The organism is Shewanella subflava, from assembly GCF_025971955.1.
GTDB classification, from domain to species: domain Bacteria; phylum Pseudomonadota; class Gammaproteobacteria; order Enterobacterales; family Shewanellaceae; genus Shewanella; species Shewanella subflava.
In genome coordinates this window covers 115,343-159,463 of record NZ_JAPDMX010000024.1, presented here as the reverse complement: position 1 = coordinate 159,463, position 44,121 = coordinate 115,343, and the positions used below count along the sequence as shown (strand labels likewise).

At 41.8% G+C, this 44,121-nt stretch carries 35 protein-coding genes, 1 other RNA gene and 1 pseudogene (1 of these 37 running past the window's edge); 16 read left to right on the top strand and 21 right to left on the bottom strand.

Annotation, left to right across the window (positions count from 1 at the left end):
- A pseudogene (locus OHT75_RS09870) lies at nt 1-285 on the bottom strand (hypothetical protein); the annotation flags it as partial.
- Nucleotides 286-605: 320 nt separating this feature from the next.
- Between OHT75_RS09870 and OHT75_RS09865 the strand changes: the two are divergent.
- From OHT75_RS09865 to OHT75_RS09850, 4 genes are all read left to right on the top strand, one after another.
- The gene (locus OHT75_RS09865; protein ID WP_264726306.1) at nt 606-992 is read left to right on the top strand and encodes a nitrous oxide-stimulated promoter family protein; all 387 of its coding nucleotides are present in this window, start codon (nt 606-608) and stop codon (nt 990-992) included.
- Nucleotides 993-1,057: 65 nt separating this feature from the next.
- Nucleotides 1,058-1,957, top strand: coding sequence for a hypothetical protein (locus tag OHT75_RS09860; RefSeq protein WP_264726305.1), 900 nt, complete (start codon nt 1,058-1,060; stop codon nt 1,955-1,957).
- 23 nt (nt 1,958-1,980) lie between these two features.
- Nucleotides 1,981-4,053, top strand: coding sequence for a S9 family peptidase (locus OHT75_RS09855; protein ID WP_406682004.1), 2,073 nt, complete (start codon nt 1,981-1,983; stop codon nt 4,051-4,053).
- Between the two features lie 125 nt (nt 4,054-4,178).
- A complete protein-coding gene (locus OHT75_RS09850) occupies nt 4,179-4,757 on the top strand; it encodes a lipid-binding SYLF domain-containing protein (RefSeq protein ID WP_264726304.1) in 579 nt (192 codons plus the stop codon).
- 124 nt (nt 4,758-4,881) lie between these two features.
- On the opposite strand, the gene OHT75_RS09845 is transcribed toward OHT75_RS09850, so the two are convergent.
- Nucleotides 4,882-7,581 (bottom strand): TonB-dependent receptor domain-containing protein, encoded by a 2,700-nt coding sequence (locus OHT75_RS09845; protein ID WP_264726303.1) that lies wholly within the window; start codon nt 7,579-7,581, stop codon nt 4,882-4,884.
- A gap of 890 nt (nt 7,582-8,471) precedes the next feature.
- Here OHT75_RS09845 and OHT75_RS09840 point away from each other — a divergent pair.
- Nucleotides 8,472-9,938 carry a carbon starvation CstA family protein gene (locus OHT75_RS09840; protein ID WP_264726302.1) on the top strand — a complete coding sequence of 489 codons (1,467 nt, stop codon included), beginning with the start codon at nt 8,472-8,474 and terminating at the stop codon, nt 9,936-9,938.
- Between the two features lie 209 nt (nt 9,939-10,147).
- On the opposite strand, the gene OHT75_RS09835 is transcribed toward OHT75_RS09840, so the two are convergent.
- Nucleotides 10,148-11,824: a BamA/TamA family outer membrane protein gene (locus OHT75_RS09835; protein ID WP_264726301.1), complete on the bottom strand. Its 1,677-nt coding sequence runs from the start codon at nt 11,822-11,824 to the stop codon at nt 10,148-10,150.
- Between the two features lie 268 nt (nt 11,825-12,092).
- A complete protein-coding gene (locus OHT75_RS09830; protein ID WP_264726300.1) occupies nt 12,093-13,313 on the bottom strand; it encodes a threonine/serine exporter family protein in 1,221 nt (406 codons plus the stop codon).
- Nucleotides 13,314-13,621: 308 nt separating this feature from the next.
- On the opposite strand from OHT75_RS09830, the gene OHT75_RS09825 reads away from it, so the two are divergent.
- The 3 genes from OHT75_RS09825 (at nt 13,622) to OHT75_RS09815 (ending at nt 17,411) form a co-directional block, all read left to right on the top strand.
- On the top strand, nt 13,622-14,017 hold the full coding sequence (locus OHT75_RS09825; protein ID WP_264726299.1) for an MAPEG family protein: 396 nt from the start codon (nt 13,622-13,624) through the stop codon (nt 14,015-14,017).
- Between the two features lie 302 nt (nt 14,018-14,319).
- Nucleotides 14,320-16,635 (top strand): YgiQ family radical SAM protein, encoded by a 2,316-nt coding sequence (locus tag OHT75_RS09820; RefSeq protein WP_264726298.1) that lies wholly within the window; start codon nt 14,320-14,322, stop codon nt 16,633-16,635.
- Between the two features lie 182 nt (nt 16,636-16,817).
- Nucleotides 16,818-17,411, top strand: coding sequence for a hypothetical protein (locus tag OHT75_RS09815; RefSeq protein WP_264726297.1), 594 nt, complete (start codon nt 16,818-16,820; stop codon nt 17,409-17,411).
- Nucleotides 17,412-17,604: 193 nt separating this feature from the next.
- Here the strand turns inward: OHT75_RS09815 and OHT75_RS09810 are convergent, their stop codons facing one another.
- The 4 genes from OHT75_RS09810 to rsmI form a co-directional block, all read right to left on the bottom strand.
- Nucleotides 17,605-18,540, bottom strand: coding sequence for a diguanylate cyclase domain-containing protein (locus OHT75_RS09810; RefSeq protein WP_264726296.1), 936 nt, complete (start codon nt 18,538-18,540; stop codon nt 17,605-17,607).
- Nucleotides 18,540-23,435: a PAS domain-containing hybrid sensor histidine kinase/response regulator gene (locus OHT75_RS09805; RefSeq protein WP_264726295.1), complete on the bottom strand. Its 4,896-nt coding sequence runs from the start codon at nt 23,433-23,435 to the stop codon at nt 18,540-18,542. The genes OHT75_RS09810 and OHT75_RS09805 overlap by 1 nt, the downstream gene beginning before the upstream one ends.
- A gap of 226 nt (nt 23,436-23,661) precedes the next feature.
- Nucleotides 23,662-24,007, bottom strand: an RNA gene (gene rnpB, locus OHT75_RS09800) — RNase P RNA component class A.
- Between the two features lie 74 nt (nt 24,008-24,081).
- Nucleotides 24,082-24,924, bottom strand: coding sequence for a 16S rRNA (cytidine(1402)-2'-O)-methyltransferase (rsmI, locus tag OHT75_RS09795; protein WP_264726294.1), 843 nt, complete (start codon nt 24,922-24,924; stop codon nt 24,082-24,084).
- A gap of 89 nt (nt 24,925-25,013) precedes the next feature.
- On the opposite strand from rsmI, the gene OHT75_RS09790 reads away from it, so the two are divergent.
- The 4 genes from OHT75_RS09790 to OHT75_RS09775 all read left to right on the top strand — a co-directional run bounded on the left by OHT75_RS09790 (nt 25,014) and on the right by OHT75_RS09775 (nt 28,449).
- Entirely contained in the window at nt 25,014-26,840 is a 1,827-nt protein-coding gene (locus tag OHT75_RS09790; RefSeq protein ID WP_264726293.1) for a penicillin-binding protein activator, read from the top strand.
- Nucleotides 26,837-27,163 carry a YraN family protein gene (locus tag OHT75_RS09785; RefSeq protein WP_264726292.1) on the top strand — a complete coding sequence of 109 codons (327 nt, stop codon included), beginning with the start codon at nt 26,837-26,839 and terminating at the stop codon, nt 27,161-27,163. The genes OHT75_RS09790 and OHT75_RS09785 overlap by 4 nt, the downstream gene beginning before the upstream one ends.
- A gap of 114 nt (nt 27,164-27,277) precedes the next feature.
- Nucleotides 27,278-27,871, top strand: coding sequence for a phosphoheptose isomerase (locus OHT75_RS09780; RefSeq protein ID WP_188842316.1), 594 nt, complete (start codon nt 27,278-27,280; stop codon nt 27,869-27,871).
- Nucleotides 27,868-28,449 carry a BON domain-containing protein gene (locus OHT75_RS09775; protein WP_264726291.1) on the top strand — a complete coding sequence of 194 codons (582 nt, stop codon included), beginning with the start codon at nt 27,868-27,870 and terminating at the stop codon, nt 28,447-28,449. Before OHT75_RS09780 ends, OHT75_RS09775 begins: the two co-directional genes overlap by 4 nt.
- 58 nt (nt 28,450-28,507) lie before the next feature.
- On the opposite strand, the gene OHT75_RS09770 is transcribed toward OHT75_RS09775, so the two are convergent.
- Nucleotides 28,508-29,413, bottom strand: coding sequence for a DMT family transporter (locus OHT75_RS09770; protein ID WP_264726290.1), 906 nt, complete (start codon nt 29,411-29,413; stop codon nt 28,508-28,510).
- Nucleotides 29,414-29,566: 153 nt separating this feature from the next.
- On the opposite strand from OHT75_RS09770, the gene OHT75_RS09765 reads away from it, so the two are divergent.
- Nucleotides 29,567-30,469 carry a LysR substrate-binding domain-containing protein gene (locus tag OHT75_RS09765; protein WP_264726289.1) on the top strand — a complete coding sequence of 301 codons (903 nt, stop codon included), beginning with the start codon at nt 29,567-29,569 and terminating at the stop codon, nt 30,467-30,469.
- Nucleotides 30,470-30,500: 31 nt separating this feature from the next.
- On the opposite strand, the gene trpS is transcribed toward OHT75_RS09765, so the two are convergent.
- Genes trpS through rpe form a run of 3 tightly spaced genes read right to left on the bottom strand, consistent with a single transcriptional unit; the run spans nt 30,501 to nt 32,924 of the window.
- Complete coding sequence (gene trpS, locus OHT75_RS09760) at nt 30,501-31,499, bottom strand: tryptophan--tRNA ligase (RefSeq protein ID WP_264726288.1); 999 nt, start codon at nt 31,497-31,499, stop codon at nt 30,501-30,503.
- Between the two features lie 33 nt (nt 31,500-31,532).
- The gene (locus OHT75_RS09755) at nt 31,533-32,213 is read right to left on the bottom strand and encodes a phosphoglycolate phosphatase (RefSeq protein ID WP_264726287.1); all 681 of its coding nucleotides are present in this window, start codon (nt 32,211-32,213) and stop codon (nt 31,533-31,535) included.
- Nucleotides 32,214-32,255: 42 nt separating this feature from the next.
- Nucleotides 32,256-32,924 carry a ribulose-phosphate 3-epimerase gene (gene rpe / locus OHT75_RS09750; RefSeq protein ID WP_264726406.1) on the bottom strand — a complete coding sequence of 223 codons (669 nt, stop codon included), beginning with the start codon at nt 32,922-32,924 and terminating at the stop codon, nt 32,256-32,258.
- A gap of 304 nt (nt 32,925-33,228) precedes the next feature.
- On the opposite strand from rpe, the gene OHT75_RS09745 reads away from it, so the two are divergent.
- Nucleotides 33,229-33,594 (top strand): hypothetical protein, encoded by a 366-nt coding sequence (locus tag OHT75_RS09745; protein ID WP_406682003.1) that lies wholly within the window; start codon nt 33,229-33,231, stop codon nt 33,592-33,594.
- A 2-nt stretch (nt 33,595-33,596) separates the two neighbouring features.
- Nucleotides 33,597-33,776 carry a DUF2970 domain-containing protein gene (locus tag OHT75_RS09740; RefSeq protein WP_264726286.1) on the top strand — a complete coding sequence of 60 codons (180 nt, stop codon included), beginning with the start codon at nt 33,597-33,599 and terminating at the stop codon, nt 33,774-33,776.
- An 8-nt stretch (nt 33,777-33,784) separates the two neighbouring features.
- Here OHT75_RS09740 and OHT75_RS09735 read toward each other — a convergent pair whose 3' ends face one another.
- The 9 genes from OHT75_RS09735 to OHT75_RS09695 all read right to left on the bottom strand — a co-directional run bounded on the left by OHT75_RS09735 (nt 33,785) and on the right by OHT75_RS09695 (nt 42,814).
- Nucleotides 33,785-34,627 (bottom strand): Dam family site-specific DNA-(adenine-N6)-methyltransferase, encoded by an 843-nt coding sequence (locus OHT75_RS09735; RefSeq protein ID WP_264726285.1) that lies wholly within the window; start codon nt 34,625-34,627, stop codon nt 33,785-33,787.
- A 61-nt stretch (nt 34,628-34,688) separates the two neighbouring features.
- Nucleotides 34,689-36,098, bottom strand: a complete 1,410-nt coding sequence (locus OHT75_RS09730; RefSeq protein WP_264726284.1) for an ATP-binding protein — start codon at nt 36,096-36,098, stop codon at nt 34,689-34,691.
- Nucleotides 36,099-36,116: 18 nt separating this feature from the next.
- Nucleotides 36,117-37,193 (bottom strand): 3-dehydroquinate synthase, encoded by a 1,077-nt coding sequence (aroB, locus tag OHT75_RS09725; protein ID WP_264726283.1) that lies wholly within the window; start codon nt 37,191-37,193, stop codon nt 36,117-36,119.
- 8 nt (nt 37,194-37,201) lie between these two features.
- Nucleotides 37,202-37,717: a shikimate kinase AroK gene (aroK, locus tag OHT75_RS09720; protein ID WP_188842299.1), complete on the bottom strand. Its 516-nt coding sequence runs from the start codon at nt 37,715-37,717 to the stop codon at nt 37,202-37,204.
- Nucleotides 37,718-37,952: 235 nt separating this feature from the next.
- Entirely contained in the window at nt 37,953-39,971 is a 2,019-nt protein-coding gene (locus OHT75_RS09715) for a type IV pilus secretin PilQ (protein WP_406682005.1), read from the bottom strand.
- Nucleotides 39,972-40,023: 52 nt separating this feature from the next.
- On the bottom strand, nt 40,024-40,548 hold the full coding sequence (locus OHT75_RS09710; RefSeq protein ID WP_264726281.1) for a pilus assembly protein PilP: 525 nt from the start codon (nt 40,546-40,548) through the stop codon (nt 40,024-40,026).
- A complete protein-coding gene (gene pilO, locus OHT75_RS09705) occupies nt 40,549-41,166 on the bottom strand; it encodes a type IV pilus inner membrane component PilO (RefSeq protein WP_264726280.1) in 618 nt (205 codons plus the stop codon).
- Complete coding sequence (locus tag OHT75_RS09700; RefSeq protein WP_264726279.1) at nt 41,163-41,747, bottom strand: PilN domain-containing protein; 585 nt, start codon at nt 41,745-41,747, stop codon at nt 41,163-41,165. The genes pilO and OHT75_RS09700 overlap by 4 nt, the downstream gene beginning before the upstream one ends.
- Nucleotides 41,735-42,814, bottom strand: coding sequence for a pilus assembly protein PilM (locus OHT75_RS09695; protein ID WP_264726278.1), 1,080 nt, complete (start codon nt 42,812-42,814; stop codon nt 41,735-41,737). The genes OHT75_RS09700 and OHT75_RS09695 overlap by 13 nt, the downstream gene beginning before the upstream one ends.
- A 187-nt stretch (nt 42,815-43,001) precedes the next feature.
- Here OHT75_RS09695 and OHT75_RS09690 point away from each other — a divergent pair, with 187 nt between their 5' ends.
- A protein-coding gene (locus tag OHT75_RS09690) for a penicillin-binding protein 1A (RefSeq protein WP_264726277.1) crosses the window boundary here: on the top strand, nt 43,002-44,121 show its 5' portion. Its footprint extends 1,436 nt past the window's final position; only the first 1,120 of its 2,556 coding nucleotides appear in the window; it begins with the start codon at nt 43,002-43,004; its stop codon lies off the right edge, out of view.

Genomic DNA, 44,121 nt, shown 5'->3' with positions numbered 1-44,121 from the left:
TTCTGGTTCTGGTTCTGGTTCTGGTTCTGGTTCTGGTTCTGGTTCTGGTTCTGGTTCTGGTTCTGGTTCTGGTTCTGGCAGGGGAGTAACTACTGACGTTGGCACTGGGTCAATGTCTTTCGTAACCGATTTTTCAGCTTCATCTAATGCGTTAATTTCTGCATCGGTGCGATTGAGTGGTGCTGATGACTCATTCTCAGGCGTCTCTTGCTGCGCGGTCTCTTTGGCGCGATAAAATAAATAAACCCCTATCGCAATTAAAATAATGACTATAATCCATTTCATTCAATATACCTTGTCATAACGCGATTAGCCGCGTAGTAGTTATTGTGTTCGATTGCATGGCTCTAGTTATAGCATAAATTTAACGCTGCTTTTTTGAGCATACTAGGTTATTAGTAATCCAATCACCATCAACAAATCAAGTATTTAAATGATTTAACTGTAACAAAGCATTGAGTTTGTGCTCAGGCGCGCATTTTATGTGATTTATAATATAAATTTGATATTTTTTTGCAGCTTATCACGTGCTTCATGACTCAAGTTGTTTAGCATAAAAACGCGGCTTACACTCGTAATAGTTGAGCAAAATACTAAGGTATAATATGGCGGTTTCTGAATTTCTGTCGGGAAAGTTACTGTATGAGTTTCGCACCATCGGCGCTATGGTCGAAATATATTGCCGTGCCCATCACCCGTTAAAACCCAGCAAAGGTGTGTGTAATGATTGCCAAGAATTTCTAGCCTATGCAGAAACTCGGCTTGACCGCTGCCCCTATGGCCAAGGCAAGCCTACTTGCAACAAGTGCCCAGTGCATTGTTACAAACCTCATATGAAACAAAAAGCTCGCGAAATAATGCTTTATTCAGGCCCGAGGATGTTACTTCCACATCCTATCATGGCGATCAAACATTTATTAGCAGAGCGCCAACCTGCACCGGGAAAGCCTCCTGAAGGAGCTAGCAATCGACATCTACGCAAATTAAGCTAGAGCGTGTTTATTGGCTTCTATTATGCGTTTTAGGGTAAGATTCGCTTTCAACATTGAGAGTGAAAATGACAGAATACAAAGATATTTTTATTCAAACATACTGGTGGCTATCTTTGCTCGGCGGAGTCCATTGCTTTGGCGTGGCCTTATATATTCGCTTTTTGCATAAAAGCCTCAATGCCAATCACAAGTCACTAGCAGGCGTGTTTGCGTTAATTGGTTTTTACTTTTTAACGGGGATTTTCACGAAAGAGTCCTCGCCCATTCCCATTCACCTCATGTTAACCCTGTTCTACCCTATCTATTTTTTGTTAATGCCTTTGTTGTATATCTATTGCAAACAAAGCTTACTGGCAGAACGGTATCAGGCAAACCACTTAAAACATTTTATTCCGGCTTTATTAATCGCAATGATGACCAGCTCGGCGATCTTATTTCGCATCGGTATTAAGCCTAATGCCAGTGATTATGCCATCACCTCGCTGGCAGATTTAAGTCACATTAATATCTTCGCCCTAGTGTTACCCTGTTGTATCTTGCTGCAAACCGTTATTTACTTTGTGCTTATCTACAAACTGCTCATCAATACACACAAGCGAAATGTGCTCAGTAATCACTCTGCTGTTCTCGATATCCATTTTCGCTGGATCTGTATTCTTTGCAGCGCAATCTTATTGAATTGGATACTGAGACTTGCGCTTATTTACTTGCCATTTTATTTCGGCGATTCAACATTGTTAATGCCGCAACAAGCGATGACTCGATTAAGTTTACTGGTCACCATTTATGCTTTGGTCTTTTATGGCTTACACCAAGTGACTCGCACTGCCTATTTAAAAGGGTTAGCATCACAGGCAAATATTAACCCCCAGATTTCAAACAAAACGCCTATTTTAGATGCAGATGAAATGAGTTATCTGCAGGATATCATTGCTAACGATGCCCAAGATAAACAAAAAGATTAAAACGATAAACACCAAGGAACCCCATGCGCATTCACTTTTATATCGCCATCATCACCATAATGTTTTCAAGTACGCTGGCTCAACATGCACAAGCAGCAAACCCTAAACCGCCTCGCTCCCATGCGATAACCATTGATGACTTTTTCGATATTGGCCAAATGCAAAATGTGGCTCTTAGCCCTGATGGTAAACATGCGGTATGGCTAGAAAGTCGTTGGGATAAAGCGCTTGATAAAGCACAGTCTGACTTATGGTTAATCAACACTCAAGACAAGCAAACCCAAAGGTTAACCTTTAGCCACGAAAATGAATCAAGCCCAGTATGGAGCCACGATAGCCGCTTTATCTACTTTATGTCGTCCCAGCAAAAGGAAGAGGCTAAAGCCCCGTTTAATGGCAAAAATCAGGTATTTCGCATTGCGTTAAACAACTTTGCCATTCAGCCAATCACAGCTGAAGACCTAGGTGTAAATGCATTCCAATTAAGTACAGACAGCAAATTGCTGTATTTTTTAGGTAACAAGCCATCTGTCGACACTGATATTTGGGCCGACATGCGCGCTAGCCATGCCGAGCCACAATACGCCCATGGTAAACGTGACACTAACCCACTAAAAGTACTGAGTTTAAGCAGTTTTAAGCAACGCACGTTAATTGACGATGATAAAGTGGTGTGGGAATTTAACGTTAATGACAATGGCAGCAAAATTGCGCGGATCACCACCAGCGATAACGAACTCATTTTTTTAGAAGGCTGGTCTGACATTGAAGTTTTTGATGTTAAAACTGCCAGTAATACTGTGCTTGACGATCAACTCTGGCGTCAAAATGCCCCATCACCTTACGGTTGGTTGTTAGGCTTAGATTGGCATCAAGATAATCAACAGCTGGCCTTTCGGATTGATTTTGACGGTTATCCTGGCAAGTTATTTATCGCTAATACGCAATTATCAACGCCAATATTAGAAGTAAAACCTGTCGGTAAAACCACTTTTCAGGGGGGTGATATTCAATGGCGTCCAAAAAGTAATGAAATTTGTTATCTGGGCGCACAAGTCGCGCGTACCAAACTGCTGTGCAGTCAAATAAATCAAGGCGCTGTGGTTAATACCCGCAATGTATTGGCCGGTGATACTGTAGTAGGTAGTTACAGCTTTAATGCTTCAGGTAAACAAGTGGCTTTTAGCCATAATGGTCTCAACCATTTTCATGACTTATTTATTGCCGATGCAGACCATAGGCGCAGTCAATTTAAGCGCTTAAGTAACATTAATCCTCAGGTCGATAGTTGGCTTTTACCGCAAATTTCAATCGTCAGCTGGCAAGCTCCTGACGGCTCTACTGTTGAGGGTATTTTAGAACTGCCTTATGGTTATAAAGTGGGCAATAAAAAATTACCTTTAGTGGTACAAATTCATGGCGGCCCAACATCTGCTACACCTTATTCATTGCAACACCGTTCATATGGGCGCACTACCTTTGCCGCCAACGGTTGGGCATTGTTATCGCCAAACTATCGCGGCTCAACTGGCTATGGCGATAAATTCTTAACCGATCTTATCGGTAACGAGCATCAAATTGAAGTTGCCGATATTATGGCAGGAGTTGATAAGCTGATTGCGGATGGCATAGTGGATGGCGACAAAATGGCCGTTATGGGATGGAGTAATGGCGGCTATTTAACGAATGCCCTGATCAGCACGACCAATCGATTTAAAGCTGCGAGTTCAGGTGCGGGGGTATTCGATCAACGCCTTCAGTGGATGCTAGAAGATACACCTGGCCATGTACTGAACTTTATGCAAGGTTTACCCTGGGAGCAACCGAAGGCCTATGACAAAGCTTCATCACTGACCTATGCTAACAACATTACTACCCCTACCTTGATCCATATTGGTGAGAACGATCATCGTGTGCCAGTCGGTCATGCACAAGGGCTTTACCGTAGTTTAAAACACTATTTAAATATACCTGTGGAGCTGATTATTTATCCTGATGAAGGGCACAGTTTAAGCCATTATCAACATCGCAAGGCGAAAATGGAATGGGATAAAAAATGGTTTGAGTACTATGTACTGCAGCAAGAGCCTATCTAGCAAAAGCGATGAGGCAAAAAGCATGAAGCAATTTGGTTAAATTTATCTTCATCTTTAACGGTACGAAACAATCACAATATGCTAACTTAAACCCATTATTACTAATGCTACACATTGAGGTGTTTATGAACCGTTTTCTTGCATTATACAGCGCAACGATTGTTAGCTTATCTTTGTTGTTCAGCCCGATAAGTTATGCTGATGATTCCAGTTATACCAAAGCGATCACTAATTTTCAAAAAGCCCCAGAAACCCAAGCATTTTTCAATACCGCCTATGGCTATGCACTATTTCCCACTGTTGGTAAAGGTGGCATGCTGATAGGTGGTGCTTACGGAAAAGGTAGGGTCTATAAAGGTGGCATGCATACTGGTGATTCAAGCTTAACTCAGGTTTCAATTGGTTTTCAATTGGGCGGTCAAGCATACAGCGAGATCATTTTCTTCAAAAATGCTGAAGCATATAACGACTTTACCAGCGGCAGTTTTGAGTTCAGCGCTCAAGCATCAGCCGTCGCTATCAATTTGGGTGCCAGTGCTCAAGTCGGCACCACAGGCAATTCAGCTGGTGCGGGACAAGCAGGCAGTAATCATTCGGCCAAAGCTGTGTATATGAATGGTATGGCTATCTTTACCGCAGCCAAAGGCGGATTAATGTATGAAGCCGCTTTAGCCGGACAATCATTTACTTTTGATGCCAAGTAAAGGTTTATGTCGCATTTATCCACTTCGATTTATCCAATAAAAGGCTACCTTTGGTAGCCATTGCAGATTAATGCCAAAGGCCGCATAAGCGGCCTTTGTCGTTTTGCTTACTAACTAAACGCGCTTAGAAGCTTTGAGAGTATGACATCCAATATGAACGACCGATGATGTCGTAAATACTGCCGTTATAACTACCGTAAGCATCAAAGCTTGGATCTTCGTCAGTCAAGTTGTTGATACCTGCTGAAATCGTACTATTCCATGGTGTTGCATAAGAATAGCTGAGAGTATGATAGATCACAGAATCAATCTCATAGCTTCCACCATCATCATAGGTATCTGTTGTTGATTGATGATCTACGTAGTCAGCTTGGTAAAACACACTATGATCACCGACTAAGTAGTTTGCAGTAAAGTTAACACGATCATCAGGGAAGTCTTGCGTACCACTCCAGTTCCGTGAAATCGTTTGCACACCGCCTTCAGGGCTAGAGTCTGTGTATTTCAGATAATGAGACCAAGCAAGATCCAACTTGAATTCACCCACTTCTGTTTCAAACATCGCAGCAAACTTAGTATCAATACCCTCACGCTTGCTCAAACCAATATTTTGAAGAACATTCGTCATCGCGGTTAGCTTGCCAGCACCATTTTGCGATATTGAAGTGCCTGGGTAAATCACACTCACATCAGGACGGGGTTGACCGGCCTTATCTGCACTCTGCCACAATTCCGCTTGAGTACGGGTAATTTCACTATCGACCAATGATCCAATGAGATCGGTTGTCTCCAGTGACCAGTAATCCATGGTCATGTTGAAATTATCAGTGATATCCCACACCATACCAAAGTTATAACTTTCTGACTCTTCAGGTCCTAAGTTCTCGTTGCGTTCGATAGACACTGGCACGTTATCGATAATATCACAACCGTCTATACCCAAGCCGTCTTCATAACACTTAAGGTAGTTGGTCACATTGTTATAGCCAATGCTGGTTGCCTGATTAAGGTCTGCTAATGTCGGCGCTCTAAAGCCTGTTCCATAAGATGCCCTTAGCAACAAAGGCTCGAACACATTATATCGAACTGAGAATTGCGGATTGAAGGTGCCACCAAAATCAGAGTAATCATCATATCGAGCAGCAAGGTTAACCTCTAAATTATCGAGAATAGGGAAAACCATCTCCATAAATACCGCTGTTACATCGCGATCACCACTACCGCCTGCTCCACCACTACCACCGGCAATCAGGCCTGCAGCGTCGAGCGCATCAACTTGAGAATCTAACTTCTCTTCACGATACGAGGCACCAACATATAAACCTGTTGAGCCACCCATAAGATCAAATAGTTCGAAACTTAAACCACCATCAATATCGACAGCACTACTTGTAAGGCGCGCATCGGAGTTAGCCGTGGCACCACCTGGCATTTCTGAATTAGGATCTCGCGGATCCCAACCATCGAAGGTGTTAGTGGCATCATTCCACGCCCCAACAAGATCCGTTGTGGCCCCTTTTAGTTGATAACCCGTTCCCCACTTAAATACGTCATATTTGTTATATGACACAGAAGCATTCCAATCAAAGCTGTCGGTAGTACCGTCTAGTCCCACGAGGAAGTCATAAATATTGTCTGTACTTTCACGAACGCGATTACCCGCAGTATCAAAGCGATAAAGCATTGCACCACCTTCTGGTACAGCACGCAAATCTAACCCCTCTGCTGTGGTATACGCAGGCATAGCTTGTGGGAATACGATATACCCAGGAATAGGTGCTGAAACATCAGTTGTTTTGTTCGATGCCCAGTAAGCTCGAGCGGTTAACTGAATATCTTCGCTTACATCATAATTGTAATTAATCAGTGTTGAGGTGCGCTCTTGATCGACGTCATTGTAAGCTGCTTTAGTATAGTCATAAGCACAAGATGTCTCTCCGGCATACTTGCTGTCATTTAGCGGGCCGATAAAGTTATCACCGTAAACATCTTTACAATCTAAATCGGCATTGGTAAATGGTGTTTGATACTCCCACCCCCCATTAGGTCCCATATCAATCGTTCGTCCAGTTTGACTTAAGCCAATCCAGCTTCTGTAATCACTAGGATCTTCACCATCTTTGACATGCGCTGCAGTATAAGGACGATCGGCAAATAAAATACCTGACTTTTTAAAATGCTCAATGGTGAACATCAAATGGCCCTTGTCAGAGCTTAATCCACCTGTAAATGATGCTGAATGGTTGTCGCCACCACCTTTTGCGTCAGGCTCCTCTGCGCGCAACTTAACTTCAACACCTTCAAAGTCTTTTTTCAAAATAATGTTAATTACACCGGCTATCGCATCGGTACCGTAAATGGCAGATGCTCCATCCGATAAAATCTCAATGCGCTCAACCGCGGCTGTAGGAATGGTATTAATATTAGTTGCGCCACCCCCTAAAACAGGTGACTTCGCCATACGCTTTCCGTTAAGCAAAGTGAGAGTATGACTTGCATCGGCACCTTTTAGCTGAATAGTCGCCTGAGATGACCAGCTATTGTTTGACGTACCGCCATAAGAACCAAATGAGTTCAATGTCGATGCCCGAAGTGCATCACCCACAGTAGAAAAACCAGCGGTAGCCATATCGTCGGCAGTAATGGTTGTAATAGGATTGGCACCTTCCATATCTACGCGCTTAAGACGTGAGCCTGTCACTTCAATGCGTTCCACGTTCTTATTTTCGTCTGTATCAGCTTCAACCGCGTGTGCAGGCATAGATAATGCGGCGATACCACCACAAGCCAAACTCACAAGTTTAGCTATTTTATTAAACTTCATGCTTCCATTCTCCCAAGAATCTTTTTATAGGTTTGTTGCTTCTTTAACGCTGCTGCAGCCACTGCAGCATCACAAAGTGGCAACACATTTAACATATATTATATATTGTATGCAATATACGAAAAATCTATCTGGAGAATACAATCGCAATTAAATTGATTGATAAGTCACAAAATATGTATGCCTGTAGTCATGGATAGAAAATAAGCACTGTTTTTTAAGATAAAAATGACTTAATAAGGTAGTGATAGATGAATAATTAATCACTTAAATTAAATTGCATAAAAATGAAATTTTTATTAAAAAGTGTCACATTTGTGGGAAACGTGGTTAAAGAGGAAGGCGGTCAGGCTACTTAGCTAAAAGAGTATTATTGAGGTTCACAAAATTGAGATCACTGAGAAAAAGCCAAAGCAGGCTACAAGCGAAGTTTAAAGCTGAATAGCCCTGCTATCGAAAATTATGCGCTTTTAAGCTTTTTTCGTCTGGGGCATTGAGGGTTTCCACAGGGCTTATTTTGTAAAAGTGTGGGTGAAGCCCCAAGACGTTAGTGGCCGCGGGCCAAATTCCAAACTCCTTTTGGGGACAGGCATTTGTCAGTCTTGAACCCGTATAATCAATAATAAGTGCCAAACTTTAATACAATTCCTACCCGCGTTGAGATGATTTGTCATCGCAGTTATTGTGGCTGTCATTTTAGGTTCATTGCACGATTAAGAGCCTTGAGTCTAGATAACAATTTATCAGGCCAGTAAATAGTCAATATGATGAGATATGTGAACTTAAAACCCCGATGTTAGACCTTAGTATAAGACCGTCAACCTTGACCTAGCAGGGCAAGTCATTGACACTGCACAGTACTTAAATGCCTATCTAAATGGACAATCTCTATGCTGATCTTTTTCATATGTATTGCATTGCTGGTGCTTGCATATAAATTCTATAGCCCTTTTGTAGAACGCCAAGCAGGAATCGACCCAACAGCCAAAACACCACAAACGCGATTTAGCGATGGTGTCGACTATGTTGAAGTGCACCCAGCTAAAGCCTACTTAATTCAATTTTTAAACGTGGCCGGTGTCGGTCCAATTTTTGGTCCAATTTTGGGGGCCTTATATGGTCCCATCGCGCTAGTGTGGATTGTAATTGGTAACATTTTAGGTGGCGCGGTTCATGATTACTTTTCTGGTGTACTAAGCATTAAAGAAGACGGTAAAAGTTTGCCTGAGATTGCAGGGCATTATTTTAACGTGTTCTTTAAAGGTGTAATGCTGATTTTTACTGCAATGCTGCTGTTTTTTGTGGGTGTTGTATTCATTATGAGCCCAGCCGGATTATTAAGTAATTTAAGTTATTTTGAAGGGACATTCTTAAGCGGCAATACATTTTGGGTATTGGTGATTTTAGGGTATTACTTTCTAGCAACCATGTTACCGATTGATAAAATCATTACTAAATTATACCCATTATTTGGCTTGTTAATGATTGTAATGACCCTTTCATTAGCAGTTGCACTATTAATGAACGCGCCACATTTACCGATGGCTGATGACTTTTTAGCCTATTTTGATCATAGCCACTACAACAATGATTTACTTGAGCCAAACCCAAATGGCTTGCCAGTATGGCCACTACTGTTTGTCACCATTACCTGTGGTGCAATCAGTGGTTTTCACTCGACTCAAGCACCGATTATGGCGCGTTGTTTAACCAACGAAAAATATGTTCGCCCAGTTTACTATGGTGCGATGATGTCTGAGGGTATTGTGGCGTGTGTATGGGCCACAGCTGGTATTGCGGCGTTCCCTGGTGGATATGTTGAGCTTAAGCAAATCCTTGATCAAGGTGGCCCAGGATTAGTGGTAAACCAAGTCGCAACCAGTTACTTAGGTGTGATGGGTGGTATTATGGCGATTATTGCGGTTGCGATTTTCCCTATCACGTCTGGTGATACGGCGTTCCGTTCACTACGTTTAACCATTATTGATGCCTTTAATATTCCGCAAAGTATGCGCAATCGTTTATTACTAGCAGTGCCAATTTTAACCATTGCGTATTTTATGACTAAAATTGACTTCACCTTAATCTGGCGTTACTTCGCATTCTCAAACATGTTGTTATCTACCAGCGTGTTGTGGTTAGCGACTAAGTATCTATTTGACCGTGGCACATTCCATTGGATAGTGAGCATTCCAGCGATTATCGGCACCAGTATCACAGTGTCTTATATCTTAACCGCAGGGATTGGTTTAGGCCTACCGATGGAGTTGAGTCAACCTGTGGGTATTGCTGTAGGTGTTGCGTCATTGATTGCGTTAATTTTTGCCCATCAAAAGCGTAAGCCTGTAAACGCATAGGCTTATTTAGCGACTAAAAGACCTTGCTTGTGCAAGGTCTTTTTTTGTTTCAAATAGAGCATTAACAGGCTTTGTATACGGTCTACACAACATCTCAATTCAGGCAGTTAATATGATGAAACGAATCGTTTAATCCGTGACTGTTGCATACGGATGTTGATTACTATCAAGTGCAAAACTCAGCAACACAGAAGTGTTGCTGAGTCACATTAGAAGTGGTCTTTAATCTGGAACCTAAATTCCCAGTTATTCACGTCTTGGCCTGTAGTGAAAGGCTTTGCGATATCAATATGGGCAATGTTGCCGTAACTGGACTTTGATGAGTAAATTCGAGCGCCTATCCCTATGCTGCCGATGGGATTGTTGTTTTCATTGAATTCATCTGGGCCACCGAATGCTTGACCAACGTCAGAAAAGATTGCCCAGCCTAAATCCGCTAATTGATATAAATTGATATTGGGATAGTTTCTTAATTCTGCGGTAAATACCCATTGATTATCACCATGTTGATAGTCATTCGGGTAACCTCGAATGCCTGTTTCATCACCTAATGCGAAGGTGCGGTCCAGGTAGTTATTATTTGACGTAGCAATGCTGGCTTTTGCAAAAGCAGTCCATTTATCTGTGATGTTATAAAAGTATTCAGATGCCAATGAGACCTTATAAAAATCGGCTTGGCTAGTGGCAATATCGGCTTCGCCAGTAAGGCTTAGCAGAAATAGATGCGCATCAGACTGCCATCCGCGGCTACTGAACATATTGAGGTGATAACCAAGGTTTGATCCATCGGCAATGTCATTCGTTTCTATGCCCAGCTTGATGGTGTGATGCCATCCTAAATTAAAATCTTCGTTATTGCCGATTAAGTGAATGTTATTCAGCACGGTAAAATCATCTTGCAAATACTCAAACCCAGCCCAGGGATAAACAAAGTCACGATCAAAAGGTAAGTCGCTTTGCGGGTAAGTTTCAATATTTTCAAATTCATGTTTATCTTGAGTAAAACCAAAGGTAAACCGAGTGAGCTCATCGGCTTCTTTACTCAGTAACCAACCATAACCCACATCGATATAATTTAAGTTATGTTCAAACTCATTTACATCAGTACCATTTTGCCTAATCGTATCAACACGTTGATCCTTAGACCAAGCCGCACCATACATGTTTTGAGTATCAAGGGCATAAAAGGGTTTATAAAAAGCAAGTGAGGTGGCTTGGCCATCACTGTTGTCATAAAAGTCTGCAGCAACATACGCATGTTTTATAACTTTAAGCGGTGCGCTAAAAGCAAATTTATAGCCGGTTCTATCATCATTAGACTGATATTTGATTCGAGTATTGATACCCAAACCCAGTAAGTTATCTTCTTTTATCCCAAACGAGTATTTCGTATTGCCGCCACTTGAGCTTAAACTTACCGTAGGCAATAGTGACCAGTTGTCCCATGTTTTCACCAAAATGGTTTGATCTGTGTCAGCATCGGCATCAGGGGCTTTTTGTGCGACCGTTATTTTTGCATCTCGAATATAAGACTCTGAACGCAATAATCGCTGGGCTTCTTCCAAATCTCGTTGAGTCACCTCTTCACCAATATGAAAGCTTAAATTATTCATGATAGTGTCGTCGGTCGTATTGATGTGGAGGTAATTTGCCCAGCGATGGATAAAGAATGATTCTGGATCTGACTCATCAAAAATTGGATTGCTTTGAATAACGATTTTACTGACTTTTATCTTTGGAGTGGTTTCGTCAGATTGCGCTGCATTTGTGGCGAGTGTCTCTTTTGCAGTTTGTGCTGAATCGGCAGTATTGGAAACAGTTGCAGATGTGGCTAATGGCGTAAACAATAAGGCGACACTGAATGCTGTACAACAAGCTTTGGTCATAGGTAATCCTTATCATTCTTATTAGCTGGGCAAATGGAATGAACAAAATTATGTAACATTTCTGTTAATCCTTAAGGGTAATAACACACCTGAATCATTTTATAGTCAAGTATTTAAGTGTTTTTATCTGAATTGTTTTTTGATGTATCGCTGGGGAAGGGTTTGAACTGATTTTATCTTGCGCTCAATGATGAAGGCAGCATAGTCTGCTGCCTTCAAAATGAATTTTTTAGGGTAAATTAATCTCTTAACCCCAGTTGAGGTTAAATTATAATGAACGCCGAGGTGGAACCACTACGTTGGCAAAAATTAATCCAGCAATCAGTGACATAAAGATTAAAAATATTTGTGAGCCTAAATGTGCTTGATTCAACATGGTTTCACCCGATATTAGCGCATTAAGCCCGATGTAAGTTTTGCTGCCGGGGACTAAAATGACTATACCCTGCAGCAACGCGATAGATACCGGAGCCTTCATCCAACGGGCATACAAGTTGGAATAAATGCCGACAGCTAATGCACCAACAAAAATACCAATAGATTCACCTAAATAAATCCCACCTAACATAGCGGAGAAAAAGGCCACAATACCAGCAAATACCCCCCATGGAGAATCTTTCAGTCGTGCTTTGAAGATGATCACTAATGACATAGATAACATGGGAACAGCAGACCAAATCGCCCACCTTGGTAAAGACTCTGGCTCGATATATATCGCTTCACCAAAAATGGCTTTACCTATTGTCATGCCTAATACGGCGCCAAAATACAGTTTAAATAACTGCATGACCGCATCCATAATTCTGGCGGTACCTGATATCAAATCTCGTGCCGCCAATTCAGCCAAGCCTAGCGTTAAAGCAAGACCGGGAATAAAGATAATAATCCCCGATAAAATGGCCACAGGCAGGTTAATGCTGGCATCAAATTGAGCAATAGCACATGCTAAAATGGCCACAACGACAGCAGCTAAGGGCTCTAGCATTTCTGCAACACGCTTTGAGCGCTCAGCCCAAAACACTAAACCATAAACAATTAAGCCTAGCATGGCCGACCAAAACACGTCATGCCAACCTGTGCCCATTAACATTGCGAAAGCACCTGCACTACTTCCAAACGCTAATAAGGTTAATTTATGGCCATAAGGGTTAGGTTTGTTAGCAATTTCTTCTAATCTATCAAGCGCTTCTTGCAAAGTACGTTGACCAGAACTGAGTTCTTCAACGAGCTCAAAAGTTCGCGCCAATGAGCCAAGATCTAAATCACCGGGCTTGACCCTAGCTACATGGTTATACTCTTGTTCGGTGTCATGCTGTAAAACAAACGTCATCGAGGTGGGTGATATCAGGAAATACCCCTCGATACCTAAAGTGTGAGACACAGTTTGTAAATGTGATTCAAGGCGATAAGCTGGCGTACCAAACTTATGTAAAGCTTTACCTAATTTTATGATAAATCTACGCTTTTCGATAAAGTCTTGATTATCCACTGGTCGTCAGTCACTCTTAATTTATGGCGGGTTAATAATGCAGCGAATAGTAACTGATCCTTAACGATTAATCGATAACGTATTTACCTTTCGCTAGCCTTGTGGCTCATTTGTGAGCGCTTTCATTCTGTATGGAAAATGACCGTGATTCAGTTACGCTTTGCTGAACGTCAACAACAGGCGGCATCAACGCATTAGAAAAAGCGAAAACGGTTAATGCCATAGCTGATTGGTCGTCAATTTATTCCACTAGAATAGTATATGTATTTATCGTTATCATGACGTGACAATCATATGAAGGATCACACATGACATTATTTATCACAGGTTTATACGCCAGTTTAACGGCATTATTGGTTATTGCGCTTGCCTATAGAGTGGTTAAGTTTCGCCGCTTAAATGCCGTTGGGATCGGCAATGGTGATCATAAAGATTTAGCGCTCGCGGTCAGGGTGCACGGTAATTTAGTTGAAAATGCGCCTATGGTATTAATCCTACTTGCCGTGGCTGAAACCCACAATATGCCAGCATATCTGTTGCACTGTTTTGGTTCCCTTTGGGTGTTTGCAAGGCTCATTCATGCCATTGGGTTAACTCAAGGAAAAGGCGGATATCACTGGGGACGTTTTTGGGGGGTGTTATTAACCTGGATTATTCTATTAATCCTAGCGGTAAGCAATATTGGTTTCTTTTTAGGCTTTTAGTGAGGGGCTATGTGAGTAGCTTCTTGCCTAGTATTCGGGCTTATTCATGTTGAATAAGCGCATAATACAAGCTTCTTTCGCCCAATAGTTGGAATATCATCTCAAAAAAGTAAGATTGCCCCTAACTCCATAAAATAAGTGGTATTTTGCTATTTCCACTTATTTTATAAGGGTTTTGTCGATACTGGAGCGACAAAAATATTTCACATCTGCTGTTTTTTTAGTCACACTTACCTCTTACCAACTGATATACTCCGCGTCCGCTTATATTGGCGTATTTTTCCATTTTTTAGGTCATACACATGCAAGTTGAGTCGACATTATTTAGTTATCCCAAGTTTTGGGCCGAAAGCTTTGGCACGGCGCCATTTCTGCCTATGTCTCGCAAAGAAATGAACAAACTGGGATGGGATAGTTGCGACATTATCATTGTAACGGGTGATGCTTACGTGGATCACCCCAGTTTTGGTATGGCCGTTATTGGGCGCATGTTAGAAGCTCAGGGTTATCGGGTTGGGATTATTTCTCAGCCAGATTGGTCCAGCAAAGAAGATTTTATGCAGCTGGGGAGGCCCAATCTGTTTTTTGGGGTTACCGCTGGCAACATGGATTCGATGATCAACCGTTATACCGCGGATCGTAAATTACGTCATGACGATGCTTATACCGCAGGCGACGTTGGTGGTAAGCGGCCGGACCGAGCCGTCACTGTGTATACGCAACGTTGTAAAGAAGCATTCAAAGATGTGCCAGTGGTCATCGGTGGTATTGAAGCCAGCTTACGCCGTATCGCCCACTATGATTATTGGTCAGATAAAGTGCGTCGCAGTGTTATTTTTGACGCCAAAGCGGATATTTTAGTTTATGGCAATGCTGAACGTCCGTTAATGGAAGTGGCTCGTCGTATTGCTAGTGGGGAAGCGATTAGCAACATTGATGATGTTCGCGGTACTGCAGTAATGCGCAAAGAGGCCATGCCTGGTTGGCGTGGTATGGACTCCCGTAAAATAGATCAGCTGCATAAAATTGATCCTATTCCTAATCCCTATGGCGCTGATGATGTCGGCTGTGAAAAACTATCAGGCCCAAGCGATAAGAAAATTTTTGATAACGATGCGCCAAAAGCGATCAGCATCCAACCTCCTCGACCTAAACCGTGGGAAAAAACCTATGTGTTATTGCCAGCTTACGACAAAGTCGCGGGTGATAAATACCTATATGCCCATGCTTCACGCATTTTGCATCAAGAGCAAAACCCCGGTTGTGCCAGAGCGCTTTTTCAACCCCACGATGCTAACCGGGGTGTCTGGGTTAATCCGCCTGCATGGCCATTAAATACCGACGAAATGGATGCCGTATTTGACTTGCCGTACCAGCGGGTGCCGCATCCTAGCTATGGCAAAGAAAAAATCCCTGCATATGACATGATCAAAACCTCGATTAACATTATGCGAGGGTGTTTCGGTGGATGTTCATTCTGTTCGATTACAGAGCATGAAGGGCGGATTATTCAAAGTCGCTCACAAGAATCAATTATTAAAGAAATTAAAGACATTCAAGACAAAGTCCCTGGATTTACTGGGGTGATCTCAGATCTCGGTGGCCCAACGGCCAACATGTACCGACTAGGCTGTACCAGCGTTAAAGCTGAAACAACCTGTCGTCGGCTATCCTGTGTTTATCCTTCGATTTGTGGCCATTTGGGGACAGATCACAAACACACCATTGATTTATATCGCGCGGCGCGAGATGTACCGGGCATTAAAAAAGTGCTTATTGCTTCGGGCGTGCGCTATGACTTAGCCATTGAAGACCCTGATTACATCAAAGAATTGGCTAAGCATCACGTGGGCGGCTATTTAAAAATTGCTCCCGAGCACACAGAAGAAGGCCCATTAAGTAAAATGATGAAGCCGGGCATGGGTACTTACGACAAGTTTAAAGAATTGTTTGATAAGTTCTCTAAAGAAGCGGGTAAAGAGCAATTTTTAATTCCGTATTTTATCTCGGCGCATCCTGGTACCACAGACGAAGATATGGTCAATTTGGCATTATGGCTAAAAGGTCAAAAATTCAAATTAGATCAAGTACAAAACTTTTATCCCTCACCCATGGCAAATGCGACCACGATTTATCACACTGAACTGAATTCACTCAAAAACGTCAAGCACACCAGTGAGCAAGTCAGCGTGCCTAAAAAAGGCCGCCAACGTAAATTGCATAAATTCTTGTTACGTTATCACGATCCTGCCGGTTGGCCGATGATCCGTGAGGCATTAATTGCGATGGGCAAAGAGTCACTCATTGGTAATAGTCCGCATTGCCTAGTACCACCTGAAACCCGTAATGAGCAAAATCGTCCTAAGTGGGGACAAAAGCCAAAGGCTGCGGCGGGCACGCAAACGGGTCAAAAAGCAATGACACGTTTCTCGTCAAATCAATTCGATGACCGAAAAGGTGACGATAAGGCTGCAGGTAAAACTAAAGCTAAGTCTAAGCCTGCTTCTAAGTTTAATGCGAGTCAGGATCAGAGTCAGCCATCTCGTAAACCTATAAGCACTAAAGGTGGTTCTGGTAAGACAAAGGGCTGGGCGACACCGTCAAAGCACAAGCGTTAAGCTATCTTATTAAGGCTGTTTGAATAATAAAAGCCGTGCTATTTAGGTGCACGGTTTTTTTATGACTTGAATATCGGCCTAATCTCAATGGTTCAAACGTCTTTGTTGGAAGGACTTTTTCAGGTTCAATTCAAAAAACACTGCTATGGTTGCCAGCCTTATTCATTTTAATAGGCATAATAATGACAATAACTCCTATCAAAACCACTATATCTGTATCATTACTCGCCAGCTCATTTTTATCAGTGTCAAGTCTGGCGGCAGATGCGATTCAAAACCAATACTTTGATGCGTTAGCTGCCCATTGTGGGAACGCTTATGAGGGTGTGGTCACCGCAGGCAATAGTGCCGATGATGGCTTTAGCGGCAAAAAGCTTATTATGCATGTACGAGAATGCAGCGATACTGAATTAAAAGTGCCTTTTCACGTGGGCGATGATCACTCGCGTACTTGGATCATCACCAAAACGGATAACGGTTTACGCTTAAAGCATGATCATCGCCATCAAGATGGCACAGAAGATAAAGTCACAATGTACGGTGGCGACACTGCAGATTCTGGTACTGTTACCCAGCAGTCGTTTCCGGTTGATGCCCAGTCGATTGCTAACTTTAAAGCAAATGGTCTAGACCAATCAGTGACTAATGTATGGCATATGTACATTGAGCCAAACACCTTTACTTACCGCTTAACTCGCGAATCGCGTGACTTTAGAGTCGACTTTGACTTGAGCAAACCCGTCGCATTACCGCCAACACCTTGGGGACATAAGTAATTGATTTAGAGCCTCCAGCCTAAAGGCCGTGATGCCTCTCCTTGCTTCAGCTCAAGGAGAGGTTTTTATGTTTGGTTGAGTCATGTTTAGCTTAACTAGAGTTTAGCTTTGCTGAGATTGCTCAAGCTTTATCAGCAAACCTCAATATGATTGTAATGCAGATTGGGACTAAGGCCACACAAACAATCCCCCTTTACAATGAGGAGCCTTTCACCTGATTTCTGCCGCCTTTTTTAGCCAAATAAAGCTGTTTATCGGCTTCATTCAATGCATGTTCCCATGAAGAATCAAGCTTAGGAAAAAGGGTCGACACACCTGCACTGATGGTCACTGAATCTGAGATAGTGGAATCAGCATGTTCAATAGCTAAATTCTGCACCGCAACAATCATTTTTTCGGCTATGGATAAAGCACCATCAAGGTTAGTGTCTGGTAAAATGCACACAAACTCTTCGCCACCATAGCGCGCAACAAGATCATATGGGCGTCCCGCAACGTCACTTATCGCTTGTGCAACTAAGCGCAGACAATCATCGCCTTGTTGATGACCATATTTATCGTTATAGCGTTTAAAAAAATCGACATCCAACATCACCAAAGACATGGGTTGAAGATGACGAATACAATGACGCCACGCATCAGGTAAACAACGTTCAAACTGACGTCGATTGGCCACTCCGGTCAAACTATCCTGAAGCGCAATAGCCCTTAGCAAATCAGAATGTCGCTTTAACAAAAACTGGTTTTGCACCCTTGCGGTGGTAATAATACTGTTGATTGGTTTATGAATAAAATCGACTGCGCCTAATTGAAATCCTTTTACTTCTTGCTCTTCGTCAAAATGGGCTGTGATAAAAATAATCGCAGTATTCGCCGTCTGTGGATCTGACTTGAGTATTTCACATACCTCAAAGCCGCTCATACCTGGCATTTCAATATCCAATAACACAACATCAGGCTTCACTTTTTTACACACATCAAGCGCCTGCTCGCCTGTGGTTGACATATACATGTCAAAATCTTGATTAAACAATTGGTGTAAAATTTTGATGTTGGTAGGTTGATCATCCACCAGCAAAATTTTCCCTTTGACATCATCGGTCAAATCCAATATTTGAGCTTGCAACATTAACTCACCTCCGTTTCAATCATAGTGAGTACCTCTAACGCTTTATCAAATTCTAGCGCTTGAACAAATGAATATAATTCTGGCCAACGTGGATGATAAGACAAAACACTGGCTGCATCTTCAATCATTGTCATCGCGCCAAGATTACTTTGCTGCAACATCTTTTTTAATAATATGATTGTTTCATTGCTTGTGCCACTTACAGCGTGTTGAGGATGTGAAGCGCTATCGCCTTCATCATCATGTGCTGATTCAGCGATATACTCGGCAAGATAAAGCACGCTTTGTTGCGCTAACAGACGCAAACTATCGGCCCACTGCATCAATTGCTGTGTATCGGGCTCACCTTGCTGACATTGGGCCTCTATGTGCGCAGCTAAGTTAGCCAACGCCTTAGCGCCAAAGTTACTTGAAAATCCTTTAAGCCCATGACTTATTGCGGCGATTTTTGCCATGTCTTTCTGGGCAACGGCATTATAAAACGGCTGCAATTGCTTGTTTAATTCAACCTCAAATTCAGAGGCCATCTTTTTGAAAAAGGCTTCATTACCACCAAAACGACTAAGGGTTTGTGCTAGGCTATCAAATAACGACTCATCTTTAGCGGGCGAAGCCACTAAACTGTCAACTTCAACCACGGTATTATCATACTCAGCATGATTAAATGTTCGCCCCACCAACGTCAGTATACTTGGGATAAGTTTCGGCATATCAATTGGCTTACCGATATGATCGTTCATACCAGCAGCAATACAATCAAGCCTATCGGATTGAGATGCATTCGCTGTCATAGCAAGGATTGGTAATCGCTCAAAACGGTTATCAGATCGAATCAGGCGTGTTGCTTCAAGCCCATCCATATCAGGCATCTGCACATCCATAATCACAATATCAAATATCTGTTGGCTCTGGGTGACAAAAGCAACCCCCTCTATGCCCCCTTTTGCCAGTACCACTTTAGCTCCTTCAAGGGTTAATAACTCGTCAACAACCTGCCTATTTAGCTGATTATCTTCCACGACTAATATGGTTAAACCTTGTAAACGCTTTTGTGACTGTATTTGCACGGGTGTCGAGGCGACCTTGCCTGTAAGTACCTGACTAATGGACTCTGCCAATAATTGCGATGTCACAGGTTTTGTTAAAAAATGTACAAAGGGAGAGGGGCCATCGGCAAGAGGGTTATTTAATATTTCTTCACTATAAGCTGTTAACATAATCACTGCAGGGGTTGCTGTGTGTTGTGCTAAAGCAGCCTGTTGTAACTGCTGCGCTGTTTCAACGCCATTGAGTTCTGGCATATTCCAATCCATTAGCACAATATCAAACGGCACTTGCATGCTAATTGATTGTTTATATTGCGCTATTGCCTCTGCACCGCTATAAGCACACACCACTTCACAACCAAAATCTAACAATATTTTTGCCACAATATCAGTGGTTATGCGGTTATCATCTACCACTAAAATGCGTTTACCTTGAATATCAAAGTCCACTGCTGTTGTGGTAGGTAATGCAGGTAATACCAAATCAAACCAGAAACAGCTACCTTGGCCTAACTCACTTCGAACAAGTAACTCGCCCCCCATTAACTCGACTAAACGCTTGCTAATAGCAAGCCCTAACCCTGTGCCGCCAAAACGTCTGGAAGTTGACGATTCAGCTTGCTCAAAGCCGGTAAAAATACGCCCTATTTGTTCTTCACTGATACCTATGCCAGTATCTGTGATAGAAAAGCGCAAGTTTCTGGTGTGTTCGGTAACGTCTGAACAGTCAATGCCAACAATCACCTGCCCACTGTGGGTAAATTTAAGCGCATTACCTGCCAGATTAATGAGTACTTGTTGTAATCGAAGTTTATCGATAAGTAAACAAGATGGAATGTTAGGGTCAAGATTAAAGATCACTTCCACATCTCGGTTACCTAAATTGCCCGACAATACCACGGCAAGATCGCGCATTAGCATTTCTATTTCGCAAGGTTGTGGATCTAACAGTAACTTACCCGCTTCAATTTTAGAAAAATCGAGAATATCGTTTAACAAACCTAATAAGGATTTCGCCGCGGTTTGGGTTTTAGTAATATAATCCTGTTGCTGTGCTGACATGGTGGTGTGAAGCATCAATTGCAACATGCCCAGTACCGCATTCATCGGGGTACGAATTTCATGGCTCATATTGGCTAAAAATGCTGATTTGGCCGCATTCGCTTCATCGGCCTGTTGCTTAGCACCACGAAGAGTCGCCTCAATTTCACGTTGCTCTGTCACATCAAGGTTAATGCCTATCACTCTTAGCGCATTACCGTGTTTGTCTCGCTCAATTTGCGCCGCAGCCTGCACATAGCGAATGCCGCCATCTGCCCTTAAGACTCTAAAGACCAGATCATAGGTGCTATGACCCGCTATGGCATCTTGCAGTTTTTGCTCTGCCATCTCGATATCTTCAGGATGAATTTTCATTTGCCAGTGTCGATATTCCAAGCCTTCATCGCGCAATGTTAATGGCTGATCGTAGATGGCAAACATACGATCATTCCACTCTAAACTATTGTCTTGTATGTTAAAGGTCCAAATCCCAAGTTTGGCAACATCAGAGGCCTTACTCAGATGATTACTGGCTGTTAGTAGTGCTTCTTGCTGCATTAACATTTGGGTGATATCGACCCCAATACCTAAATAACCTAATATGTTACCTTCGTTATCGCGCATGGCCGTGACCGATAAAGAAACTTGGCACTGTGTGCCATCTTTACGTACATAAGTCCAATTGCGTGTTTCAGGGCCTTCGGTTTTTGCTTTATAAACAAACGTATCAAATCCCTCGATGCTTACCCCGTATTCGGCTGAGAGCTCTAATGCTCTGCTCTGCACTTCGTCAAGTAAATGCAAACAGGCTGGGCTAGTGATACCCACTAGCTCACTGGCTTCGTAACCCAATAACAACTCTGCACCGCGATTAAAAATGGTGATAATACCCTTTTCATCCGTAGCAATAATTGACATTTCAGAAGCGGCATCCAGTACACTCGACAACAACGAGCTCAGTTGCGCTTTCTCAATCTGAGTAAACTTACGGTCTGTAATATCAGTACTCAAGGCAATAAATCGTTCAATGTTGCCTTTGTCATCCATAACGGGACCTATGACAGTGTCAAACCAATGAATATTACCTAGCTTATCGCGATTACAAATTTCACCATGCCACGACTCGCCTGATTTAATTTGAGTCCACATCTGTTGCCAAAAAATACCATCATGTTCACCGGACTTTAAAATAGAATGATTTTTACCTATGAGCTCTTCACGTGAGTAACCACTCATTCGGCAAAAGTAGTCATTTACCTCTAGAATTATCCCGTCGGTATCGGTAACCGTTGACACAAGTTGATTGTTAATCGATTTCAGTAAAGCTTTATTTTCTGAAATCGCTTGCAATAATTCAGTGGTTCGTTCTGCAACCTTCAGCTCTAAACTTTCATTTGATTTAATAATGCGTAATTCAGCATCCTTTTGTGCCGTGATATCACGAAGCGTTTGGCTAATACCCACAATATCCCCTTGCCCATCGATAATGGGCAAAGCTGTCATCGAGGTAGAGACTAATTTACCATCCTTACATTGATGCTTAGACACTTGATTTAAAACAGTTTCGCCTATTAGCACTTTACGAAAAGAGGCTTTTTCATAGGATACTTTGTCTTTAGGAACAATCAGTGTTGCACTTTCTGAACCAATCGCTTCAGCTTCACTATAACCAAACAGTAATTCAGCCCCTTTGTTCCAACTGGTGATCTTGCCATCCAAATCATAACTAATGATGCCATCAAGCGAATGCTCTAGCATGTTAGCGCGTCGCGCTTGTTCAGCTAGCATCTGTTGTTTACGTTGTATACCTAAAGACCATAACGAGGTTAATGCGGCCAATAAAAGACTGAATACTGCGGTGTAGGAAAAAATTAAACTTGGACGATTAAGGTGTAGTTCTTTAATAAATTCAGGATAAGCGGTGATTTTAAATTGCCATTTGCGGCCGAACACCTCTTCATTAATGATGTATTGATACGAGGAATGAATATGAGTATCTTCGGCATCGGTTTCGTAAAATGGGATTGGATTATTCAGCTGGGTAATATCAGTAAGCTGCAACTTAGTTGTTTTTTGATTTAAATCTAATCCAATTAAAATCTCATTAGTGACCAGAGGAGCATAACTCCAGCCAAATGCCTCTGCTTGACGAGATTCAGTGGTAGAGGGTGTTGAACCACTGCGGTAAATGGGCATTAAAATCAAAAAGGATTGCAAAGGTTTGCCGGTTGCTTGCACTAACGTAATAGGCCCAGACAACCTTACCTCACCCGATAACATCGCGGCATCGGCGGCATCACGGCGCTGCTGTTCTGACCCAATATCTAAACCCACTGCAGAATAGTTACGTTCTACAGGTTCAATATATTGAATAACATATCGCTCGTCATCATGGGGAGCTAGCTGGCGAATGGCAAAAACAGGCCAGCCATCTTGCTGGGATTTGCTAATAAAATCGGCTTCTTGATCTGGTAAAACCCTGCGAATAAAACCAAATCCACGCGCACCAGGAAACTCTTTATCGACCTCACGGGTTAAGCTGTAACGCACAAACCCTTCACGGGAAACATGATGCTCACCTGCAGTAACAACCATCCCCCGAACACCGCGTAGCCCATATTGATAAAGCGTAATCCGTTCCAACACGTTATGACTAATTTGCTCTGACGTCTCCTGCAATGCTTTATTAATCGATAGTTGATTGCTTTCGTTCACCCACCAAGTTAACGCAGCACTAATGACTAAGCCAATAAGCAACACACTGGAGCCTAATTTAGCTGCTTTCTTGAACCCCAAAGACAAATCCATAATCGCCTAATTTCTTAAAATCATAGAGTTATGATTCTGGACTAGTCAGCAAGATTTCGCCAGCCGAATAAGTAACAATAAAAAAACATTGTGATTTCAAAAATAGAATACAACATAGTAAGAGGCTGGCTAAACTGATACAGCTTACGCTTCAGTATATTCAAAGCGTGAGTGCAAAATAGAAACCAAAAGGCCTCACATCGCTGTGAGGCCTTTTGCTATAAAGAGGGTGAGTTGGCCGATAAGCCGGGTCCTGTCGTGGACAGTTATTCATCTAGGCCTGCAATCGCTCACAGGCTCAAGCGACCTACCCGGTCCCAACGCGAGCAGCGCCATAAGGGACCCTATTTGGTCTTGCTTCGGGTAGAGTTTACCTTGCTACGGACTATTACTAGCCGCACGGTGCGCTCTTACCGCACCCTTTCACCCTTACCAATCCGAAGATTGGCGGTCTTCTCTCTGTTGCACTTGTCGTCGGTTCACACCGCCCAGGCGTTACCTGGTACCCTGCTCTTTGAAGCCCGGACTTTCCTCCCCGTACTTGCGTACGCGGCAACTGTCTGGCCAACTCGGCGCGGATTATAGCGTAAGCGAATGCAACACACCATCTAAAATGTGACTTTACCGTAAACCGATGGTGTTTAGCCTACAGGCCGATTTCCAAACCATATTTGTAAAGTGCATTCTTTTTAATGCCGTGAATTTCACCCGCCAAGGCTGACGCTTTTTTCAGAGGAAGCTCTTGGCATAACAGCTTTAATGTATTGACCACTACCGCTGGAATGTCTGACTCGCTATCGGTTCTGTGACCATGGCACATCAACACGATTTCACCTTTTTGCTGATTCAAGTCATCTTTAACCTGTTGCAAAACATCTGCTGCAGGGCCAGATAAAAACGTTTCAAAGGTTTTGGTGACTTCACGGGCCATGACAATTTCACGGTCAGCCCCTAAAGTGGCAACAATCGATTCTAAGCTATGTACGATGCGATGCGGTGATTCATAAAAAATTAACGTTCTGGGATCTTCTTTTAAGGCTAACAATTTATCAATACGGCCTTTTTCTTTTGAAGGTAAAAAACCTTCAAATGAGAATCTATCTGAAGGTAAACCAGAGGCACTAAGCGCGGTAATGGCAGCACATGGCCCTGGTAAAGGCACCACACTAAACCCCGCTTCACGTACCTGTTTAACCAAATGATAGCCCGGATCTGAAATGAGTGGCGTGCCAGCATCAGATATCAGCGCAACGGATTCACCGTTAGTCAGTTTTTGAATTATCCATTGCGCTCTGTCACGTTCGTTATGGTCATGAAGTGCTGTTTTGCGGGTTTCTATACCAAAATGGCTTAACAACTTGCCGCTGTGGCGAGTGTCTTCACAGGCAATCAAGCTGACTTGATTTAGCACTTCAATTGCACGGCTACTGATATCCGCTAAATTGCCAATGGGTGTGGGCACAATATACAGTGCTGCGGCTTGATCCATAACTACCTCAATAAACTCTTTGTGCAAGACTTTCGCCCAGCGTAAGAGCAGGTTAAACTAAAGCCAATATCTTACCAGAGTGAAGCCCTGTGTTAAAAAGACTGATTTCAATTAAATTTCTATCGGCACTGACACTATCAACATTATTGATTGGTTGTGCGACGACTAAAACCACTGATCCCGACACCATTGTGAACACGTCTTTAGTGTCGGTTGAGCAACCGGCTAGCACTTATTTATCTGAGGCCAGCAAAAGCAGCCTGCCAGAAAAACGTGACCGCTACCTTTTACTCGCGGCACACGCATACATCAATGACGGTAATTATAGCGCTGCTAGCAACATACTTGCGTCAATGCAAAAAAGCATGGTGAAGGTACCGACCATTCAAGCTGAGCATATTTATTTGAATGCCCGCATTGCTGAAAAAGTACAAAATAAGCAAGCCGCGCTGAACCAATTGCAATATCCACCGCATTGGCAACTACCTCGCTGGCAGATGGCCACTTACCATCAATACAAGGCGCGTCTGTATAAGTCGCTGCAACAACCTATTGACCAAATTAGACAGCTCAGCTTATTAAGTAACTACTTGCCTAAAACCGAATCAACTCAGGTAAATGATGTTATTTGGCAGGTATTACAACCGCTTCAAGAAGAAACCATTCAAACCTTTATGCGTGAACCTGCTAACCCCGTTTTTTCAGGTTGGTTACAGTTAGCCTATATTGCTAAGCACTATGCCGTTGAACCGACTCAGTTAGTTCGCTATTTAGGGGAGTGGCAGCGTAATAACCCGCATCATCCAGGTGCGATGAAATTGCCTTCTGATTTAGAAAAAGCCCTAAACGCTAAACCGTTTAGACCGCAAAATATTGCGGTATTACTACCTTTAACTGGCCCCAGGGCTGCAGTTGCAGAACCGATTAAAATGGGCATTTTAGCCAGTTATATGGCTGAATTTGATAATGACGTGACAATTCACTTCATTGACAGCCAAATAGGCGTACAACCTGCTTACCAGCAAGCAACCGATATCGGCGCGGATTTTATCATTGGCCCATTGCTGCCAAATGAAGTGGAAGAGTTACAACGTGCTAATCAGGCAAAAGAACAACTGATCCCTCAACTGTATTTGAATCAGTTAGAGCAATTTGAACCGAAGAAAAACCAATTTTATTTTTCGTTATCGCCAGCTCAAGAAGCCAGTGATGCTGCCAGAAAAATGTTTTCAGATGGCATAAAGTTACCCCTACTGCTAACCAGTAATGATGCCATCGGTAAACGAATGGCAGAAAGCTTTAACCAAACATGGCTGTCTTTGACCGAGAATAACGCTGAGATCCATTATTTCGACCGTGGCGATCAGATGAAGTTAACCGTGCAAGAAGCCTTAGGCGTTAAAGATAGCCAAGTTAGAATTGCGCGTATGAAAGAAATATTAGGCAGTAAACTGGAGGCGGACTTTCGTTCTCGCCAAGACATTGATGCCATTTATATGATCTCAGCATCGCAGGACTTATCATTACTCAAAGCGTTTTTAGACGTAAACTTCAGTGTCTTTGCAGAACCCGTGGCACTTTACACCTCTAGCCGCGGCCGCTTAGAAAAAGAGTCCAACCAATCTGCACAAGAGTTAAATAAGGTCATGATTAGCGATATTCCTTGGTTAATGCAGGCCAGCAATGAAACTCGGATGGTTGAATCATTATGGGGTACTTGGAATAACAGCCAAAAACGCTTATATGTGATGGGCTATGATGCACTTGAATTAGTCAATCGCTTAGCACAAATGCAGGCATTTCCTGGATATCAGCTTAATGGCCGCAGCGGTGCATTATCAGTACAGCCGAACGGTTTGATTGATCGCCAGTTAACCTGGGGCAAATATCAGCAAGGTCAATTAACGCCATTATGATAGATGGCAAACTTGCCGAACAACAGGCGCGTGAGTATTTGCAGCAACAAGGTCTTACCTTTGTTGCTGCCAATGTGCGTTATAAGTTCGGCGAGATTGACCTCATCATGCAAGACCAACACACATTAGTGTTCATTGAAGTGAAATATCGTCAGTCACAAGCTTTTGGCGGCGCGATAAACGCACTTGGTGCCAAACAGATCCACCGTATCCGCCGCTGTGCTGAAGCTTATTTGCAACAAGCAGGCATTCATCCTCCCTGCCGATTTGACGTTATTGCCAATAATAACGCACAAATAACTTGGATTAAGGGATGTTTTTAAGCTTCCATAGTTACCACAGCATTGATTTATGGCATTATATCAACACACACATGACGGCCATGACATCCTATCTACATACCGTCAGTAAAAATTCTATATCGTAAGGATTGTTGCATGTTAGAACGTATTAAAGACAGTTTCACTGAGTCGATTCAAACTAAGATTGATGCGGCGGAAGCATTACCTGAGTCAATCGAAAAAGCTGCTGAAATGATGGTGCAATGTCTACTTGGCGGTAACAAAATTCTTTCGTGTGGTAATGGTGGCAGCGCTGGTGATGCACAGCACTTTTCTGCTGAGCTGTTAAATCGCTATGAAATCGAGCGCCCACCACTTCCTGCCATTGCATTAAGCTGTGACACTTCAACCATCACGGCGATTGCTAATGACTATAGCTATGACGAAATCTTTTCAAAACAGATTTTAGCATTAGGCCAACCTGGCGATATTTTATTAGCCATTTCAACCAGTGGTAACTCTGGTAACGTGATTAAAGCAATGGAAGCGGCACTTAGCCGTGACATGACGATTGTGGCGTTAACCGGTAAAGACGGCGGCGCGATGGCGGGCTTAATGAGCGCAGGTGATGTTGAAATTCGCGTACCATCAAACGTTACAGCCCGTATTCAAGAAGTACACTTACTGGTGATTCATTGCTTATGCGACAACATTGATCGCACCTTATTCCCACAGGATGAGCAGGCATGATAAAGCTTGTAGCCATCATTTCAGCACTTGCGTTACTTCAAGGTTGTGCTGGAGCGGTAATGGTTGGCGCCGTTGGTGGCGCTAAAATGGCCAATGATGAGCGTAGTATGTCTACTCAAATAAGCGATACTAACGCTGATTTTGAAATCACCAGTGCGCTGTCAAAACATGAAGACATTAGCAACCAGACTAATATCACTGGTGTGGTAATGAATAGTAATGTGTTAATGATCGGCCAAGCTCCTAACTCTATGCTGCGCGATAAAGCCATCAAAGCAGTTCAAGAGTTAAACATTGGTGGCAAAATTCATAATCAAATACGCATTGGTAATCCAACTTCATTTACCACCCGCAGTAATGACACTTGGGTCACAACCAAAGTAAAAGGGCGGATGCTAAACGAAAAAAATTTAGACATCACCCGTGTCAAAGTGATTACTGAAAATGGTGAAGTATTTTTACTTGGCTTAATTGAACGCAGTCAAGCCGAGCTCGCTGTGGATATTGCCCGTAATACTGCAGGTGTCCGTAAGGTCATTAAAGTATTTGAGTATGTTGAGCCTAAAGAAGAAGATTAATCATCGCGTATACAGCGCGTAGTGTTATTAAAGCCTCTATTTTAGAGGCTTTTGTTTTTTATTGCCCGCTAATGATGGGATGTGCTTTTTTAACTAATGCCAATTTATGACTTTGCAATTTGCGCCATTGATATGCGATATAAGGCAACACTAACGAAGGCAGAATAATCAACCCCGCCCCGACCCAGCTTAATCCATCTAGCCATTCATCAAACCATAACCAGCCAAAGAAAACACAAAAAAGTAGTCCGGTATATTCGGCAATTGCAATATCACTCGCTTGTGTTTTTCGATAAGCAAAAAAGCAAAACCACTGATATATCAGCAAAAAGATATTGCTCATTAAAGCAACTAATATAATGTCGACAGATATTGTCATTTCACCCAAAAACACCACCATCAAACACACTAGCGGCAAACTGAATAAATTATAAAACATGAGCGTTAATAATGGGTTTTCAGCAGATGGCAACTTTTTCAATGTTAGCTGACTCATCGCGAAGGTCAGAGCGCTCACCAGCACTAACACAGCAAACCAATTGATTTGCGTTGGTCTTAAGAGGATGACAATGCCCATAAACCCTAAAAAGACCGCAACCCACTGCAAAGGAGTCACTTTTTCTTTAAGTAATAACGCTCCCAATACCATAATCATTATCGGCCCAGAGAAGAACAAGGCTCCTGCTGTGGCGAGGGGTAAAGACATCAAACCAATAATAAAACACAGGCCACCCACAGCACCTATATTGGCGCGAAAAAGGTGCATTTTATAATGGGTTGTTTGTGGGCGACCGCTATATAGCCATAACGGTAATATCATCAACACCGACATGACTTGCCTGATCAATAAAAAGCTGGCGGCATCTGCATTCGATGGTAACCATTTAACTGACACATCATAAAGGGCACTAAAAACATTGCCCATAATCAATAATCCGATACCTAACAAGACTGATGGCTGCATATTCTGCTCACTACGATTGAATAAGGCGCCATCATAGCGGTCACATAACATGAATAATAATGATGTTTTTTTTCAATGCATGAGATAAATTAATAGTTAACCTCAGCTGCAACGAAGCAAGGCTAACCATCCACTCAAAAGGCCCACTCAGTTATGCGAAAACTGCCTCCATTAAGAAGCTTACATGTATTTGAAGCTGCTGCGAGACACCTCAATTTTTCGCTTGCTGCAACAGAGCTATGTGTCACCCAAAGTGCGGTATCGCATCAGGTAAAACAGCTTGAAAACTACTTTGCTGAAACACTGTTTCATCGTTCGGATAAGCAATTCCAGTTAACTGAAAAAGGCCAAATCCTATTTGATGAACTTGAGCACATTTTTAATCAATTAAATGATGTCAGTTTGCGGATCACCGGAGAGCAAAATCAACATTTACAAATGGCTGTGTTTAGTTCATTTGCGATCAAATGGCTTATTCCCCGCTTAGGTGACTTTAAACGCCAATATCCTCAATACAATATTCGCCTTAATATGATTACCGATGAGCCAATGCTAAGCGATTCTGTTGCTGACATGTTTATCTGCGGTCGGCATGAGCAAACTGGATTTTGGCAAATGACGCTTCATAATGAGCGGTTAATTCCGGTTTGTAGCCCTGAGTTACTTCAGCAACAGGGGGCGTTAAACGCCAATTGGTTTGAAAAACAATCATTGCTGGCGGTCGATGAACCTGGCTTGGGTCTTGATTGGGATTTTTGGGGGCTGCACAATCAATGGCATTTTAATCGAGCTCAGCAAAGGCATGTTTTTAGTCACGTATTACTGGCTATCGAAGCGGCTAATGCCGGACAAGGTATTGCATTAGCATCTGACTTTATGGTCGAGTCGGATATAAGATCCGGTCGTTTAGTGGCACTTGATTTACCTCCAGTATTTACAGATTTTAGGTTTAATTTTTTGTGTAAACACCGAAAAAAGACCCAACCCGGCATTGCCGCGTTTATTGAATGGCTGCTGCAGCAAACTAAAGAAGATAAAAAAACCAGTATCGATTGATACTGGTTTTTAAGCTAAAAATATTAAGTTTTTAAACAATCATACCAATCTTTTTATAAACTAAATCAATAGTTTCTTGTGCGCGAGCTTTGGCTTTGTCCGCACCTTGCTTCATCACTTGTTCAAGATAAGCTTCATCCGCCCGATACTGCTTAAAACGCTCCTGTAACGGCTCAAGCATAGCGACAACCGCTTCGCCTGTCGCCACTTTCAAATGACCATACATTTTGCCTTCAAACTCAACTTCTAAGCTAGCAATAGATTTACCGGTCGCACCAGACATTAAGCTTAATAAATTAGACACGCCTGGCTTGTTATCAAAGTCAAAACGAACCACTGGCGGCTCGTCGCTGTCAGTCATGGCTTTTTTCACTTTCTTAAGAATAGCTTTAGGCTCTTCTAACAAACCAATCACGTTATTGCGGTTGTCATCAGACTTGGACATTTTCTTCAACGGGTCTTGTAATGACATGACTTTAGCGCCGTGTTCTGGAATAAATGCCTGAGGCACGGTAAAGGTATCACCATAAGCATTATTAAAACGTGTGGCAATGTCACGGGTCAGCTCAAGATGCTGCATTTGGTCTTGACCAACGGGAACTGATTGCGCTTGATATAACAAAATATCAGCCGCCATTAAAACAGGGTAACCAAATAATCCCACGTTAATATTATTAGCGTGCTTTTGTGATTTGTCTTTAAACTGAGTCATCCGATTCAGCTCACCCATTTGGGTATAACAGTTTAATGCCCAGCTTAATTGAGTGTGTTGCGGTACATGTGATTGCACAAACACAGTGCTTTTATCTGGGTCAACACCACAGGCTAAATACAGCGCGAGGGTATCAAGACACGCTTCACGCAGTTTTGCTGGGTCTTGACGAACAGTAATAGCATGCAAATCAACCACACAGTATATACAGTCATGCGTGTCTTGCATTGCCACCCACTGGCGTAGCGCGCCCATATAATTACCTATGGTTAACTCGCCTGATGGCTGTGCTCCGCTGAAAACAATGGGTTTAGTCATGGGTTTTGTTGCTCCAATTACTGTATTTTAAAATTATTTAGAAAGTAAAAACTGACCAATTTGGCCAAAGTCATCACACACTTCATTCGGTTGACTTAAACCAATAGGCTCACCATAGTTATAGCCGTAGGTTAAGCCGATAACTGCTACATTGGCAGATTTAGCCGCTAAGATATCATTCTTAGAGTCGCCTATCATCAATAACTGTTGCGGTGCAATTTGCCATTGCTGTAAAAGATGATTTAACGGCAAAGGATCTGGTTTCATTTTGGTCAATGAATCACCGCCAAGAACATGATCAAATAAATCCGATAAGCCAAAGGCTTCTAATAACGGAATGGTAAAACGGTAAGGTTTATTGGTGACCACCGCTAATCGATAACCTGCCTGCTTTAAAGCCGTTAAGGTCGATAAAACATTAGGATATAAACAGCTATGTTTTTCCAGAAACAAACCATAGTGATGCATAAATTTAGGCATAGTTTCTGTTAATAGCGTTTCATCAACCTCACTTCCCCGAGCAAAACTCAGCGCTCGACGCATGAGCATTTTAGCGCCATTGCCAACCCAGCCTCTTACCTGATCTTCACTTGCTTGCGGTAAATCCAACTCAAGTAAGGTTGCATTGGTTGCGGCAGCTAAATCGGGCACACTGTCAACTAAAGTGCCATCTAAATCAAAAGCGATGGCACGTATTTGATCAAAATTTGTCATGGGCTGGCTACTATCTACTACTAATGAGGTTAACGTTATAGATTATACTTTTGCTAACTCACTGCGCATCTCATCGATCACAGTTTTATAATCAGGTTGATTAAAAATGGCCGATCCCGCAACAAACATGTCAGCACCTGCTGCAGCGATTTCTGCAATATTATCAACCTTTACACCACCGTCGACTTCAAGACGAATATTGTAACCACTCGCGTCAATACGCTCACGTACTAAACGCAATTTATCCAAGGTTGAAGGAATAAACGATTGACCACCAAACCCTGGGTTGACTGACATCAATAAAATGACATCTAATTTATCCATGACGTGATCTAAATAATGCAATGGTGTTGCAGGATTAAAGACCAAGCCTGCTTTACAACCAGATTCTTTAATTAATTGTAGTGTACGATCAACATGCTCAGACGCTTCTGGGTGAAAAGTAATAATCGATGCGCCCGCTTTAGCAAAATCGGGAATAATTCTATCTACCGGTTTGACCATTAAATGCACATCAATATCGGCAGTGATCCCATAATTACGTAGCGCCGTACAAACCATTGGGCCGATAGTGAGATTAGGCACGTAATGATTGTCCATTACGTCAAAATGAACGACATCGGCACCGGCATCGAGTACAGCTTTAACATCGTCACCTAAGCGGGCAAAGTCAGCAGATAAAATTGATGGAGCAATTAAATAAGGTTGCATCATGGTCTCGCAGCAAAATGGATGTGGCAGTAGTTTACCCTTTGAAACAGCTCGGCTCTAGTCAAACCATGAAAAAATGCCCAAGGGCATATCAGAAGTTTGATTTTGAAAATAAATGAGCTTTAGGTGTTCATAAACTATACTATTTTGATATAATCGAGAAAGTTTTATATCTTGTTTAGTCAAATCAGCACATTTATTTTGCATAACAATGGCTAACATATTGTTATATCAAATGTTGATGAAGATAAAGCGAAAAGTATTCACTCAGATACTGACGTTATTAATGGAAAGGATCCCCTATATGGAACTGCGTCCAAATCGTTTATTGTCATACTTTAGCACTCAGCCATTGAAAGCGATCATGGCCACTGTGACAACATCATCTTTGATTGTGTTAACCAGCTTTTCATTTTCATCGGCCACTGAGACATCATCAACTAAAGCCTGTGTCTGTGATGCAAACGTCAATTACAATAGCAGCTTACCTAGCAGTCATCCAAATAACCGCTGTGCAGTTCAAGAACACGATGTCAGTTGGAAAAATTGGATAACAGGTAACAGTCGCTCAAGTCAATTTCACTTTATTGATTTAATTGAACTGCTTTATGGGCACAAAGATAAGCCGATTACAGATATGCCGACCTCTAAAAACGCTGAGCAGATTTAAACTTGTCTTTCTGGCGGGTATTGAGTAGCACGATAGCGGCATTTTTGGGTGTGCAAACAGAAAAGAATCGCCAACGAGATTTTAACACCACATCACCCGTTCCTTTCATCCTAATGGGGATAATGCTAACAATTGTCATGGTGCTAACACTTGTGGCCATTGTCAATCACGTGCTGAGTTAGCCCTAATTTCAATAAACTTCATCATCAAAATAATGGTGATCGTATAACGCCATAATTTCATCGACTTTATTTCGCGATGAACCTTTTTGACTGATATTGCGTTGAACCGCTATCGTGGCTAACTTCGCCCCTCGATACAATTCTCGCGTCAGTGGAATATCGTGATTACTGATCAACACAGGAATATTGCGCTTATGGGCGGTATGACGTGAATGGCGCGCTAATAATGCTTGATCATCGAGACTAAAACCCGGTCCGGCATAAGTGGTAAAGCTTGCTGTTGTCGATAAAGGTGCATAAGGTGGATCGCAATAAATCACATCACCTTCTTTGGCTAACCCGAATGCCCCTTCATACCCTATACAATTAAACGTTGCCTTTTGGGCTTTTTCTGAAAAATAACGAATTTCAGCTTCAGGGAAATACGGTTTTTTGTATGAACCAAAAGGAACATTAAACCCCCCTTTACGGTTATAACGGCACAAGCCATTAAAACCAAACCGATTTAAATATAAGAAGTATACTGAGCGTGTAAACGGATCGCGGCTTAAGTTAAAGTCATCTCTAATGCGGTAATAAGCTTCTTTGTTATTCATCTCACTGACAAACAAGGCTTTAGCTGCACTAATATAGTCATCAGGTCGTTGCTGCACAATCTGATAGAGGTTAATTAAATCCTGATTAATATCACACAACAAGTATTCGTCATAATCTGTATTCAAAAAAACTGAGCCAGCACCAACAAAAGGTTCAACGAGTCGCTGCCCCTTAGGTAAATGTTTAGACAACTCTTCAACGAGTTTAAACTTTCCACCCGCCCATTTTAGAAAGGCTCTATGTTTTTTTGTCATAAAGTGAGCTACTTGCTGCCAAAATTAAGGCTGATGATTGTACTCTGTTTACAGACGTTTATCATCGATTTTCCTGTTCAATCCTGTATTCACTCAAATCGCTCCATTTTCTTAGCCATGGCTCGTTCATCCCAAGTTCTGCTTGTAGTCTTTTTGACTGTTCTTGAGCTTCTGTAATCGAGGGGAATTGGCCAAACAAAATAACATAACGATTCTTGTAACGGGCAATATAAACATTGTTTTCATTAACCAATTTACTGGTAACTGAAGCCAATGATTGCTTATCAACCACACTTACCAATTGCAAAGTATACCCTCGGGGCTTATCAGCTTTTGTCTCTTTTATCTGCATACCATCCGCGGCACTCATTGACTCAGTACTTTTGGCTATTACTGCTGATTGAGAATTTATCGTAACTGCGTTGTTGAGTTTAGACTCGTTAGATACTGCAACATGTTTATTTATTGGCTGGGATTGCTTAATCTTACTGTTATTCTCGGCCGTCAGAGCGTGTTGTTCTAAAGCAGGTGTAGTCACTGGATCTGAGGCCCGTTCTAACAGAAAAAAACGCTCCTGCGATTTTGGCAAAGGCTTAACGAATAATTTACCGTATTGAGCTAAAAATACATTAGCTTGATCCCTTTGTTGCTGTTGCGTTGCTGTTAGCTGTTGATTTAGCCTTAACTCACTACGAGGTTTCAATAATGGGCTATTGAGAAAAACATAAACGGCAATGCCAAATATAAGCATGCTGAGAGCGACAATAGCAACTTTGACCGTCTTCGCGCTAATTTTTGCCGCATATTCAGGCTCAGAAATAGCACGATTCAACAGTTCAACAACCTCTTCAGGTGTACCTGTTTGTTTTTCGAGTTGCTGATGAATAATATTGCGCGCAATAAATGGGGTACAGCCACTGCGCAGAAGTAGGCTTTGATATAAACCATCTCTCTCTGCTATCGGTAACGGCTCGATGGAAATTGGCAATAACATTTGCTGCATATCTTGAGACAACTCAGCCATAACCTTAGCTAAGTATTGTGAATCTATCGCCATTGTCACGGCAATATTGCTACCCGCGCAGCGCATTTGTGATAATAAAATACATTCGGCCCACAAAGACTTAGGCAATAAATGTGCATCATCAATAATAATATGTAGCGGCTTAGTCAGGGTTGATTGGATACGCATCACTGTATCCATAAGAGGTATTTCATCATCAAATATGGGCGATGAAATTAATTGAACCAAAATTTTTCGACGTATTTCAGCTGCATCAGCATGCAAAGGACACAAGACTAAAGCGGAATTGTGATCATCTAACGCGCTTGCAAGCGCGATACTCAGAGTCGACTTACCGGAACCCCTTTGGCCACATAACAACAACAGCTGCCCACTGTAACTCGCAGTGTGCTGTAAACGCTGTACAAGTTCTTCTTGAGTTGGAAGTAGTAATAATGCTGAAGTCAAAGATCCACCACACGTCCTTTATGCGCGGCTGATCACCTGTTCAAGTAAATCTTCACTGACATCACTGAACACGTCTGCCTGACCTAAAGCGGTAGGTAAAATCAATCGAATTTTACCCGCCAATACTTTTTTGTCGCGCCGCATATGCTTGATAAAGCTATCAAAATCCATTGAGCTAGGTGCTTCAATAGGTAAATCAAAAGCTACTAATAAATCGCTAATTCGACAAACAATTGACTCATCAATCAAATTTAATTTATGTGCTGTTTTTGCAGCAAGAATTGTGCCTACGGCAACCGCATCACCATGTAACCATGCGCCATAGCCCATTTCCGCTTCAATTGCATGACCAAATGTATGACCTAGGTTGAGAAGTGCACGCACTCCGCGCTCTGTTTCATCTTGATTAACTACATCAGCTTTTATCTGACAACATTTAGCAATTGTGTAGGCTAATGCTTGAGTATCAAGTGCTTTTAATTGCTCGACATTTTGCTCTAACCAAACAAAAAACTCGCTGTCCCAAATAATGCCATATTTGATAACTTCCGCCATGCCAGCAGCAAATTCATTTGCAGGTAATGTTTTTAAACATTCAGTATCAATAATCACACTTTGGGGCTGATAAAATGCCCCAATCATGTTTTTGCCCAATGGGTGATTGACTGCCGTTTTGCCACCTACAGATGAGTCGACTTGAGATAACAATGTCGTTGGCACTTGTACAAAATCTACACCACGCTGGTAACAAGCAGCTGCAAAACCGGTCATATCACCGATCACACCACCACCGAGTGCAACTAACACTGAGTCTCTGGCGAAATTGTGTTCCAATAACGCTGAAAAAATGACATCTAAATATTCAAGAGTCTTATATTTTTCACCATCAGGGAGGATAACTTTTTTAATTGACGCACAAGACACCATTGCCTTTTCCAATGTAGCTAAGTACAAAGGGGCAATAGTGTCATTGCTAACTATGAGTACATTCTTGTTTGCAAGGAAGCGATTAAATATATCGCTTTCATGCATCAAATTCTGGCCTATATAAATGGAGTAACTTCTATCACCTAAATCAACCTGAATTTGTTGCATTGTTTTACCTAAAAACCGAGTTGCTCAATTATTTGATTTGCGACAATTTTCGCACTTTGTTCGTCTGTTTTAACGATGACATCGGCAATCTCTTCGTACAAAGGATTACGCGATTCTGCTAAGTTCTCAAGAACTTCGCGTGGGTCATCAACTTGCAGTAATGGACGACGTTTATCACGTTGCGTACGGGCAACTTGCTTGTCGATAGTCGTCTCTAAATACACCACGATGCCGCGAGCAGAAAGATAGTTGCGAATATCTTTACTCTGAACTGAACCGCCGCCTGTTGCGAGTACAATGCCCTGCCTTTCTGAAAGATCGGCAATAACTTGTGCTTCACGACGACGGAAACCTTCTTCACCTTCAACATCGAACACCCAAGCGATATCAGCGCCTGTTCTTTGCTCGATCTCATGATCAGAATCGTGGAATTCTAAATGCAGCATTTGAGCCAAATGACGGCCAATTGTGCTTTTACCTGCGCCCATAGGGCCTACTAGAAAAATATTACGTTTTTCAGCCATTTCGTATACGTCTGAATCTTATATGAAAGAATGCCTGATCGACTAAAGAGACAGCCGACCGCTTAAAATGTTACCTTGCTCTATTGAGACTTGACGAAGGATTATCTCAGTTTAGGGCCATTGCTGGCAAGTGATGCAGGCAATTTATAACAATTTTATTAAATAAAAGTGTTATAGCTTACGCCAAAAACAAAGGCCAGCTTGATTTAGCTGGCCTTTATTAATTTATCATTGATTATAACTTTTCAGAAATAATCTTTGGGGTCACGAAAATCAGTAGCTCTTGTCGTTCATTTCGATCTGTCGTGTTTCTAAATAAGAAACCAACCAGAGGAATATCACCCAACACAGGTACTTTACTCACTCGACTAATTAAGTTTTGCTGGTAGATACCACCCAAAACAATGGTTTCGCCATTATCAACTAATACCTGAGTACCGATACGTTGCGTGTCGATAGATACGGCTTCACCTGTTGGGGTTTGAACTGTCTTACCTTGTGAATCTTGGGTGATTTCCAGATCGAGAATCACGCGATTATCTGGCGTAATTTGCGGTGTAACACGAAGTGATAAAACCGCTTTTTTAAAGCTCACCGATGTTGCACCACTGGACGCTGATTCCACATAAGGAATTTCAACACCCTGCTCAATATAAGCTGCTTTTTGATTTGACGTAGTGATGCGTGGGCTCGCGATGATTTCGCCTTTATTCTCTTGCTCAAGCGCACTTAACTCAAGATCTAACACTGTACCATCAGCTAACTTTGCCACATGAAAAGCAATACTCGTTGGATTGGAAACCGCTGCGGGCAAATTAACGTTTAAACGGTCATCTAATCCAGGGATAATTCCGCCGGCAATGCTATCTGCACCTTCAAGCGAACCTGAAGTGCCTTTAGTGCCTTGCTGATCGGTTATCCCCCAACGAATACCTAAATCTTCAGATACATCGTCTTTCACTGTTACCATACGTGATTCAATTAGTACCTGCTTGATAGGAATATCCAACACTTCGATGAGTCGATGAATGCTTTCTAATATTTCAGCAGTATCTTTTACCAGTAAAGTATTAGTACGCTCATCCACGGCAACACTACCGCGACTTGATAGCAAACTTGAGTCAGTGCCTTTTAATAATTCTGCTATGTCTAATGCTTTAGCATAATTAATTTGTAAAAACTCAGAATATAAAGGCGCTAACTCTTTTACTTCTTGCCTATTTTTAAGATCATTACTTTCACGAATTGCCAATTCTTCACTAGGGGCAACCATTAAAATATTACCTTCAATACGTTTATCAAGGCCTTTGGTTTGTAGAATTAAATCTAAAGCTTGATCCCAAGGCACGTCATCTAAACGTAGCGTGATATTACCTTCCACCGTATCACTAGTGACTAGGTTAAAGTTATTATAATCAGCAATAATTTGTAATACGGTACGAACTGAAATATTTTGAAAGTTTAGTGATAAAGAACGACCATTATATTTCTTATCTTCTTTGGCAACCGACACGCGTTCAACTTTATCAATGTTGACTTTGAATACATTACCATCTTGTTGGTAGTTGTATTCATAATTGCCATTCACATCGACTAAAATTCGTGAGGTTAAATCTTCTTTGAATGTTTCAAAACTCGTGACTGGCGTAGCAAAATCCTGTACATCCATGACATACAATAAATCATCACCAATATTAGTATTATAAAGTTTGATTTCTAATTTTGCGCCAATTTGTTCAACATTAGCGGCTACTGAACGATTACTTAAATTAAATAATAACTCACCTCCCCCTTTCGCATTGCGACGAAAATCGATGCTATTCACCGCATTGACAAATGGGTTATCAGCACTGGAGGGGCCTGATACCGCATCATTAATGGTTAAACGATAGGTATTACCTTCAATTTTGCCTTGATAAGGTTTGACGTCATTTAAGGCAACAACGATTGTTAAGCCATTCGCCTGCTGTTGAGCAATTAAAGATTTAACTCCAACCGTATCAATGGGCAGTTCGTTCTTACGTAAGCTAGATGTTGCTTCATCAAAACTTAAAATAATTTCAGCTGGATTGGCTGATAAGTCTACAGAAGGAGACGTAACAGCAGATTCAAACACGAGCTCTAATTCTAATTGATGATCGACAACAGAGTGATATTTCACATCTAATAGACGATTTTCAGCAACTGCGCTTGGTATTGCGCAAATTAATAATACGACCCCTAAGAGGGCCTTAACTGTTGATGAATTCGTCATTGATTTTCTCATCGCGGCAGAAGATTTCATTATTCCCTCATCCTTCGCACGGTTACTTGCCTGATAATTCTAAGTTGCTTGGACGTTCTGCCCAACAACCTGAACCATCAGGGATTAATTCTATAATTTCGATGTATTGGGGCGTTACATTTGAAATGCGACCATGATAAAGCCCTAAATACTCACCTACACCCATACGATAAACATTGGTATCTGCTGATTCAATTAAAGCCCAAATTTCATCGTCTTCACTTAACGTTCCACGCATCCTGAGATTATCTAACGCATAAGTTTCTAAGCGGCTTTTACGTCTTTTTAAATCAGGCTGTAAACAGTCTTTTGACGTATCGATAACTTCTTCAGTAAGTTCTCTTGATGGCGGAATAAAAGGACTGCGCATCAACTCAGCTTGATAAATAAAATGCTCAAATCTTGGCGTTTCTACTAACGGCGGTATGCGCGCAACATGTTGTGCTTTAGTGGTTGTCACAAACAACTCTAAATCACTCCGGTCTCCAATACAGCCTGTTAAAATCACGCTAAGGCTAACGCCAATCAATGCGGGTAAGAATTTCATTTATTTCTTCCCCTCACCAGTATCTTTAGGTAACTCAGCACCTTCTTTAAAGCGGTATGTCTTAGCGAGTATCTCCATAGACAAGCCGCCGCCTTCTTTTTGACTGATACTAAAATCATGCAAACTGACAATACGTGGGAGTTTGGCGACTCCACTGACCATATTTCCAATTTGGTGATAATCACCTTCCACATTTAATCGAATTGGAAATTCAATGTAAAAATCGCGTTCAATTTCATCTTCCCAATCTAAGCTATTTATTCTTAAGCCAGCATCTGTTGCAACAAAGGTAATATCATCTAATAAACCAGGCATCTCATTTTCTGAAGGAAGCATTTTTAGTAGCTCTGCAAATTGCGCTTCCATGATGACTAATTGTTCACGATATAACTTTAGATTAGCAGCTAATCGATATTTAGTTTCAAAATCGGCTTTTAATTCGATTTCTTTTTTCTGTTCTGACTCCATGACGGCAATCGTATCAGCAATAAATAAATAATAACTGGCACCGATTACACATAAAGATAGAAAGCCAGCAAACACTAGCTTAACTAATTTAGGCCAGCCGCCAATATTCTCAAAATCAATATCATTAAATTGGTCTAAATCAAGATTCATTTTTCCGCTCCTTGTTGCATATCAAGGGCTTTATTACCAAACTCGTCAGTAATCGAGACCCTTAATTTGAAGCGCTGTAGCTGACGTAAATTTTCATTTTGAGAAATAATGGATTGCATACTTGGATCGGTTAAATAACTTGAGGTTTTGACTTTCCTCATCATATTGGCAACGTTGTTATTAGATTCGCTTCGCCCTTCAATCCACAGAATACTGCCTTTTTTCTCAATACTAGATAAATAGATACCTGGTGGCACAATTCTCACCAACTCATCTAATACATGTGTCGGCAAATTACGAGATTGCTGAAGACCTAAAATAATTTCAGTTCGGCGCTCGATATCTTTTTTACGCTCGGTAATTTTTTTGATTTCGGCGATCTGAGTATCTAATAAACTAATTTCTGACTGTAAATAACTATTACGTTGACGTTGATCCTCGGTAACTAATTCAAGATAACTAATAAACAGATATACCAGTAAAGACGTGACCAAAAATACTAGGGCAAGAATACCAATAAAATCACGTTTTTGTTTTTCCCGTGCTTCTTCACGCCACGGAAGTAAGTTTATGTTCGCCATTGAGCGTAACTCCTCAGCGCCAAGCCACTTGCTACCATGAACTTGTTAATTGATGGCTGTAATTGTGATTTAATTGCTTCATCAGCATGCAAGCAACCTTGAAACGGATCGGCAACAATTGCATGCACACCAAGCTCATTAGTTAAAACGGTTGTCATGCCCTCTAACTTACCCGTTCCACCACACAACACCACATAATCGACTTTCTCACGGCCGCTGGCGGTGCAGTAGATTTGTAAGGTACGTTTAATTTGCTGCAACAGTTGAGTTTGGAAAGGTGATAACACCTCAAACATATAATTTCTGGGTAAATTGTTGCTTACTTTAGCTGATTCGGCTTCAGCATATGGCATGCCATAGAAAGAGAGAATCGATTGTGTGAATAACTCACCACCAAATGCTTGCTCTCGAATAAAGGTTGTTTCACCTTTTTCAACAACAGCAAACGTAGTGATATTGGCGCCAATGTCTACCATAGCAATAATTTTATCTTTAGCGCCGTCAGGTAATTGGGCATAAATCAGTTCTGCAGAGCGTCCTAATGCATATCCTTCTACATCGACCACTTTAACATCAAGCTCTACTGCATCAAGTGCATCTACGCGAGAGTCAATATTCTCAGTACGGCAAGCACTTAGCAAAACATCGACCTTAGACGGATCGGTGATGTTCGGGCTTAAGGTTTCAAAATCGATACTGACTTCGTCAAGAGAATAAGGAATAAGGTTGTCGGCTTCGATTTCAATTTGTGCTTCCATTTCTTCTTCGTTTAGTGAAGCGTCCATGTAAATCACTTTGGTCATCACCGCAGAACCAGAAACAGCAACAGCCGCAAACTTTACCCCTTTGGGTAAAGAGCGTTTAAGTTGTCTCAAAGATTCTAATACGGCTTCAGAGTCTCGAATGTCATGATCAGCAACAGCGCCTTTTTTAATTGGCACTGTCGCATAATTTTGAATTTTATATCCATCAGCGGTCTTACTAAGCAATATGGCTTTGACTTCATGGGAACCAATATCAACACCCACCATTTGCGGAGCTTGACGCTTCCATAATTTAGAAAGCATATTCCGTCATCACAATTCTATTATTGTTTTAAAAAGATAGTAGCACAAAATCATCTCGTTACACTTATTTGTATAAAATGTTTCTATATTTTACAAATACTATTTTTAGTTTACATGTTTTTACTTCACCAAAATGCTTGTGGCTTATATACTAATGGTCCTATTTTTAAGATTTTGGAATACATGTGTGAAGTGGTTTAAAAGATTACTAATTGCCTTTTTTAGTTTAGCTTTACTCGGTGTAGGCGCAATTGCTGCTGCATATTTTTATGTATTACCAGATCTACCTGACGTTAACTCCCTAAAGACAGTCCAATTGCAAACGCCGTTGCGCATATACAGTAGCGATGGGAAACTTATTTCACAATTTGGCGAAAAACGCCGCGTCCCTGTTGAGTACAAGGACGTTCCTCAGCAATTAATTAATGCGGTACTGGATACCGAAGATGCCCGTTTTTTTGAACACAAAGGGATCGATCCTATCGGTATTATACGTGCGGCAACCATTTTAATTACCACAGGTAAAAAAAGCCAAGGCGCCAGTACGATTACGCAGCAGGTTGCCCGAGGCTTCTTTTTATCGAATGAAAAAACTTATATTCGAAAAATCAAAGAAATCTTTTTGGCTTTAAAAATTGAAAAAACTTTAAACAAAGAAGAAATTCTCACACTTTATTTAAATCGATCATTTTTAGGTAACCGTGCATACGGGGTAGGCGCTGCCGCACAGGTTTACTATGGCAAAAACTTACATGAACTCACATTGCCAGAAATGGCAATGATTGCGGGCTTACCGCAAGCGCCTTCTGCGGCCAACCCTATCCGTAATCCATCAAGAGCAATCGCACGTCGAAATTGGGTGTTAAGTCGTATGTTGGAAAAAAACAACATCACGCAAGCACAATACCAAGAAGCGATAGACACTCCCGTGACGGCAAAATACCACGGCGCAGAAATTGATTTATATGCTCCATATATTTCTGAAATGGCGCGCGATTATATGATTCAGAAGTATGGTGAAGAAGCAGCTTATACAAACGGATATAACGTCTACACAACCATTTCATCTGAATTGCAGTTAATGGCACAAGATGCATTGCGTGATAACGTTTATGCTTATGATCAACGCCATGGTTATCGTGGCCCTATTTCTCAGCTTTGGACAGAAACACCTTTAGCCCGAGACGCAATTATTGAGCAATTGAAAAAAACTGAACCTATGCAAGGTATCGTACCTGCGGCAGTCATGGACATCACTGATAAGCAGGCAAAAGTCTTATTGGCTGATGGCCAAGATATCACTATCG

Bases quoted from the DNA above. Each gene is read 5' to 3' on its own strand.
- OHT75_RS09865 (WP_264726306.1), top strand. From the start codon at position 606: ATGGCGGTTTCTGAATTTCTGTCGGGAAAGTTACTGTATGAGTTTCGC.
- OHT75_RS09860 (WP_264726305.1), top strand. From the start codon at position 1,058: ATGACAGAATACAAAGATATTTTTATTCAAACATACTGGTGGCTATCT.
- OHT75_RS09855 (WP_406682004.1), top strand. From the start codon at position 1,981: ATGCGCATTCACTTTTATATCGCCATCATCACCATAATGTTTTCAAGT.
- OHT75_RS09850 (WP_264726304.1), top strand. From the start codon at position 4,179: ATGAACCGTTTTCTTGCATTATACAGCGCAACGATTGTTAGCTTATCT.
- OHT75_RS09845 (WP_264726303.1), bottom strand. From the start codon at position 7,581: ATGAAGTTTAATAAAATAGCTAAACTTGTGAGTTTGGCTTGTGGTGGT.
- OHT75_RS09840 (WP_264726302.1), top strand. From the start codon at position 8,472: ATGCTGATCTTTTTCATATGTATTGCATTGCTGGTGCTTGCATATAAA.
- OHT75_RS09835 (WP_264726301.1), bottom strand. From the start codon at position 11,824: ATGACCAAAGCTTGTTGTACAGCATTCAGTGTCGCCTTATTGTTTACG.
- OHT75_RS09825 (WP_264726299.1), top strand. From the start codon at position 13,622: ATGACATTATTTATCACAGGTTTATACGCCAGTTTAACGGCATTATTG.
- OHT75_RS09820 (WP_264726298.1), top strand. From the start codon at position 14,320: ATGCAAGTTGAGTCGACATTATTTAGTTATCCCAAGTTTTGGGCCGAA.
- OHT75_RS09815 (WP_264726297.1), top strand. From the start codon at position 16,818: ATGACAATAACTCCTATCAAAACCACTATATCTGTATCATTACTCGCC.
- OHT75_RS09810 (WP_264726296.1), bottom strand. From the start codon at position 18,540: ATGTTGCAAGCTCAAATATTGGATTTGACCGATGATGTCAAAGGGAAA.
- OHT75_RS09805 (WP_264726295.1), bottom strand. From the start codon at position 23,435: ATGGATTTGTCTTTGGGGTTCAAGAAAGCAGCTAAATTAGGCTCCAGT.
- rsmI (WP_264726294.1), bottom strand. From the start codon at position 24,924: ATGGATCAAGCCGCAGCACTGTATATTGTGCCCACACCCATTGGCAAT.
- OHT75_RS09785 (WP_264726292.1), top strand. From the start codon at position 26,837: ATGATAGATGGCAAACTTGCCGAACAACAGGCGCGTGAGTATTTGCAG.
- OHT75_RS09780 (WP_188842316.1), top strand. From the start codon at position 27,278: ATGTTAGAACGTATTAAAGACAGTTTCACTGAGTCGATTCAAACTAAG.
- OHT75_RS09775 (WP_264726291.1), top strand. From the start codon at position 27,868: ATGATAAAGCTTGTAGCCATCATTTCAGCACTTGCGTTACTTCAAGGT.
- OHT75_RS09770 (WP_264726290.1), bottom strand. From the start codon at position 29,413: ATGCAGCCATCAGTCTTGTTAGGTATCGGATTATTGATTATGGGCAAT.
- OHT75_RS09765 (WP_264726289.1), top strand. From the start codon at position 29,567: ATGCGAAAACTGCCTCCATTAAGAAGCTTACATGTATTTGAAGCTGCT.
- trpS (WP_264726288.1), bottom strand. From the start codon at position 31,499: ATGACTAAACCCATTGTTTTCAGCGGAGCACAGCCATCAGGCGAGTTA.
- OHT75_RS09755 (WP_264726287.1), bottom strand. From the start codon at position 32,213: ATGACAAATTTTGATCAAATACGTGCCATCGCTTTTGATTTAGATGGC.
- rpe (WP_264726406.1), bottom strand. From the start codon at position 32,924: ATGCAACCTTATTTAATTGCTCCATCAATTTTATCTGCTGACTTTGCC.
- OHT75_RS09745 (WP_406682003.1), top strand. From the start codon at position 33,229: ATGGAACTGCGTCCAAATCGTTTATTGTCATACTTTAGCACTCAGCCA.
- OHT75_RS09735 (WP_264726285.1), bottom strand. From the start codon at position 34,627: ATGACAAAAAAACATAGAGCCTTTCTAAAATGGGCGGGTGGAAAGTTT.
- aroB (WP_264726283.1), bottom strand. From the start codon at position 37,193: ATGCAACAAATTCAGGTTGATTTAGGTGATAGAAGTTACTCCATTTAT.
- aroK (WP_188842299.1), bottom strand. From the start codon at position 37,717: ATGGCTGAAAAACGTAATATTTTTCTAGTAGGCCCTATGGGCGCAGGT.
- OHT75_RS09715 (WP_406682005.1), bottom strand. From the start codon at position 39,971: ATGACGAATTCATCAACAGTTAAGGCCCTCTTAGGGGTCGTATTATTA.
- OHT75_RS09710 (WP_264726281.1), bottom strand. From the start codon at position 40,548: ATGAAATTCTTACCCGCATTGATTGGCGTTAGCCTTAGCGTGATTTTA.
- pilO (WP_264726280.1), bottom strand. From the start codon at position 41,166: ATGAATCTTGATTTAGACCAATTTAATGATATTGATTTTGAGAATATT.
- OHT75_RS09700 (WP_264726279.1), bottom strand. From the start codon at position 41,747: ATGGCGAACATAAACTTACTTCCGTGGCGTGAAGAAGCACGGGAAAAA.
- OHT75_RS09695 (WP_264726278.1), bottom strand. From the start codon at position 42,814: ATGCTTTCTAAATTATGGAAGCGTCAAGCTCCGCAAATGGTGGGTGTT.